General features: G+C 39.7%; 66 protein-coding genes, 2 pseudogenes and 1 riboswitch (2 of these 69 cut by a window edge). Of the genes and pseudogenes, 57 read left to right on the forward strand and 11 right to left on the reverse strand.

Annotated features, from left to right (window positions below):
• Together IGJ49_RS00250 and yicI are read left to right on the forward strand one after the other, a co-directional pair.
• Nucleotides 1–809, forward strand: the 3' portion of a protein-coding gene (locus IGJ49_RS00250; RefSeq protein ID WP_019722785.1) for a carbohydrate ABC transporter permease. The gene continues 31 nt to the left of window position 1, outside the view; the window shows 809 of its 840 coding nt (coding positions 32–840); its start codon lies beyond the left edge, outside the window; the stop codon is at nt 807–809.
• A gap of 11 nt (nt 810–820) precedes the next feature.
• Nucleotides 821–3,082: an alpha-xylosidase gene (gene yicI / locus IGJ49_RS00255; protein WP_438722169.1), complete on the forward strand. Its 2,262-nt coding sequence runs from the start codon at nt 821–823 to the stop codon at nt 3,080–3,082.
• Between the two features lie 148 nt (nt 3,083–3,230).
• On the opposite strand, the pseudogene IGJ49_RS00260 reads toward yicI, so the two are convergent.
• Nucleotides 3,231–3,299, reverse strand: a pseudogene (locus tag IGJ49_RS00260) (YjbQ family protein); the annotation flags it as partial.
• A 327-nt stretch (nt 3,300–3,626) separates the two neighbouring features.
• Between IGJ49_RS00260 and IGJ49_RS00265 the strand changes: the two are divergent.
• The 3 genes and pseudogenes from IGJ49_RS00265 to IGJ49_RS00275 form a co-directional block, all read left to right on the forward strand.
• A pseudogene (locus IGJ49_RS00265) lies at nt 3,627–4,046 on the forward strand (RNA polymerase sigma factor); the annotation flags it as partial.
• 34 nt (nt 4,047–4,080) lie between these two features.
• Nucleotides 4,081–4,275: a hypothetical protein gene (locus IGJ49_RS00270; protein ID WP_062805899.1), complete on the forward strand. Its 195-nt coding sequence runs from the start codon at nt 4,081–4,083 to the stop codon at nt 4,273–4,275.
• Nucleotides 4,276–4,328: 53 nt separating this feature from the next.
• Nucleotides 4,329–5,093, forward strand: a complete 765-nt coding sequence (locus tag IGJ49_RS00275) for a hypothetical protein (protein WP_062805898.1) — start codon at nt 4,329–4,331, stop codon at nt 5,091–5,093.
• Nucleotides 5,094–5,225: 132 nt separating this feature from the next.
• On the opposite strand, the gene guaA is transcribed toward IGJ49_RS00275, so the two are convergent.
• The 4 genes from guaA to IGJ49_RS00295 all read right to left on the reverse strand — a co-directional run bounded on the left by guaA (nt 5,226) and on the right by IGJ49_RS00295 (nt 9,068).
• On the reverse strand, nt 5,226–6,791 hold the full coding sequence (gene guaA / locus IGJ49_RS00280) for a glutamine-hydrolyzing GMP synthase (RefSeq protein WP_019723174.1): 1,566 nt from the start codon (nt 6,789–6,791) through the stop codon (nt 5,226–5,228).
• Nucleotides 6,792–6,849: 58 nt separating this feature from the next.
• Nucleotides 6,850–7,773 (reverse strand): type I pantothenate kinase, encoded by a 924-nt coding sequence (gene coaA / locus IGJ49_RS00285; protein WP_019723173.1) that lies wholly within the window; start codon nt 7,771–7,773, stop codon nt 6,850–6,852.
• Nucleotides 7,774–8,142: 369 nt separating this feature from the next.
• A complete protein-coding gene (locus IGJ49_RS00290; protein ID WP_062805897.1) occupies nt 8,143–8,601 on the reverse strand; it encodes a hypothetical protein in 459 nt (152 codons plus the stop codon).
• Between the two features lie 5 nt (nt 8,602–8,606).
• Nucleotides 8,607–9,068: a LysR family transcriptional regulator gene (locus IGJ49_RS00295; RefSeq protein ID WP_062805896.1), complete on the reverse strand. Its 462-nt coding sequence runs from the start codon at nt 9,066–9,068 to the stop codon at nt 8,607–8,609.
• Nucleotides 9,069–9,474: 406 nt separating this feature from the next.
• Nucleotides 9,475–9,642, reverse strand: a riboswitch (M-box (ykoK) riboswitch).
• A 330-nt stretch (nt 9,643–9,972) separates the two neighbouring features.
• Between IGJ49_RS00295 and IGJ49_RS00300 the strand changes: the two genes are divergently transcribed.
• The 12 genes from IGJ49_RS00300 (at nt 9,973) to deoD (ending at nt 22,569) form a co-directional block, all read left to right on the forward strand.
• The gene (locus IGJ49_RS00300; protein ID WP_169058197.1) at nt 9,973–10,578 is read left to right on the forward strand and encodes a class I SAM-dependent methyltransferase; all 606 of its coding nucleotides are present in this window, start codon (nt 9,973–9,975) and stop codon (nt 10,576–10,578) included.
• A 503-nt stretch (nt 10,579–11,081) separates the two neighbouring features.
• A complete protein-coding gene (locus IGJ49_RS00305) occupies nt 11,082–12,098 on the forward strand; it encodes a LacI family DNA-binding transcriptional regulator (RefSeq protein ID WP_010734491.1) in 1,017 nt (338 codons plus the stop codon).
• 141 nt (nt 12,099–12,239) lie between these two features.
• Entirely contained in the window at nt 12,240–13,541 is a 1,302-nt protein-coding gene (locus IGJ49_RS00310; protein ID WP_438722170.1) for a pyrimidine-nucleoside phosphorylase, read from the forward strand.
• Between the two features lie 13 nt (nt 13,542–13,554).
• Nucleotides 13,555–14,217: a deoxyribose-phosphate aldolase gene (gene deoC, locus IGJ49_RS00315; RefSeq protein WP_062805893.1), complete on the forward strand. Its 663-nt coding sequence runs from the start codon at nt 13,555–13,557 to the stop codon at nt 14,215–14,217.
• An 18-nt stretch (nt 14,218–14,235) separates the two neighbouring features.
• Nucleotides 14,236–14,634: a cytidine deaminase gene (locus IGJ49_RS00320; RefSeq protein WP_019724046.1), complete on the forward strand. Its 399-nt coding sequence runs from the start codon at nt 14,236–14,238 to the stop codon at nt 14,632–14,634.
• 63 nt (nt 14,635–14,697) lie between these two features.
• Nucleotides 14,698–15,783, forward strand: a complete 1,086-nt coding sequence (locus tag IGJ49_RS00325) for a BMP family lipoprotein (protein ID WP_010734487.1) — start codon at nt 14,698–14,700, stop codon at nt 15,781–15,783.
• Between the two features lie 248 nt (nt 15,784–16,031).
• Nucleotides 16,032–17,594 carry an ABC transporter ATP-binding protein gene (locus tag IGJ49_RS00330; RefSeq protein ID WP_019723072.1) on the forward strand — a complete coding sequence of 521 codons (1,563 nt, stop codon included), beginning with the start codon at nt 16,032–16,034 and terminating at the stop codon, nt 17,592–17,594.
• Nucleotides 17,587–18,720: an ABC transporter permease gene (locus tag IGJ49_RS00335; RefSeq protein WP_010734485.1), complete on the forward strand. Its 1,134-nt coding sequence runs from the start codon at nt 17,587–17,589 to the stop codon at nt 18,718–18,720. The genes IGJ49_RS00330 and IGJ49_RS00335 overlap by 8 nt, the downstream gene beginning before the upstream one ends.
• Nucleotides 18,720–19,676: an ABC transporter permease gene (locus IGJ49_RS00340; RefSeq protein ID WP_010734484.1), complete on the forward strand. Its 957-nt coding sequence runs from the start codon at nt 18,720–18,722 to the stop codon at nt 19,674–19,676. Before IGJ49_RS00335 ends, IGJ49_RS00340 begins: the two co-directional genes overlap by 1 nt.
• Nucleotides 19,677–19,770: 94 nt before the next feature.
• On the forward strand, nt 19,771–20,937 hold the full coding sequence (gene deoB, locus IGJ49_RS00345) for a phosphopentomutase (protein ID WP_023518897.1): 1,167 nt from the start codon (nt 19,771–19,773) through the stop codon (nt 20,935–20,937).
• An 85-nt stretch (nt 20,938–21,022) separates the two neighbouring features.
• Nucleotides 21,023–21,838: a purine-nucleoside phosphorylase gene (locus IGJ49_RS00350; protein ID WP_010734482.1), complete on the forward strand. Its 816-nt coding sequence runs from the start codon at nt 21,023–21,025 to the stop codon at nt 21,836–21,838.
• 23 nt (nt 21,839–21,861) lie between these two features.
• Nucleotides 21,862–22,569, forward strand: a complete 708-nt coding sequence (gene deoD / locus IGJ49_RS00355; protein ID WP_438722171.1) for a purine-nucleoside phosphorylase — start codon at nt 21,862–21,864, stop codon at nt 22,567–22,569.
• 368 nt (nt 22,570–22,937) lie between these two features.
• Here deoD and IGJ49_RS00360 read toward each other — a convergent pair whose 3' ends face one another.
• The 4 genes from IGJ49_RS00360 to rpiA form a co-directional block, all read right to left on the reverse strand.
• On the reverse strand, nt 22,938–23,795 hold the full coding sequence (locus tag IGJ49_RS00360; protein WP_438722172.1) for a carbohydrate binding domain-containing protein: 858 nt from the start codon (nt 23,793–23,795) through the stop codon (nt 22,938–22,940).
• 959 nt (nt 23,796–24,754) lie between these two features.
• Nucleotides 24,755–25,441 carry a 2,3-diphosphoglycerate-dependent phosphoglycerate mutase gene (locus tag IGJ49_RS00365; RefSeq protein WP_010734478.1) on the reverse strand — a complete coding sequence of 229 codons (687 nt, stop codon included), beginning with the start codon at nt 25,439–25,441 and terminating at the stop codon, nt 24,755–24,757.
• A gap of 276 nt (nt 25,442–25,717) precedes the next feature.
• Entirely contained in the window at nt 25,718–26,302 is a 585-nt protein-coding gene (locus IGJ49_RS00370; protein ID WP_010734477.1) for a recombinase family protein, read from the reverse strand.
• A 111-nt stretch (nt 26,303–26,413) separates the two neighbouring features.
• Nucleotides 26,414–27,097 (reverse strand): ribose-5-phosphate isomerase RpiA, encoded by a 684-nt coding sequence (gene rpiA, locus IGJ49_RS00375; protein ID WP_438722173.1) that lies wholly within the window; start codon nt 27,095–27,097, stop codon nt 26,414–26,416.
• Between the two features lie 306 nt (nt 27,098–27,403).
• On the opposite strand from rpiA, the gene rpsL reads away from it, so the two are divergent.
• The 37 genes from rpsL to truA all read left to right on the forward strand — a co-directional run bounded on the left by rpsL (nt 27,404) and on the right by truA (nt 50,024).
• Complete coding sequence (gene rpsL / locus IGJ49_RS00380; RefSeq protein ID WP_010734475.1) at nt 27,404–27,817, forward strand: 30S ribosomal protein S12; 414 nt, start codon at nt 27,404–27,406, stop codon at nt 27,815–27,817.
• Nucleotides 27,818–27,908: 91 nt separating this feature from the next.
• A complete protein-coding gene (gene rpsG / locus IGJ49_RS00385; RefSeq protein WP_010734474.1) occupies nt 27,909–28,379 on the forward strand; it encodes a 30S ribosomal protein S7 in 471 nt (156 codons plus the stop codon).
• 78 nt (nt 28,380–28,457) lie between these two features.
• Entirely contained in the window at nt 28,458–30,542 is a 2,085-nt protein-coding gene (fusA, locus tag IGJ49_RS00390; protein WP_010734473.1) for an elongation factor G, read from the forward strand.
• Between the two features lie 172 nt (nt 30,543–30,714).
• The gene (tuf, locus tag IGJ49_RS00395) at nt 30,715–31,902 is read left to right on the forward strand and encodes an elongation factor Tu (RefSeq protein WP_010734472.1); all 1,188 of its coding nucleotides are present in this window, start codon (nt 30,715–30,717) and stop codon (nt 31,900–31,902) included.
• Between the two features lie 497 nt (nt 31,903–32,399).
• Nucleotides 32,400–32,708 (forward strand): 30S ribosomal protein S10, encoded by a 309-nt coding sequence (rpsJ, locus tag IGJ49_RS00400; protein WP_010734471.1) that lies wholly within the window; start codon nt 32,400–32,402, stop codon nt 32,706–32,708.
• 31 nt (nt 32,709–32,739) lie between these two features.
• Entirely contained in the window at nt 32,740–33,369 is a 630-nt protein-coding gene (gene rplC / locus IGJ49_RS00405) for a 50S ribosomal protein L3 (protein WP_010734470.1), read from the forward strand.
• Nucleotides 33,370–33,396: 27 nt separating this feature from the next.
• Nucleotides 33,397–34,020 carry a 50S ribosomal protein L4 gene (gene rplD / locus IGJ49_RS00410; protein WP_010734469.1) on the forward strand — a complete coding sequence of 208 codons (624 nt, stop codon included), beginning with the start codon at nt 33,397–33,399 and terminating at the stop codon, nt 34,018–34,020.
• Nucleotides 34,020–34,310, forward strand: a complete 291-nt coding sequence (gene rplW, locus IGJ49_RS00415; RefSeq protein WP_002290449.1) for a 50S ribosomal protein L23 — start codon at nt 34,020–34,022, stop codon at nt 34,308–34,310. The genes rplD and rplW overlap by 1 nt, the downstream gene beginning before the upstream one ends.
• A gap of 38 nt (nt 34,311–34,348) precedes the next feature.
• The gene (rplB, locus tag IGJ49_RS00420; protein ID WP_010734468.1) at nt 34,349–35,179 is read left to right on the forward strand and encodes a 50S ribosomal protein L2; all 831 of its coding nucleotides are present in this window, start codon (nt 34,349–34,351) and stop codon (nt 35,177–35,179) included.
• A gap of 42 nt (nt 35,180–35,221) precedes the next feature.
• The gene (rpsS, locus tag IGJ49_RS00425; protein ID WP_010734467.1) at nt 35,222–35,500 is read left to right on the forward strand and encodes a 30S ribosomal protein S19; all 279 of its coding nucleotides are present in this window, start codon (nt 35,222–35,224) and stop codon (nt 35,498–35,500) included.
• Nucleotides 35,501–35,522: 22 nt separating this feature from the next.
• Nucleotides 35,523–35,870, forward strand: a complete 348-nt coding sequence (rplV, locus tag IGJ49_RS00430) for a 50S ribosomal protein L22 (protein ID WP_010734466.1) — start codon at nt 35,523–35,525, stop codon at nt 35,868–35,870.
• 13 nt (nt 35,871–35,883) lie between these two features.
• Nucleotides 35,884–36,540: a 30S ribosomal protein S3 gene (gene rpsC, locus IGJ49_RS00435; RefSeq protein WP_010734465.1), complete on the forward strand. Its 657-nt coding sequence runs from the start codon at nt 35,884–35,886 to the stop codon at nt 36,538–36,540.
• 2 nt (nt 36,541–36,542) lie between these two features.
• Nucleotides 36,543–36,977, forward strand: coding sequence for a 50S ribosomal protein L16 (gene rplP / locus IGJ49_RS00440; protein WP_010734464.1), 435 nt, complete (start codon nt 36,543–36,545; stop codon nt 36,975–36,977).
• A complete protein-coding gene (rpmC, locus tag IGJ49_RS00445; protein ID WP_002288664.1) occupies nt 36,967–37,155 on the forward strand; it encodes a 50S ribosomal protein L29 in 189 nt (62 codons plus the stop codon). Before rplP ends, rpmC begins: the two co-directional genes overlap by 11 nt.
• A gap of 24 nt (nt 37,156–37,179) precedes the next feature.
• Entirely contained in the window at nt 37,180–37,446 is a 267-nt protein-coding gene (gene rpsQ / locus IGJ49_RS00450) for a 30S ribosomal protein S17 (protein ID WP_010734463.1), read from the forward strand.
• Between the two features lie 57 nt (nt 37,447–37,503).
• Nucleotides 37,504–37,872, forward strand: coding sequence for a 50S ribosomal protein L14 (rplN, locus tag IGJ49_RS00455; RefSeq protein ID WP_010734462.1), 369 nt, complete (start codon nt 37,504–37,506; stop codon nt 37,870–37,872).
• Nucleotides 37,873–37,908: 36 nt separating this feature from the next.
• Complete coding sequence (gene rplX / locus IGJ49_RS00460) at nt 37,909–38,217, forward strand: 50S ribosomal protein L24 (protein WP_010734461.1); 309 nt, start codon at nt 37,909–37,911, stop codon at nt 38,215–38,217.
• Nucleotides 38,218–38,245: 28 nt separating this feature from the next.
• Nucleotides 38,246–38,785, forward strand: coding sequence for a 50S ribosomal protein L5 (rplE, locus tag IGJ49_RS00465; RefSeq protein WP_010734460.1), 540 nt, complete (start codon nt 38,246–38,248; stop codon nt 38,783–38,785).
• An 18-nt stretch (nt 38,786–38,803) separates the two neighbouring features.
• The gene (locus tag IGJ49_RS00470; RefSeq protein ID WP_002356214.1) at nt 38,804–38,989 is read left to right on the forward strand and encodes a type Z 30S ribosomal protein S14; all 186 of its coding nucleotides are present in this window, start codon (nt 38,804–38,806) and stop codon (nt 38,987–38,989) included.
• Between the two features lie 36 nt (nt 38,990–39,025).
• Complete coding sequence (gene rpsH / locus IGJ49_RS00475; RefSeq protein WP_010734459.1) at nt 39,026–39,424, forward strand: 30S ribosomal protein S8; 399 nt, start codon at nt 39,026–39,028, stop codon at nt 39,422–39,424.
• Nucleotides 39,425–39,455: 31 nt separating this feature from the next.
• Entirely contained in the window at nt 39,456–39,992 is a 537-nt protein-coding gene (gene rplF / locus IGJ49_RS00480) for a 50S ribosomal protein L6 (protein WP_010734458.1), read from the forward strand.
• A gap of 164 nt (nt 39,993–40,156) precedes the next feature.
• Nucleotides 40,157–40,513: a 50S ribosomal protein L18 gene (gene rplR / locus IGJ49_RS00485; RefSeq protein WP_010734457.1), complete on the forward strand. Its 357-nt coding sequence runs from the start codon at nt 40,157–40,159 to the stop codon at nt 40,511–40,513.
• 20 nt (nt 40,514–40,533) lie between these two features.
• Nucleotides 40,534–41,034, forward strand: a complete 501-nt coding sequence (gene rpsE, locus IGJ49_RS00490) for a 30S ribosomal protein S5 (protein WP_010734456.1) — start codon at nt 40,534–40,536, stop codon at nt 41,032–41,034.
• A gap of 14 nt (nt 41,035–41,048) precedes the next feature.
• The gene (gene rpmD / locus IGJ49_RS00495) at nt 41,049–41,228 is read left to right on the forward strand and encodes a 50S ribosomal protein L30 (RefSeq protein ID WP_010734455.1); all 180 of its coding nucleotides are present in this window, start codon (nt 41,049–41,051) and stop codon (nt 41,226–41,228) included.
• 48 nt (nt 41,229–41,276) lie between these two features.
• Nucleotides 41,277–41,717 (forward strand): 50S ribosomal protein L15, encoded by a 441-nt coding sequence (rplO, locus tag IGJ49_RS00500; RefSeq protein WP_010734454.1) that lies wholly within the window; start codon nt 41,277–41,279, stop codon nt 41,715–41,717.
• The gene (gene secY, locus IGJ49_RS00505) at nt 41,717–43,012 is read left to right on the forward strand and encodes a preprotein translocase subunit SecY (RefSeq protein ID WP_023518901.1); all 1,296 of its coding nucleotides are present in this window, start codon (nt 41,717–41,719) and stop codon (nt 43,010–43,012) included. Before rplO ends, secY begins: the two co-directional genes overlap by 1 nt.
• A gap of 59 nt (nt 43,013–43,071) precedes the next feature.
• Nucleotides 43,072–43,719 carry an adenylate kinase gene (locus tag IGJ49_RS00510; protein ID WP_010734452.1) on the forward strand — a complete coding sequence of 216 codons (648 nt, stop codon included), beginning with the start codon at nt 43,072–43,074 and terminating at the stop codon, nt 43,717–43,719.
• 190 nt (nt 43,720–43,909) lie between these two features.
• Nucleotides 43,910–44,128, forward strand: coding sequence for a translation initiation factor IF-1 (infA, locus tag IGJ49_RS00515; protein WP_002288695.1), 219 nt, complete (start codon nt 43,910–43,912; stop codon nt 44,126–44,128).
• 32 nt (nt 44,129–44,160) lie between these two features.
• A complete protein-coding gene (gene rpmJ / locus IGJ49_RS00520) occupies nt 44,161–44,277 on the forward strand; it encodes a 50S ribosomal protein L36 (RefSeq protein WP_002288710.1) in 117 nt (38 codons plus the stop codon).
• Nucleotides 44,278–44,294: 17 nt separating this feature from the next.
• On the forward strand, nt 44,295–44,660 hold the full coding sequence (gene rpsM, locus IGJ49_RS00525; protein ID WP_010734451.1) for a 30S ribosomal protein S13: 366 nt from the start codon (nt 44,295–44,297) through the stop codon (nt 44,658–44,660).
• Between the two features lie 27 nt (nt 44,661–44,687).
• The gene (gene rpsK / locus IGJ49_RS00530) at nt 44,688–45,077 is read left to right on the forward strand and encodes a 30S ribosomal protein S11 (RefSeq protein WP_010734450.1); all 390 of its coding nucleotides are present in this window, start codon (nt 44,688–44,690) and stop codon (nt 45,075–45,077) included.
• A 79-nt stretch (nt 45,078–45,156) separates the two neighbouring features.
• Nucleotides 45,157–46,095 (forward strand): DNA-directed RNA polymerase subunit alpha, encoded by a 939-nt coding sequence (locus tag IGJ49_RS00535; RefSeq protein WP_005880735.1) that lies wholly within the window; start codon nt 45,157–45,159, stop codon nt 46,093–46,095.
• Between the two features lie 26 nt (nt 46,096–46,121).
• Nucleotides 46,122–46,502 (forward strand): 50S ribosomal protein L17, encoded by a 381-nt coding sequence (rplQ, locus tag IGJ49_RS00540; RefSeq protein ID WP_010734449.1) that lies wholly within the window; start codon nt 46,122–46,124, stop codon nt 46,500–46,502.
• 268 nt (nt 46,503–46,770) lie between these two features.
• Nucleotides 46,771–47,610 carry an energy-coupling factor ABC transporter ATP-binding protein gene (locus IGJ49_RS00545; protein WP_010734448.1) on the forward strand — a complete coding sequence of 280 codons (840 nt, stop codon included), beginning with the start codon at nt 46,771–46,773 and terminating at the stop codon, nt 47,608–47,610.
• On the forward strand, nt 47,586–48,455 hold the full coding sequence (locus IGJ49_RS00550; RefSeq protein ID WP_010734447.1) for an energy-coupling factor ABC transporter ATP-binding protein: 870 nt from the start codon (nt 47,586–47,588) through the stop codon (nt 48,453–48,455). The genes IGJ49_RS00545 and IGJ49_RS00550 overlap by 25 nt, the downstream gene beginning before the upstream one ends.
• The gene (locus IGJ49_RS00555; protein WP_010734446.1) at nt 48,445–49,242 is read left to right on the forward strand and encodes an energy-coupling factor transporter transmembrane component T family protein; all 798 of its coding nucleotides are present in this window, start codon (nt 48,445–48,447) and stop codon (nt 49,240–49,242) included. The genes IGJ49_RS00550 and IGJ49_RS00555 overlap by 11 nt, the downstream gene beginning before the upstream one ends.
• A gap of 35 nt (nt 49,243–49,277) precedes the next feature.
• Nucleotides 49,278–50,024: a tRNA pseudouridine(38-40) synthase TruA gene (gene truA, locus IGJ49_RS00560; RefSeq protein WP_010734445.1), complete on the forward strand. Its 747-nt coding sequence runs from the start codon at nt 49,278–49,280 to the stop codon at nt 50,022–50,024.
• 43 nt (nt 50,025–50,067) lie between these two features.
• On the opposite strand, the gene IGJ49_RS00565 is transcribed toward truA, so the two are convergent.
• Complete coding sequence (locus IGJ49_RS00565; RefSeq protein ID WP_438722174.1) at nt 50,068–52,740, reverse strand: YfhO family protein; 2,673 nt, start codon at nt 52,738–52,740, stop codon at nt 50,068–50,070.
• 446 nt (nt 52,741–53,186) lie between these two features.
• Nucleotides 53,187–53,375, reverse strand: a complete 189-nt coding sequence (gene rpmB / locus IGJ49_RS00570; RefSeq protein WP_010734442.1) for a 50S ribosomal protein L28 — start codon at nt 53,373–53,375, stop codon at nt 53,187–53,189.
• 271 nt (nt 53,376–53,646) lie between these two features.
• On the opposite strand from rpmB, the gene IGJ49_RS00575 reads away from it, so the two are divergent.
• The 3 genes from IGJ49_RS00575 to recG all read left to right on the forward strand — a co-directional run.
• A complete protein-coding gene (locus IGJ49_RS00575; protein ID WP_010720424.1) occupies nt 53,647–54,009 on the forward strand; it encodes an Asp23/Gls24 family envelope stress response protein in 363 nt (120 codons plus the stop codon).
• A gap of 51 nt (nt 54,010–54,060) precedes the next feature.
• Nucleotides 54,061–55,743: a DAK2 domain-containing protein gene (locus IGJ49_RS00580; protein ID WP_062805886.1), complete on the forward strand. Its 1,683-nt coding sequence runs from the start codon at nt 54,061–54,063 to the stop codon at nt 55,741–55,743.
• Between the two features lie 109 nt (nt 55,744–55,852).
• Nucleotides 55,853–57,671, forward strand: partial view of an ATP-dependent DNA helicase RecG gene (recG, locus tag IGJ49_RS00585; RefSeq protein WP_438722175.1) — the 5' portion only. 218 nt of this gene lie beyond the right edge of the window; 1,819 of the gene's 2,037 nt are visible here — the first part of the coding sequence; the start codon lies at nt 55,853–55,855; its stop codon lies beyond the right edge, outside the window.

The following is a 57,671-nucleotide window of genomic DNA, read 5'->3' on the forward strand; positions in this document are numbered from 1 at the left end:
AGGTTAAGAAGTCTCTACTGATTTTTAGCGGATTGTTACTTGCTAGTCTGTGGTTTTATCCGTTTTTCTTAGTGGTGATCAATTCATTCAAAACTAAAGCAGAGATATTCCAAAACACACTCACTTTACCAACTGGGCTAACACTTGATAACTATATCGAGTCGTTCGAGCGATTGGATTTTTTCAAAAGTGCAGCTAATTCGTTACTGATAACGATCGGATCACTAGTGTTGATCGTGTTCGTTTCTTCAATGGCGGCCTATGCGTTATCGAGAAACACGAGTCGCTTAAGTTCATTTCTTTATTTTATTGTCGCAATTGGCTTATTGATTCCTTTTCAGGGAATCATGATTCCCTTGATTTCACTTTTTGGGCAAGTCAGTATGCTGAATCAACCAGGCTTGATGGTGATGTATCTAGGATTAGCAACAAGTATGTCGACCTTTTTATATTACGGTGCTTTACGAGGGATTCCGAAATCATTAGATGAAGCGGCATTGATCGATGGGGCAAATACCTTCCAAATCTATTGGCAAGTCATTTTTCCTTTGCTGAAGCCTACGACAGTGACAGTGATCGTGTTGAACGCCTTATGGTTTTGGAATGATTATCTGTTACCTTCATTAAGCATCAACAAAGCAGGGATGTATACAATTCCTTTACAGATGTTTTATTTCTTCGGCGAATTCAATAAGCAGTGGCACTTAGCACTGGCTGCGCTAGTGATCGTCGTCTTACCGATTATTATTTTATTTGTTGTCTTGCAAAAACATGTCGTAAAAGGCATTTCAGATGGCGCAGTGAAGTAGGAGGAAAATAAATGAAGTTTACAAACGGCTATTGGTTGGCAAAAGAAGGATTTCATCTTGAACACCCGAATCATGTCTATGAAGCTCAAGTGAAGGAGGATAACTTAACTCTTTTCTTACCTTATAAACCGATCCAGACAAGAGGAGATACCTTGAACCTAGGGATGACGACCTTGTCTTTTGAATCACCAAGAGAAGATATTATCAAAGTACAACTGGTGCATCATGACAAAGCACAAATCGGCCCTCATTTTCAACTAAACAGACAGTCATCTTCTGTCATGATCGATATAGAAAATGAAGAATTTTATACGTTTCAATCAGGAAAATTAGTCGCACGAGTGCCGAAAAACGCCACATTCCAAATTGATTTTCTCGCGGAAGGGAAGCTTTTGACGTCTTCTATGCCAAAAGCACAAGCCACGATTCAAAGTAGTGACGGTATCCATTATATGCGGGAACAGTTGTCATTAGATCCGTATGAATATGTCTATGGCTTAGGTGAACGATTCACCCCATTCATCAAAAATGGGCAAATCATTGACTGTTGGAATCAAGATGGCGGTACTGGTAGTGAACAAGCGTATAAAAATATCCCATTTTATTTAACGAACCAAGGGTATGGTGTCTTTGTCAATCATCCTGAAAATGTCTCATTTGAAGTTGGTTCGGAGAATGTTTCACGCACACAATTTAGTGTAGTAGGTGAACGATTGGAATACTATGTCATCTATGGACCCGATATGAAAACGGTCTTAAGAAAATACACTGATTTAACGGGTAAACCCGCATTGCCACCTGCATGGTCGTTTGGTTTGTGGTTATCAACTTCCTTTACGACGGACTATCGTGAAGAAACAGTCATGGGATTTATTGAAGAAATGCAGACACGAGAGATTCCGTTTGATGTCTTTCATTTTGATTGTTTTTGGATGAAAGAATTCGAGTGGTGCGGTTTTGAATGGAATCGCGAGCTGTTTCCAGATCCGCAACAACTGATTGAAAAAATCCATCAGAAGGGCTTGAAGGTCTGCGTATGGATCAACCCGTATATCGGACAAAAAGCGGCGGCCTTTCAAGAGTGTAAAGAGAAAGGCTATTTCATCAAAGATAAACATGGCGAAGTTTGGCAATGGGATCTTTGGCAAGCGGGTCAAGGAATCATTGACTTTACAAATCCAGAAGCGCGTCATTGGTACAAAGAAAGGCTGAAGGAACTCATAGAAATCGGTGTCGATTCCTTCAAGACGGATTTTGGTGAACGTATACCTACGGATGTGAATTATCACGATGGGTCTGATCCGCAAAAAATGCACAACTATTATGCGTATCTTTATAACGAAGTCGTCTTTGAATTATTAGCAGAATTACGCCCAGATGAAGCGGTCGTATTTGCTCGTTCTGCTTCGGTTGGTTCACAAAAATTCCCAGTTCATTGGGGTGGGGACAACTTATCGGAATACCCGTCCATGGCAGAATCATTAAGGGGCGGACTCTCATTTGTGTTATCCGGCTTTGGCTTCTGGAGCCATGACATTGGTGGATTTGAAGAGAATGCGACAGCGGATATTTATAAACGTTGGACACAATTCGGATTACTATCTACTCATAGTCGCTACCACGGCAACATTGAGTATCGAGTGCCATGGAACTTTGGGGAAGAAGCTGTGTTGGTCAGTCAACGATTTTCTAAATTAAAAAACCGCTTGATGCCTTATATCTATGAGCAAGCGGTAGAAACAGCGCAAACAGGTATCCCGATGATGCGCCCGGTTATGCTGGAATTTCCAGAAGACTATACGACGCATACGATCGATAAACAGTATATGTTCGGTGAACGGTTGTTGATTGCACCGATTTTCAATGAGCAAGGAAAGGTCACTTTTTATTTACCAGAGGGACGTTGGACAAATTATTTAGATAATCATGTATATGAAGGACAACAATGGCACACACAGACCTATGATTACTTCCACTTACCCCTCATGGTCCGTCCTAATTCATTGATTATTGAAGGTTCCGTGGATACGACCGCTGCATATGACTACACGGAAGACTTAACCGTACATGTCTTTGAGCTGACTGACACAGTGACGCAACAAGTGGTAGATCAACGGGGGTTTCCAGTTGGTACGATCACTGTTACCCCTGAAGATGATAGCTATCAGGTCAAGATAGAAGGGTTATCACATGTTCAAGTCGTGCTTAGAAATCGGAAAGTACAAGGATGGACGGAACATCCACTAGGCTGTTCCATCCTCGTTGAACACTAGAAGAGTCGTTTGATTTGAGACAACCAAAAAGACGAAACGACACTTTCACATCAACCAATGGGAGTAGGTAGAGTGTGCGTGCTGTTTCGTCTGTCTTGTCTAGCTATCAATGGTGGTTCCGAATGAATGGGAAATCGAAAGAGAGAAATTACTCTCCCATCACCATGACGTGACAGGTTCGGTTTCGTACACGGTTTTGGTCAAAGTCGACAAAGTATTAGAAGAGATAAATGTGGTACTGATACGTATATATTCACCTTTTATGTAAAAAGTAGGTCGTTGAAGTGATTGGGATGCTTAGTGAGAAAATTTAAATATGATTACAGACTGAGAGCCTAGATACCTCTCAGTCTTTTTGGTATTCATTCAAACTTTTATTCAGCTGATTTGACAAGGTATCCATTGTTTAAGAAAAATTTTTTTGAAAGGGAACTTTTTGTATGTTTTTTTGCTCTAATAGGTTAGATAAAGGTGGTGAATTTCTAATGTTAAGTGAAAAATGGCTAGTTAAAAGAGCTCAAAAGGGGATGGGGAAGCCTTTGTAAAGTTAATAGAGCAGTATGAAAATGTTCTTTTTGGGGTAGCCAAAAGATATTTAGGTATAGAAGATGCAGCCGATGTTTTACAAGATACTATTTTAATTGCTTTTGAAGAAATTGAGAATTTGAAACAGCCACAATATTTTCATACGTGGATAACAAAAATATTGATTAATCAGAGTTATAACCTGATTAAGAAAAATAATAAATTTTCCTATAACTATTCTGACAATCATCAAAAAATATTAGTGGAAGATTGTGAAGAAGGATTAGAACTTGAAAACCTTATTTCAAAGCTAGATCCGGTGTATAGAGTACCGATTTTACTTTATTATTACAGCGGTTTTTCATACAAAGAGATTAGTATTATTACTGGAGAACCATTAGGGACTGTGAAATCAAGAATTTTTAGAGGTAAAGCTTAGTTGAAAAAAGAATACACGAAAGGTGATTAAAAATATGAATGAAGATTTTGAAAAAGAATTAGCTAATCTAAAAAATAACGAAGAAAAAATACCTAGGGAAGTAAAAGAAAAAATAGATGTCGCGTACCAAAAAATCAAGACAAGTAGAAATAAGAAAAGAAGACTTGGAACAGTACTAATAGCTAGTATAGCTGCGTTGATTTGGATAGTTGTTTGTTCTCCCCAATAACACAAGCTGTTGGAAATTATTTGAAATTTGGGTAATTTACATCAAAAAAGTTAGTGGAAGAAGAATTTGTTCATCAACTAAATAGTATTGTTAAAGACAACGAAATTGAAATCAAATTAGAAAAAGCTTACATAGACCAGAAACAATTAGGACTATATTTCATTATCAATCTTCCTGAAAAATCCAAGCTTGTGTCCTCAAGAATAGATTACTATAACCTAGGATTTTCGATCAAAGAAGATGGTAAAGTACTGTTTACAAACAACTCTAAAGAAGATTCTCAAGTTGACTCTTATACATTCAATGAATATTTCGATGATTCCACAAATACTTTAGAAATTTCTTATCTAATAAATAGTTTCGAAAATGATTTTGATACTATGGAGGAACTGTCAGTTGAAATAAAAAAAATAAGTGGAGTAAATCAAGGTGAAAAAGGCGCTGGGAAAGGATTTTCTAAGGTTGAAATATTAACTACGGAAGGTAATTGGCCTTTACCCGTAAATATACAAGAAATGAAAAATTTTCAACCAATTGGTTTTACAGGTAATGTAATAGAAACTGGTAATAAAACCTTTGGCAAAGCTTATCCTACAATGTTTGTTGTAGAAGCTGATCCGTTGAATGGTGCAAAAAATAGTACGGATATAAAACTCACCTATGAAAGTGAAGGTAAACTGAAAGAATCTAACTTATTGGCAAGTCGTTTATCTAGTGAGGGTAAAGTACTTTGGTATTTTGATTTTATTGGATACGATGAGCAAGATGTATTAAATGTCCAAATGGATGGTAAAGATGTCATTGTATTAAAAAAATAGGTGAATGAACTAGCCTTATTTTTTTACAAAGCTATATTTTTCAATGGACTTCTTTTTGTATTCCACTAGTTACAAAACAAAATAACCGTGAATCTCTTCATTAACAAAGGATTCACGGTTTTTTTGATTATTCTATTCCCACTCCACAGTTGCTGGTGGTTTAGAGGTAATATCGTACACGATACGGTTCACGTGTGCGACTTCATTGACGATACGTACAGAGATTTTTTGTAGCACATCCCATGGGATACGTGCAAAGTCAGCTGTCATACCATCGATCGATGTGACCGCACGGATACCGACTGTGTAGTCATACGTACGACCGTCGCCCATGACACCAACAGAACGGATACCAGGTAAAACAGTGAAGTATTGCCAGATGTCACGGTCAAGACCGGCAGCGGCGATTTCTTCGCGTAAGATCATATCTGATTCACGGACGATCTCCAATTTTTCTTCAGTGATTTCACCTAAGACACGGATACCAAGACCTGGTCCAGGGAATGGTTGGCGCCAAACGATTGAGTCAGGCATACCAAGCTGTGTCCCTAGTTCGCGGACTTCGTCTTTGAATAATGTGTTCAATGGTTCGATCAATTCAAATTGCATGTCCTCAGGCAAGCCACCTACGTTGTGGTGTGATTTGATCGTTTGGGCAGTTTCTGTTCCACTTTCGATTACGTCGGTGTAAAGTGTTCCTTGTGCTAAGAAAGACACACCTTCTTCGCCGGCAAGCTTTGTTGCTTCGTCGTCAAATAAGTATACGAATTCGTTACCGATGATTTTACGTTTTTCTTCAGGATCAGAGACACCTGCAAGTTTATTTAAGAAACGTTCTCTTGCATCTACTTTGATGATGTTCAAGCCGAATTTTCCGCCTAAGCTTTCCATGACTTGATCCGCTTCGCCTTTACGCAATAGACCATGGTCAACGAAAATCGATGTTAATTGATCACCGATCGCTTTTTGTAAAAGGACACCAACGACACTTGAATCCACTCCGCCAGATAAACCAAGTAAGACTTTTTTATCGCCAACTTGTTCACGGATTTTTTCGATCTGCATGTCGATGAAATTGTTCATTGTCCAATTGCCTTCACAGTGACAGATGTCAAAAGCAAAATGACGTAATAATTCGATCCCATATTCTGAATGACGGACTTCTGCGTGGAATTGGATACCGTAGAAGTTACGTTCTTTGTCTTGGATCGATGCAATTGGGCAATCGCTACTTGTAGCAACAGTTTCAAAACCTTCTGGTACTTTGGTTACTAGATCCCCATGGCTCATCCAAACGGTTTGTTGTTTCGGTGTTTGGCTGAATAGTGCCGCATCATCGGCTGTTACTTCAAGCAATGCTTTGCCGTATTCACGGTTTTTTGCAGGCTCAACAGAACCGCCAAGTTTGTACGTGATCAATTGCATACCATAACAAATACCCAACACTGGAATGCCTAAATTGAAGATTTCAGGATCAATGCCAAAAGCATTCTCATCATAGACACTGTTTGGTCCTCCAGAAAGGATGATCCCTTTCGGATTCATGGCTTTCACTTCTTCAGCTGTAATACGGTGGCTCAATAATTCAGAAAAAACACCTAAATCACGGATGCGTCGTGTAATCAATTGATTATATTGACTACCGTAATCTAGTACGATGATTTTTTCAACGTTTGTCATATCGGCAACGTTCGTCACATTTATTACCCCTATCCCTTTAAAATTTATCTCAAAATAGTTGAACTATTTTAAAATGCTAATATTTTCGCATGAAAATCGAATCGATAATATGATTTTCAGTTTTATGGAGAATTATATCGGCTCTTCCACGAGTAGGCAAGATATATTCGTTTAAATTCTTCAAATTCACATTTTTCCATACATCTCTTGCCATTTTAAATGCATCTTCACGATTACCAATGGCAAATTGGTAGTAATAGTTTTGTGGATGTTGAAAAGCTGTATCAAGTAACGCGCCAAAGCGATCCAAATACCATTTTTCGATCAATTCAGAATCTGCATCAACGTAGACAGAGAAATCAAAAAAGTCACTGACGTAAATCTGTTGATTAGCTGGTAGTTGAAGCGTGTTGATTCCTTCGACGATCAAAATGTCCGGTTGTTGGATCAGTTCATATTCATCGGGAATAATATCATAGACATCGTGAGAGTAGACGGGAACTTTGGTTGTTTCTTGACCGGATTTCACTTGATTAAGAAAATCGATCAACCTTTCCATGTCATAGCTTTCCGGAAATCCTTTCCGGTCCATAATACCACGTTCTTTTAAGACTTTATTCGGATATAAAAAACCATCTGTGGTGATCAGCTGGACATTTCTTCGTTTGAATGTCCGAGACAAAATCATTTGCAATAAGCGCGCGGTGGTGCTTTTACCAACTGCGACACTTCCGGCAATCCCGATAATAAAAGGTGGGACTTGAGTATATTTATGAAGGAATAACCCTTTGCTCAGAGAGAGGGATTCAAACTCTTTCATATGCAGAAAAATCAAGTGCGCAAGTGGTACATAAATGTCGCGAACATCTTGCATGGAAATACGGTCATTCAAACTTTTTATACTATCTAGTTCATCTTGTGTCAATGGAGCTTGACCATTTCGGTAAAATTCGCGCCACTCTTCTCTTGCCACACGGTAATAATTCATTGGATCATTCATACATAGCCTCCTGGATTCTCCCATCAATGGACCTATTTTAACATAAATGCGTGTCAAACCCTACCACTTAGGCGAGAAACTAATTGGTTTTTTCTCATATCAGAGGATGGAAGAATAGGCGTTCTTTCTTTTTTGATAACTGAAAAGAGGCGAGGAGAATAGAGGATTGTGTAAGAAAAAAGTAACAGTTTAACTCAAAGTTAGCTGAAATGGCAGGAAGAGAAGTAACATTTTGGGAAGTAAATAGACACCCACCAAAATTTGAAGAACAAATTCAGTGGATGCCGCCTTACTTTTCGAAGATAAATCTCTCTGGGATCTCTTATCGGTGTTCATTTACGACATTGAAATACTTGTTTTATTTAGATTTCAGTATTTATCGTTTTGGCAGTAATAGGTGCCAGTATCAGCAGAGTCCATCATTTGTGTAGTGTGACATGTTTGATTAAAAATTGCTTGGATTTCTTTTTCAACCTCTGGATAGAAGTAAAAATTTTCTGATTCACTGTTTTTATAAAGATAAAAATGAATGGTTGGAAATGCTGGTAGAGAGACAAAACAAACAGGTTCAATAGCTAAAAGTTCTTGCACAAAGGTATTGGCTAATAGCATTCCTTTTCCTTCTGTAATCATTTTCGCTGCCCCTAAACTATCTGGACAGACGACATATTTTGGTTCATTGGTCAGCTGCTTGACTACTTTTTTCGTAATCACTTGATGTTCTACATGGTCGAGTAAAAAGATAAAAGGTAACTCTTCTAGTACTTCCGCGGATAATATCCCATCTGGTTTTACAAAATAGTTACTGATTGCTACTTTAAGTTCCAAAGTGGCTAACCTTGTTTGAATAATTTGGGGTGATCTAAGGTAGCAGAAGTAATGGCAAAGTCGATTTCTTTCTGGCTTAGTTTATTTAGCAGATCCAATGAAGGAATATAACGGTAGTCGATCGTAAAGTTTTGATGCCGGATTGGATATTTGTTTGCTTCAAAGATAAACGAAGCATCGCTTGTACCGACACGCAAAGCAGGATAGTCTACTGATTCATTTAATGAGATATTCAATTTCTTCGCTTCCGCCAAAATCAATTCTACGGAAGGAAGGATTGATTTTCCATGGGTACTCAATATGATCTTTTTCCCGTGACGTTCAAACAAATCTGTCCCGATTTCTTGTTCTAAACTTTTTAAAGAACTACTTAACGAAGAAATACTAACATGTAGCTCTTTTGAAGCTTGCGAGAGGCTGTTGAAACGGGCAATCATATAGAAATATTCTAATTTTTCGATCGACATACAGCTATGCCTCCTTTATCATTTTATTCTCCTTTTAAATGTCTCATGGGTCTCTTAAAAAAACAACAGTTATCGTGAAGCACACATAGAGATTAAACAATCCTTAATATTCTGTGAAATAAATCACTATGAGATTGGATGTGAGTTGGTCATTAATAAGTTTTTTGCTGGAAGGACAGTCATTGATTTGTTGTAGTGGATGAAGCGAATCTCAACCAGGTAAGGAAATCGAAATAGTTGAAAATAGCAATAGGATACCAAGACAGCCATTTTTACGTCAAGCGATGGTCATCGTTTTCTCGGTGGTACGATTTTTGCTGACAACCTAAAAAAGCCTCCTTAATACATAAAGGTCGGCGTACTCAAATAAACATTGGAACGTGTAATTTGCAATTGTGGTGCGCAATTGTAATCACGTTAATTGAGCTTTGGCTTTCTGAGACGTAAGAAACAAGTTCTAGTTATCTTGGAAAAGACTTAATTCGACAATCCCTGCTTTACTCGTTACTGTCTCTCGACATTTCCGAGCGATAACCTATGTTCTTCAGAGTAACCTCACCTAATATGATTATTTTTTCATCCACATCATATCGGTCAGCGGAAGTAAGAGTCAATAATGCTCATTTGTTTAATTGGATGATTCTCTCGCAATTTGTCATCATAAAGGCGATAATATCAAGGGTTATGCTCGTCCGATGTACCCTGTTCCTACTTTCACGAAACAGATTACGCAAATACCGAAAAAGGACAAATAGAGAAATGCTAAGGGATGTGATTTTTCCTTCTGTATTGCATTAATTCGCTTGATTTTGTAAAAGACAATCGAAGACATACAGTTTCACTTGCACCTTCTCATGGAACACGTTAGACTATGAACAACTAACAGATAAGAAGGATGGAAACTATGACGAATCATTATTATTCCGAACACCCAGAGACTGCTCATGAGTTTGACGAATGGTCATTTGAGCTAAGAGGGAAAACTTTTCAGTTCGTGACGGACTCGGGTGTGTTTTCACGTGAAACAGTTGATTATGGCTCACGCGTATTGATCGATGCCTTTGAATGGGCACAGCTACCAGATGGCAAAATTTTGGATGTTGGCTGTGGTTATGGTCCAATCGGACTTTCTCTTGCCTATGCGAGTGAACGTTTCGTGGAGATGGTAGACATTAATGCCAGAGCGGTTGATTTAGCCCAAGGAAATGCGAAGCGAAATCGAATCAAAAATGTAGCGATTTACCAGTCAAACATTTATGAAGAGGTGACAGAAACAGATTATGCTGCAATCGTCAGCAATCCGCCGATTCGTGCAGGCAAAAAAGTCGTACATGAAATCTTGACAGGTGCGTATCCTCGTTTACGTACGGGCGGTACTTTAACGATCGTCATTCAGAAAAAACAAGGGGCATCTAGCGCACAAAAGAAAATGCAAGAAACATTTGGAAACGCAGAAATCGTGATCAAAGATAAAGGCTATTATATTATCCGAAGTGTGAAAGAAGACTGAAAGCAACTGAATAAAAGCAACGAAACAGTCGAAGAAATAAGCAGTATTTCTTTGACTTTTTTTGTTTGTACAAGAAGTTGCTCAATGGATGTGGAAGGAAAATGACAGGACAAATAAAGTGAAAAATAAGGAATGCAAGATAGAAAAATAACATATTATTTAATGCTTTTACATATCTAAAATAACAGTGAAAAAGCACGTTGAGCTTTTTTAAAAGTCTATAAAATTAGAGCAATTTACATACACTAGGGTGGGGCGGTCGATTTTTAGAGTATAGATGTTACTACATCAAATAAACGAATCGTCATCGGTGATGGGTAAATAAAGTAGGATGAGGGGAAATGAGAGTGAACCACGAAACATAAGACATTGTTATAAAATTTATCTAGTAAATCTCTATATGATACTCATTTACTTTTGACCAAGCCTTTTTTCCCTCTATCCATTTCGAAAACCATTTGGTACACTGTTAGGGAATTTACATATATAAAGGGGGAACAAAAGTGAAACTGACAATTCGAGATATTGCTGAGATGGCAGGTGTTTCAGTGACGACTGTGTCACAGATTTTAAATAATAAAGGCAGCCGTTTTAGTGAAAAGACACGAAAAAAAGTGTTGTCGATCGTAAATGAACATCATTACAAGCCAGATTATTTTGCTTCCAATGTGATCAATCGTCACTCAAAAACGATTGGCATGATCGTGCCAGATGTGACGGATTTCTTCTTTTCCAAAGTGATCGAAGGGGTTGAAAGTTATTTAAACCCCTTAGGATATGTCATCATTCTTTGTAACTCCAGACATAGTCAAGACAATGAACTGAAGTATTTAAGGGAGCTTTCTCATCGATCCGTAGATGGTTTATTGTTAGCGACGCCGAATGTGTTGCCTCAAGAGTATGCACTTGATAGTAGTTTTTATAACAACATGCCGATCATCCTGATCGATCGTGGGTTGAATCGTCGAGATAACGGTCGCTTGATCGTGAAAGAATATGAAGGCGCTTATCAAGCTGTCTCGTTATTGATCAAAAATGGTCATACTAAAATTGGTATGCTAAAAGAGACAACTGGCTATTATCAGTTAGAAGAGCGATTCAATGGTTATCGTCATGCACTAAAAGATCATGGACTGGCGTTCAACGGTAAGTTTGTAGAAGAAGGAGACCTGACTGTCCAAGGAGGGTACGAAGCAAGTAAGCGCTTGTTACGTCATAAAGATGTAACGGCGGTATTTTGTGGGAATGATGCCATGGCGATTGGTTGTTACCAAGCAATCGATGAAATGGGCAAGCGTATTCCAGAGGATATTTCGGTCATCGGCTTTGATGGATTAAAATTGTCTGAGTATATGATCCCTAAGTTGACAACGGTCAAGCAACCGAGTTTCGATATCGGTTTTTATGCAGCTCGCTTTTTGATTGACACGATTGAATTTCCACAAAGAAAAGTTCCGAACAAAGTCTTTGAAACAAAATTAATTATTCGTGAGAGCGTAAAAACATTGACAAAGGTCTAGTAGGGCGTTATATTGCTTATGTAAGTGTTTACAAAGTTGGTGAGATACATTGCGGGAAAATAGTAAACCGGTTTACTAAAGTGGTTTACCTTTTTCGAAATTCCTGTATAATACCGAATGAAGAACGAGGAGGATTACGGCATGCGGATGGTCGATTTGATCGAAAAAAAGAGAGATGGACACCAATTATCAAAGGAAGAGATTTCGTACATTGTCACGAACTACACAAATGATAACATTCCTGATTACCAAATCAGCGCATTATTGATGGCTATTTTCTATCAGGATATGACCGATGAAGAAATCACTGATCTAACGTTGGCAATCGCTCATTCTGGCGATGTGATCGATTTAAGTTCCTTAGATGGGATCAAAGTCGACAAGCATTCTACCGGAGGCGTGGGGGATACAACTACCCTGATTTTAGCACCTTTAGTAGCAAGTGTAGGTGCAACTGTGGCAAAAATGTCAGGGCGTGGTCTTGGCTACACAGGTGGCACATTAGATAAGTTAGAAGCTATTCCTGGATTTCGGATCGAACTATCAGATGAAGAATTCATCCGCACCGTGAACGAAAGTAAAGTAGCGGTGATCGGCCAATCGGGCAATCTCGCTCCAGCAGATAAAAAATTGTATGCCTTGCGTGATGTGACGGCAACGGTCAACTCGATCCCATTGATTGCTAGTTCGATCATGAGTAAGAAAATCGCTGCAGGAGCGGATGCGATCGTGCTAGATGTGACGACGGGTGACGGTGCCTTCATGAAAAATATCGATGACGCGAGACGCTTGGCGAAGACCATGACACGGATCGGCAAATTAGCCGGTCGCCAAACAGTAGCAGTGATCTCTGATATGTCTGAACCGTTGGGTGAAGCAATCGGCAACAGCTTAGAAGTCGTTGAAGCCATTGAAACACTTCAAGGGAACGGACCGGAAGATTTAGTTGAAATGTGCTATGCTTTAGGTAGTCAAATGGTCGTTTTAGCCAAAAAAGCGACATCGATCGAAGAAGCGCGCGAAATGCTAAAAGAAGCCCTTGAATCAGGGAAAGCTTTAGCTAAATTCAAAGAAATGATCCAGAACCAAGGGGGCGACCCAACAGTTGTCGATGAACCTGCGCGGTTGTTAACTGCTCGTTATATTTATGAACTGCCAGCGAAGACAACAGGTGTCGTGACAAAAATCGTTGCGAACGAATTAGGGATCGCAGCAATGATGCTTGGTGCAGGACGTAAAACGAAAGAAGATTCGATTGATCATGCTGTTGGTTTACGATTGAATAAGAAAATCGGTGATAAAGTAGAAGCTGGCGAATCGCTATTGACGATCTATAGTAATGAAGAAGACATTTCGCCAGTGATCGACTTGTTATATAAAAATATTGAAATCGGTGATACGGCGGAGAAGCCTATCCTGATTCATGACATCATTACAGAGTAGAAGGAGAAGAGACATGGAATTAAATCGAATGATCGACCACACAATTCTAAAAGCAGATGCAACAAAAGCAGATGTGATGCGCATTATTGAGGAAGCAAAAAAACATCATTTCTATTCAGTATGTATCAATCCAACATGGGTTGCCTTGGCGAAAGAGGAATTACAAGGTGAGCCAGTCGCTGTTTGTACCGTTATTGGTTTCCCATTAGGAGCAAATACGGCCGAAACAAAGGCATTTGAAACAAAGAATGCGATCGAAAATGGCGCAGATGAAGTGGATATGGTCATCAATATCGGTGCCTTGAAATCTGAACAAGACGATGTCGTGAAAAAAGATATCGAAGCCGTAGTCGAAGCTGCTAAAGATCGCGCGTTAGTTAAAGTAATCATTGAAACAGCCTTGTTAGAACAAGCGGAAATCATCAAAGCTTGTGAATTAGCGAAAGCTGCAGGAGCTGATTTTGTGAAAACATCTACTGGTTTCTCAACAGGTGGCGCGAAAGTGGAAGATATCCGCTTGATGCGTGAAACGGTTGGTCCAGAAATGGGCGTCAAAGCTTCAGGAGGTATCCACAATGAAGTGGAAGCCCTGGCAATGATCGAAGCCGGTGCAACACGAATCGGTACAAGTGCTGGTGTATCAATCATGTCCGGTTCAACTGGCGAAGGCTATTAATATTCTAAGGAGAAAAAGATGTCAGAAATCAAACAAGAATGGATCGATATCGCTATCGACGCTTTGGATAAAGCGTATGTGCCTTATTCCAAATTTCCAGTAGGTGCTTGTTTAGTGACAGCATCTGGGAAAACCTATCAAGGATTGAATATCGAAAATGCGTCATTTGGCTTAACGAATTGCGCAGAACGTACTGCGTTTTTTAAAGCAGTATCTGAAAAAGAAATGGACTTTACACATCTAGTCGTTGCAGGTCATACACCTGAGCCGATTTCTCCATGTGGTGCTTGTCGCCAAGTAATGGCAGAATTTTGTGAGCCAGAGATGCCAGTCACGTTGGTTGGCGACAATGGTGTGACGAAAACGATGACCGTAAGAGAGTTATTACCTTACGCATTTTCAGAAAAAGATTTATAAATTATGTTCAATTCAGTCAGCTGACTGTTGAAAAAACAACTACTTTTAGGGGGCTTTACAGAAATGAAAAAAGCAAAATTATTTGGTTTAGGTGCTATCGCACTATCAGCAGGCTTACTTTTAAGCGCATGCGGTAACGGCGGTTCAGATTCTACTGATTCAACCGGTGGAAACAGTGCATCAGGAACAGCAACTGCAGCATTGATTACAGATACAGGTGGCGTCGACGACCGTTCATTCAACCAGTCAGCTTGGGAAGGGTTAGAAGATTGGGGTAAAGAGGAAGGCTTGTCACGTGGAAACGATGGCTTCCAATATTTCCAATCTGCCAATGAATCAGATTATATTCCAAATATCGATCAAGCGTTAAACGCTGGCTTCAAGACAATTTTTGGGATTGGTTTTAAATTGAAACCTGCAATCGAAGAACAAGCAACAAGTAACCCTGAAACAAACTTTGCAATCATTGATGATGTGATCGAAGGAAAAGACAACGTCGTTTCAGCAACATTCAAAGATAACGAAGCTTCTTATCTTGCTGGAGTTGCAGCAGCTTACACAACTGAAACAAATGTGGTTGGATTTATCGGTGGCGTTAAAGGGGAAGTAATCGACCGTTTTGAAGCTGGTTTCAATGCCGGAGTTAAAGCAGGCGCTGAAGCGTTGAATAAAGACATCGAAGTATTGAACCAATACGCAGGTGATTTCTCAGCTCCAGATAAAGGACGTTCAATCGCACAAGGTATGTACGCACAAAACGCTGACATCATTTTCCATGCTTCAGGTGGTACAGGTAACGGTGTCTTCCAAGAAGCAAAATCATTAAATGAATCAGGCGACAAAAAAGTTTGGGTAATCGGTGTTGACCGTGACCAATCTGACGAAGGAAACTACACATTGAATGGTGAAGACAAAAACTTCACATTGACATCAACACTTAAAGGTGTAGGAACAGTTGTAAAAGATTTAGCACAACAATCAGCAGAGGGTGACTTCCCTGGTGGCGAACACACTGTTTATGGTTTGAAAGAAGACGGTGTAGGTATCACTGAAGGCCAACTTTCTGATGAAGCGAAAAAAGCAGTAGATGAAGCAAAAGAAAAAATCATTTCAGGTGACATCGAAGTTCCTGAAACTCCTGAAAGCTAATAAATACCATTTCTATAGCCTTGTTGGACAATTGTTTAACAGGGCTATCGTTTAGTTATCTACTTAATGTTGTTTTTTTATGCAAGTTGCTAGGTATCCCGATTTGGATAAGGGAACAACTTGTAACAAGTAGCTTAGCTCCTTGGATTTTGGTTACTCGATGAGCGACGTTTTGTGAATGATCGTCATCGTCCCTTTTATTTTTTAAACAATGTCGTCTGGATATAAATTGTTAGGATGTGAAAAATGTGGATCAAGAAAATATTGTCATCGAAATGCGAAATATCACGAAACAATTCGGTACTTTCAAAGCAAATGACAACATCAACCTTCAAGTGAAAGCAGGAGAAATCCATGCCTTGCTTGGTGAAAATGGTGCAGGTAAATCAACGTTAATGAATGTTTTATCCGGTCTTTTAGAGCCAACATCAGGTGAGATTTTGATGCACGGCAAAGAAGTAAACATCACGAGCCCGACGAAAGCCAATCAATTAGGGATCGGAATGGTGCATCAACACTTTATGTTAGTCGATGCATTCACAGTAACAGAAAATATCGTACTAGGTAGTGAGCCAAGTACAGGTGGTATCTTGAACCGTAAGAAAGCCCGGGAAGAAATCAAACGATTATCTGAACAATATGGCTTAGCAGTGAATCCGGATGCGTACGTTCGTGATATTTCTGTCGGTATGGAACAACGTGTGGAGATTTTAAAAACACTCTATCGTGGTGCAGATGTCTTGATTTTTGATGAGCCAACAGCCGTACTGACGCCGCAAGAAATCGATGAATTGATCGTGATCATGAAAGAGCTAGTCAAAGAAGGAAAGTCGATCATTTTGATCACACATAAATTAGATGAGATCAAAGCAGTTGCCGATCGTTGTACGGTCATTCGTCGTGGTCAAGGGATTGGAACGGTCAATGTGAAAGATGTTTCTTCGCAACAGTTAGCCGATATGATGGTCGGAAGAACCGTCTCATTCAAAACAATGAAAAAAGAAGCACGTCCACAAGAAGTGGTGCTTTCTGTTGAAAATCTTGTAGTTAAAGAAAACCGCGGATTAGAAGCAGTGAAAGATTTGAGTCTGGAAGTCCGAGCAGGTGAAGTCTTAGGTATTGCTGGAATCGATGGAAATGGACAATCGGAGTTGATTCAAGCGTTAACCGGTTTACGTAAAGTAGAAAGTGGAACGATTCGTTTGAAAGACGAAGAGATCACGAATAAAAAACCACGTAAAATCACCGAATCTGGGCTAGGACATGTGCCAGAAGATCGACATAAATATGGTTTGGTCCTTGATATGACTTTATCTGAAAATATTGCCATGCAAACCTACTATCAAAAACCGTATAGTAAAAATGGTCTGTTGAACTATGGTGTGATGAATGAACATGCTAGAGATTTAATCGATGAGTATGATGTGCGGACAACGAACGAATTAGTACCAGCGAAAGCTTTATCTGGTGGGAACCAACAAAAAGCCATCATTGCTCGCGAGATCGATCGTGACCCTGATCTACTGATCGTTGCGAATCCAACACGTGGATTAGATGTTGGTGCAATCGAGTTTATCCATAAACGTTTGATTGAGCAACGTGATAAGTTCAAAGCAGTTTTATTGATTAGTTTTGAATTAGAAGAAATTTTAAATGTGTCCGATCGTATTGCGGTAATCCATCAAGGAAAAATCGTGGGGATCGTTGATCCAAAAGAAACATCTGAAAACGAGCTAGGTCTATTGATGGCGGGGTATACTTTAGAAGAAGCACGTAGAGAGTTAGAAAAGGTTGGTGACACACATGAATGATCGTAGCGAAAGGTTCCGTAATCTGCTAGTGCCTATATTTTCGGTTATTTTAGGGTTGATTCTAGGTGCTATTTTGATGGTTGCCTTTGGTTACCATCCAATCCAAGGATATTCTTCCATGTTGAATGCTTCGTTAGGTTCACAACGAAGTATCGGTGAAACATTAAGACAAGCAACACCTTTGATTTTTACAGCCTTAGGTTTTTCTGTTGCCAATTCAGCCGGATTCTTTAATATCGGGCTTTCTGGACAAGCACTGTGTGGCTGGATCATAAGCATTTGGACCGCGTTAGCTTTTCCAGATCTACCAAAAATCATTCTCTTGCCAATGTGCGTGATTTTAGGTGCACTTGCTGGGGCAATGGCCGCAGCTATTCCAGGATTGTTACGTGCGTTCTTTGGAACAAGTGAAGTTATCGTAACGATCATGATGAATTATATTTTGCTCTATTTAAGTACGTATACACTTCATGAAATAATGCCTGAATCTTATCGTTCAAGTTTAGACTCTTCAAATATGATCAGTGAGAATGCATCTTTACGTATTCCTTGGCTGACCCAGATGTTTGGAGGCTCTCGTGTGAATGGCGGACTCTTCTTGGCACTGATTGCGTTAGTGGTTGTATGGATCGTCATGAAGAAAACAACCTTAGGCTTTGAGATCCGTTCTGTTGGATTGAATCCATATGCCTCTGAATATGCGGGAATGAGTAGTAAACGAACAATTGTCTTATCCATGGTTATCTCTGGTGGATTAGCCGGACTAGGTGGTGTGGTCGAAGGACTAGGAACATATCAAAACTTCTTCGTACAGACAACCTCATTATCCATCGGGTTTGATGGTATGGCCGTGTCATTATTAGGTTCTGGTTCTGCGATTGGGATTTTGTTATCTGCGCTATTATTCAGTGTCCTAAAAATCGGTGGATTAGGAATGCAGACTGGTGCTGGAGTACCGTTTGAAATCGTCAATGTATCGATTGCCTTGATCATCTTCTTCGTGGGGATCAACTTCTTGATTCGTTTCCTTATGGCGAAATTCTTCCAAGGGAAAAAACAAGAGGAAATCGTCGCAACGATTGAAACGAAACCAAATCAACAAAATCAAGAAGGAGGAGAGCTGTAATGTCAACAGTAGAACTGATTTCCTTGATCCTTACATCAACACTTGTTTATTCAACACCGTTGATTTTAACCTCCTTAGGCGGAACGTTTTCTGAACGAAGCGGGATCGTCAACGTTGGGTTAGAAGGCATCATGGTGATGGGGGCGTTTAGTGCGGTCGTCTTCAACTTGACGATGAGTGACACATTAGGCTCAATGACTCCTTGGATTGCTATTTTAGTCGGTGGCGTAGTTGGTGTTCTCTTTTCCTTGATCCATGCAGTCGCAACAATCAGCTTGCGCGCAGACCATATCATCAGCGGAACGGTCATCAATTTGATGGCACCTGCTTTAGGTGTATTTTTGATCAAAGCATGGTATGGTAAAGGACAAACAGACAATATCTCACAAAACTTAGGTTACTTTTCATTTCCTGGATTATCTGAGATTCCAGTGATTGGTCAAATTTTCTTTAGAAATACATTTTTACCAGCGTATTGTGCGATTTTAATTGCTGTTATCGCATGGTTCGTCATCTTCAAAACTAAATTTGGTTTACGTTTACGTTCTGTTGGGGAAAATCCTCAAGCTGCAGATACACTAGGGATCAATGTATATGCGATGCGCTATTCAGGTGTCTTGATTTCTGGTCTTCTTGGAGGCATGGGTGGAGCTGTGTTCGCTCAATCGATCTCTGGGAACTTTTCAGCAGGAACGATTGTCGGTCAAGGGTTCATCTCAATGGCTGCAATGATTTTTGGTAAGTGGAATCCACTAGGTGCGATGGGTGCATCCTTATTCTTTGGTTTTGCACAAAGTTTGAGTATCATCGGCGCGCAATTACCAGTGATTTCTTCAATTCCACCAGTTTTACTACAAATTGCACCTTATCTATTAACGATTATCGTTTTAGTGGCGTTTTTAGGTAAAGCTTCTGGACCAAAAGCCAACGGTAAGAATTATATAAAATCCAAATAATCGTTTAGTGATTAAAAAGGGCGGGTTACGGGAAGTTTTTTTCGGCTCGCCCTTTTTACTTTATAAAGAAAATAAATAGAAAGAAGGAATACTCATGTTTAAACGCGTACATTTGATCGTCATGGATTCAGTCGGAATCGGAGAAGCACCTGATGCTGAAAAATTCGGAGATAAAGGTTCGGATACATTAGGTCATATTGCTAAAGAAGCTGGGTTGACGATACCGAATTTGGAGCAACTTGGATTAGGAACGATTCGTCCTTTAGAAGGGGTCGAAGCAGTGCAAGATCATCAAGGGTATGCGACCAAATTGGAAGAAGTTTCTGTCGGCAAAGATACAATGACAGGACATTGGGAAATCATGGGCTTGAATATCAAAACACCATTTCGTGTTTTTCCAAACGGCTTCCCGGATGAATTATTGAAGAAAATCGAAGAATTCTCTGGACGTAAAATTGTTTGTAACGAACCTTATAGCGGAACAGCAGTCATTGACGACTTTGGTGAACATCAAATGAACACCGGCGACTTGATCGTTTATACGTCAGCTGATCCAGTGTTACAAATTGCTGCACATGAAGAAATTATTCCTTTAGAAGAACTTTATCGGATTTGCGAATATGTTCGTGAAATTACAAAAGATGATCCTTATATGATCGGTCGGATCATTGCCCGTCCATATCTTGGTGAGCCAGGTAACTTTACGCGAACAAGCAACCGTCACGATTACGCATTAGATCCATTTGGACATACGGTTTTAGACTCATTGAAAGAAGCCGGCAAAGATGTTATTGCAGTCGGTAAGATCAATGATATTTTCAATGGCCAAGGCATCACCGATTCTGTTCGTACAAAGAGCAATATGGATGGTGTAGATCAATTATTGAATGTGATGAAACAAGACTTCACTGGGTTGAGTTTTACAAACTTAGTCGATTTTGATGCGTTATACGGTCATCGTCGCGATGTGGTTGGTTATGCGCGTGCTATCGAAGATTTTGATTTGCGTATTCCAGAATTATTAGATGCAATGGCTGACGATGATCTATTATTAATCACCGCTGACCATGGGAATGATCCAACTTTCACTGGTACTGACCATACTCGCGAATACGTGCCATTACTTGCTTATAGTAAACAAATGAGTGGGCAAGGTAGTTTACCACAAGGTTATTATGCGGATATCTCTGCAACGATTGCCGAAAACTTTAACGTAGCAGCAACTGAAAATGGCGAAAGTTTTTTAAAACTATTGAAATAACGACGTGCATCATCCATCAATGAATCATCATTGGCTTTATTATGTAAGATAGAATAATCAAAATTTTATATATAGGAGAAAAACAATGAAATTAAATGAGATGTTACAAGAGACGACTGCGTTTATCAAAAGCAAAGGTGTCGGAACGATCGATTTTGGCATGATCTTAGGTTCAGGTTTAGGTGAATTAGCAGAGGAGATCGAAGAAGCAATCGTGATTCCTTATGATAAGATTCCGTTCTTTCCAACTTCGACAGTCGTTGGACATGCAGGTCAACTTGTTTACGGAACACTTTCAGGCAAAAAAGTATTGGCGATGCAAGGACGTTTCCATTTTTATGAAGGTCATTCGATGCAAACAGTCACTTATCCTGTGCGAGTGATGGCTGCGCTAGGCGCGCATTCAGTTGTTGTGACCAATGCGTGTGGTGGCGTGAATGAATCATTTGCACCAGGTGATTTGATGCTGATCACGGATCATATCAACTTTACAGGTCAAAATCCATTGATTGGGCCTAATGACGAAGAAATGGGGCCTCGTTTCCCTGATATGAGTGAAGCTTATACAAAAGCGTATCGCGAAATGGCAAAAGCAGCAGCGACATCATTGGACGTAGAATTAAAAGAAGGCGTGTATATGGGCTATTCCGGTCCAACGTACGAAACACCAGCTGAGATTCGCATGTCTCGCGTGATGGGTGCAGATGCAGTGGGCATGTCGACTGTACCAGAAGTCATTGTTGCAGCTCATAGCGGATTGAAGGTCTTAGGGATTTCTTGTATCACTAACTTGGCTGCTGGTATGCAAGCAAACTTGAATCACGAAGAAGTCGTTGAAACAACTGAGAGAGTCAAACAAACATTTAAATCATTGATCAAAGAAACACTTTCTTTACTATAAAAAATTGATTGAGAGGTCCGGAAATGAGTGTTCATATTGAAGCAAAACCAGGAGAAATCGCAGACAAGATTTTACTTCCTGGCGATCCACTAAGAGCGAAGTATATTGCAGAAACTTTTTTAGAGAATCCCGTTTGCTATAACCAAGTACGCGGTATGCTTGGTTATACTGGAACGTATAAAGGGGAAAGAGTCTCTGTTCAAGGAACAGGAATGGGTATGCCCTCAGCGATGATCTATGCGCATGAGTTGGTCAATTCCTATGACGTAAAAAAATTGATTCGTGTTGGCACATGCGGTGCCTTGTCAAAAGACGTACACGTTCGTGACTTGGTCTTAGCACAAGGAGCCGCGACAAGTTCTTCTATGATCGAAAAGAATTTCAACGCGTTCCATTTTCCACCAATCTGTGATTTTGACTTGTTGTTGAAAGTATACGAAGTAGCGAAAGAAAAAGGTTTTACTACACACGTTGGCAATGTACTATCAGAAGATTCTTTCTACAAAGACGATTTGACAGAGACATTCAAGTTAGCAGAACTTGGTGTGATGGGCGTGGAAATGGAAGCTGCTGCGTTGTATTATCTAGGTGCAAAATACCAAGTGCAAACATTAGCGATCATGACGGTCAGTGACCATCTGATCACCGGTGAAGAAACAACTGCCAGCGAACGTCAGACAACATTCAATGACATGATTGAAGTAGGATTGGAAACGGCGATTCAAGGATAAAGTAATAATTAAACAGCAAGAAAGTGTGACTGCCTAAACTTCTATTAATAGAAAATTGGCAGTCACATTTTTTTTGCAGAAACTGTCTCACATAAGCTGAAATCAACGACAACCGTTGCTTCAGTTACTTCGCGAGTCCTCCTGAAGTCAACTACTTGAATATCTAAAATGTGAATCCCCATTCCTTCAATTGCAGACGAAATGGCACAATCTTAACTAAATAAAAAAGAACAGAAAGAAGCGAGTTACGCTCTTTCTGTTCCCAACTAGGCACCAACAGGATGTGACAAATGAGTCATATATTGTTGGTGAATACCTTAATCATTTATTTGCTCACGTAATATGGTATGATTTATGGTCATTTATGATTAAAACAAATCTGCTCCAATAGTATATGATTCTAACAATACACCTCCAGATGTGGCCATTCCTGGGAAACCTGGTACTCTATGAACGCGGATAACTTGACCTGCAGTACCAGCAATGATTTGTCGTATTTGGATATTGCCGTCAACTAATCTTCTAGAGGAATAGTAATTGATCCCATTGTGTGTTTCAAAAAGATATCTTCCATCAACAGTCACGACTAGTCTTTCTCGACCATTGAAACGGTCCTCATCTAAAGTTAAGTAGGCAAATGCTCGATTACCTTCTCTCCCTACAGATAACAAGTTTGTTTCTGTTACGCCTGTTGCTACTTGGATATTGTCATATTTTGCCCAACCTTTCCATGTAGAAGCAAAGCGCACAAGGTATGTATTTTCAGCGTCTGGAGTCGTAAAGGTAAGTTTGCCACGTTCCCAGTCCTCATTATTATGTTCAACGCGTTCTAATACATCGAAACCGACACCATGATTCATGATCCCTAATTCAACACGTCCTGTTGCTGATTCGCTTGCTGCAACATCATAACTAAATGTATAGGTAGTATTTGGTTTCAATGTCACGTATTGATGAACATTTTCACCATCTCTTGCTAAAGCAAAGTTATTTCCATTTACGGTTTGAAGTGTGGAATTATTTGAATCAGGGTCACTAACGATCCAACGATCAAACCCGTCATTAAAGTCACCATTATGGATATACAATTGTTGCTCAATGGCCTGTTTGCTTGTACTAACGAAGTCAGTTGTTGATAGACTTGTTGCTAATGTCGAAACGGATCCTCCTAAACTTAAAAATACCATACCTGCTGACATCATTGTTTTTAAATTATTTTTGATCATCTTGTCTCTCCTCACTCTATATTTTTATTTTTTTGATTTTGTTTGTAAGATGCAGCCTTTTAGTCTGTCTGTATCTCACAAATTAATCATAACCGAGAAAATAGCGGTCATGTAAACGCTTTTTACTCTATAACATTTATTATTAGAAAAAATGATAAAATAAATAGTTTTATGAGGTTGATTTTTATCTTAATTTCATTTATTAGCAACATAAGAAAAGATGGAGAGTTGTGGTGATAGCTCATAAAAATGAAAACTTCCTCTTAGAAACAGGATAAAAGAATGAAATTCAAATAAGTTTCTACAAAAAAATTTTCGCTCCACAACTGAATGATTGTCTGACATCTTGCTATGCAAAAAAAGGAAGAGGTATAATGAAAAAGTGGTGATGAAAATAATAAAGAGTACTTTTACATAGCAAGTTGATAAATTGGAAGGGAGATACCAAAAGATATTGTTTATTTAATAAACATAAGCATTGTATGTTGGGTATGCGATCAGAAAGAGAATTACAGTGTTTTAACTATTTAAGCGATTACTGCTTGCTTTTTCAGGAATCGGTGAGAAGGGGGACAAGATATCTATTTGTCCTCTCGCTATCTATGGCTCAATAAACAGCCCAACCTAGCAAGAATAGCTAGGCTGGACTGTTAGTAAAATGTCTTACATAACGAATTTTTCGAGTTGTTTAGAAATGATTACTGATTGGTTCATGCGCCATTAGGCGTGATAGGGAATAAACTAAACATTCTTTTTTCTCTCAATGTTGGGCCTTTCTCTTAATTTTTTGTTTATTCAAACAGTATTTACTATTATGATCATTAGTTCTTATGTAAATTGATATCATTCGCATTTGATAGCTAAGACTGCCGTCTATCTAATATCTAAAAAAAACAGTCCCTTCATCTCTTACAATAATAGGAGGTGAGGGGGCTGTCATACTTACAATAGAATATCTATTATAAGTAGTATTTTTTGATGACAGTCAAGTCGTCGTTTAATTCATAAACAAGTGGTTGACCTGTTGGGATTTCAAGATCCATGATGTCTTCATCAGAGATTCCTTCGATGTGTTTTGCTAATGCACGCAAAGAGTTACCATGTGCAGCAACTAAGACAGTTTTGTTGTCTAACAAAGCTGGTGCAATTTCGTCTTGCCAGAATGGCAATGCGCGTTCTAAAGTAACTTTCAAGTTTTCTCCACCAGGTACGTCGCGTTTGTCTAACATTGCATAACGACGATCGTTTGCTGCTGAACCTTCATCAGTTGCTTCCATTAATGGAGGAAGAGTGTCGTATGAACGACGCCAGATGTGAACTTGTTCGTCACCATATTTTTCTGCTGTTTCTTTTTTATTTAATCCTTGTAATTTACCATAATGACGTTCGTTCAAGCGCCATGATTTGATTTGTGGTACCCAAAGTTGATCTGAGTATTCTAAAATCAAGTTACAAGTTTTGATGGCACGAGTTAATACAGAAGTATAAGCAACATCAAATTCGATTCCAGCTTCTTTGATTTTACGTCCGCCTTCTTTTGCTTCTTCGATTCCTTCTGGTGCTAGGTTTACATCTGCCCAACCAGTAAATTGGTTCAATGCATTCCATTCGCTAAGACCGTGACGAGAAAAAACTAATTTTGGCATGTTTAACTCTCCTTTAAAATAAGTGTTATTTCTGAAAATTTCAGTTCTGCCTTATTGTACAATGTTTTTCATAAGATTTCCATTGTAAAATGAAAGCTGTTTGTTTAAAAGACCACAGACGAACTAAAAAAAAGGCTGTAAACAAGCGTTATTACAGAGCTTTCACTAAAAAAACTTGTTTGACAACCTTTTTATCTATTAAGTAAAATAATTTCTGATTGTTTAGTGTGGGTTCTTTCGATCAATTATTGAAATCAACGGGTTTGTACTTGCTAATTAATTGAATAATTGCTGAAGCTCTTTTTCAGGTAGGTTGATATATTTGTAGCAAGTGCCGACTGAAACGCCACATTTTGAAGAAATAAATTGGATCGTTTCTTTCTTTTCATAGTAGAGACGACGAATTTTTTTGATTGTTTTGGCATCGATTTTTGGTCGTCCGCCGATTTTTCCTTTTTTGCGTGCTTCATCTAATCCAATCAGCGTGCGTTCTTTGATCAATGCACACTCCATCTCAGCTAATCCTTCCATCAATTGGAAGTAGACCGTCCCCATAGGTTCGCGAGTATCGATTTTTTCTGTGATGCTGACTAGATGTAACCCACGGTCTTTAAATAATTTCGTGAATTCTGTTAGTTGTCTTGTCGATTTTCCTAGATGATGAAGCTGGCAAATCACTAATGTATCGCCTTGCTCCATTTTTTCGATGACTTTTTCTAAACAAATGGCGTCAGATAAACTGTCTTTTTGACCATACGTTTCGTGAAAAATTTCGTGACAACCAAAATCAGAGAGTTTTTGCATTTGAGCCGTCGAATCGACATCATTAATAGTTGTACGTGCATAACCGATAATCTTCATGGTGATTCCTTTCTAGCAAAGTTTTCTAAGTGTTTGAGACAAGTAAAAATGTAGCATAAAGTAACTGAAAAAGATAGTTTTTTTAGGCATTTTCAACGAATCTCTTTCGCATTATTTTTGAAAGGGAGTATCGAGTACAGACACGCCATTTTCAGAGGCAACGACAACCTTTGAAACCATATTTAAAAACAAGCCGTGTTCGACGACACCGACTAATTGATCCAAATAAGTCGCTAATTTTTCGGGATCTTCGATTCGTTCTAAATGAAGGTCAATAATATAGTGCCCACTATCTGTTACGACGATCTCACCAGTTTCTGTTTGACGTAATACAGGCTGATAGTTTTTTTCTTTAAAAAGACGCATCAGTTGTTGAGAACCATAGGGGATGACTTCGACAGGGAGTGGAAAGCGCCCAAGTTGATCCACCATTTTTGATCCATCGACGATCCAGATCGTTTGTTTTGAATAAGATGCAACGATCTTTTCAAATAAAAGAGCAGCACCGCCACCTTTGATTCCCTGAAAATCGGCACTGATTTCATCGGCACCATCGATCGTCAAATCGACGACTGGGACTTCATCAATACTTTTCAAAGGGATACCTAAGCTTTCTGCTTGTGCTTTTGTACCGCTAGAAGTAGTGACACCAGTGATTTTCAATCCTTCTTCGCGCATGCGTCGGCCAATTTCTTCTACCATATAATAGGCAGTAGAACCAGTTCCAAGTCCAACGATCATGCCATCTTCAACAAATTCTGCAGCTTTAATGCCTACTAATTGCTTTAAGTTCATTTCTATCCCTCCAGCATTTTTATAGCTCTTTAACTGCTATTTTAGCTTGATTTAATCGAAAAAGATAGAGAGCATAACACAATTTTTATAGGATAGAAAAAAATGTATATGTTTGGTTGACATTCTTTTTTATCCGTGATATTCTAACCAAGGTGCTTTATCTACAGGTCTCTGTTAAGAGACGTGCTGACTGTTTATCAAAGCATATTTGATAAAGATGCATAACTGCATTTATTTTTTATCGCAAAAAAAGAACCACCTGGATGTGTGGAACTAGATGTGAATCGTGGGAAGGAGGAACTAGGAATGCCTACAATTAACCAATTAGTACGTAAACCTCGTAAATCAAAGGTGGAAAAATCTAATTCACCTGCTTTGAACAAAGGATATAACAGCTTTAAGAAAACTCAAACAAACGTGAACTCTCCTCAAAAACGTGGGGTAGCTACACGTGTGGGAACAATGACACCTAAAAAACCGAACTCAGCTTTACGTAAATATGCTCGTGTTCGTTTGTCAAACTTAATTGAAGTTACTGCTTATATCCCAGGGATTGGTCACAATTTACAAGAGCATAGCGTGGTACTATTACGCGGTGGACGTGTAAAAGACTTACCAGGGGTACGTTATCATATCGTTCGTGGTGCACTAGATACTGCTGGTGTGAACGACCGTAAACAAAGCCGTTCTAAATACGGTACGAAAAGACCTAAAGCTTAATTTTAATTATTTACTACAAATGAAAATCGAACCTACTATATAATAGTCGTTCGATCAACTATGAAGAATATTTCGGAAGGAGGAGTTACGGATGCCACGTAAAGGTCCTGTTGCAAAACGTGATGTTTTACCAGATCCTATTTATAACTCAAAATTAGTAACTCGCTTGATCAACCGTGTAATGGTTGACGGAAAACGCGGTGTTGCTGCTAATATTATCTATAATGCCTTTGATTTGATCAAAGAATCTACAGGTAACGATCCATTAGAAGTGTTTGAACAAGCAATGAACAATGTTATGCCTGTTCTTGAAGTTAAAGCACGTCGTGTTGGGGGTTCAAACTATCAAGTACCAGTTGAAGTTCGCCCTGAACGTCGTACGACTTTAGCGCTACGTTGGGTAGTTAACTACGCTCGCTTGCGCGGTGAACACACAATGGAAGAACGCTTAGCGAAAGAAATCATGGACGCTGCAAACAATACTGGAGCTTCTGTTAAAAAACGCGAAGACACACACAAAATGGCAGACGCGAACCGCGCATTTGCTCATTATCGTTGGTAAGATCCTCTCTGTCTGTCGGCTAATCCCACAGCAGAAAGTCAATTTACAATCGATTTAAACAAAGAGAGGAGTAAGAAAATGGCAAGAGAATTTTCGCTAGAAAAAACTCGTAATATTGGTATCATGGCTCACGTTGATGCAGGTAAAACTACAACAACAGAGCGTATCTTGTACTATACTGGTAAAATCCATAAAATCGGTGAAACTCACGAAGGAGCTTCACAGATGGACTGGATGGAACAAGAACAAGAACGTGGTATCACAATTACATCTGCTGCCACTACTGCGCAGTGGAAAGGTTACCGCGTAAATATCATCGATACACCAGGACACGTAGACTTCACAATCGAAGTTCAACGTTCTCTACGTGTATTGGATGGTGCTGTAACTGTACTTGATGCACAATCAGGTGTTGAACCTCAAACTGAAACTGTTTGGCGTCAAGCAACTGAGTACCGAGTACCTCGTATCGTATTCTGTAACAAAATGGATAAAATCGGTGCAGACTTCTTATACTCAGTAAAATCATTGCACGATCGCTTACAAGCGAACGCGCATCCAATCCAATTGCCAATCGGTTCTGAAGATAACTTCACAGGTATCATTGACTTGGTAACGATGAAAGCAGAGATCTACACAAACGATCTAGGCACAGACATCCAAGAAACTGAAATTCCTGAAGAATATGCAGAACAAGCACAAGAATGGCGTGAAAAATTAGTCGAAGCTGTTGCTGAAACAGACGAAGAACTAATGATGAAATATCTTGAAGGTGAAGAAATCACTCAAGAAGAATTGATTGCCGGTATCCGTCGTGCAACAATCAACGTTGAGTTCTTCCCTGTGTTAGCTGGTTCAGCATTCAAGAATAAAGGGGTCCAATTGATGTTGGATGCTGTTCTTGATTACTTGCCATCACCACTTGATATTGAAGCAATCAAAGGTATTGACTCAAAAACAGACGAAGAAACAACTCGTCCTGCAGATGACGAAGCTCCTTTTGCTTCATTAGCATTTAAAGTAATGACTGACCCATTCGTAGGTCGTCTAACTTTCTTCCGTGTCTACTCTGGTGTCCTTGAAAGTGGTTCATACGTATTGAACGCATCAAAAGGCAAAAAAGAGCGTATCGGTCGTATCCTACAAATGCACGCAAACACACGTCAAGAAATCGACAAAGTGTATTCAGGTGATATCGCCGCTGCTGTTGGATTGAAAGATACAACAACAGGGGACACATTGTGTGCATTAGATGCACCAGTTATCCTTGAATCAATCGAATTCCCAGAACCAGTTATCCAAGTCGCTGTTGAGCCTAAATCAAAAGCTGACCAAGATAAAATGGGTGTTGCGTTGCAAAAACTTGCAGAAGAAGATCCTTCATTCCGTGTTGAAACAAACGTTGAAACAGGTGAAACAGTTATCTCAGGTATGGGTGAGTTGCACTTGGACGTATTAGTAGACCGTATGAAACGCGAATTTAAAGTTGAAGCAAACGTTGGTGCGCCTCAAGTTTCTTACCGCGAAACATTCCGTGAAGCAACAAAAGCGGAAGGTAAATTTGTACGTCAGTCTGGTGGTAAAGGTCAATACGGTCACGTATGGGTTGAATTTACACCAAACGAAGAAGGAAAAGGCTTCGAATTCGAAAACGCAATCGTTGGTGGTGTGGTTCCACGTGAATACATCCCAGCAGTTGAAAAAGGATTAGAAGAATCAATGAATAACGGTGTTCTTGCTGGATACCCATTAGTGGATATCAAAGCAAAACTTTACGATGGTTCATACCATGACGTCGATTCAAATGAAACAGCGTTCCGTGTTGCTGCATCAATGGCTCTAAGAGCTGCTGCAAAACACGCACGTCCTGTGATCCTTGAACCAATGATGAAAGTTACGATTACTGTACCAGAAGATTACTTAGGTGATATCATGGGACACGTAACAAGCCGACGCGGACGTGTCGAAGGAATGGAAGCACACGGTAATTCACAAATCGTTAATGCAATCGTTCCATTGGCAGAAATGTTCGGATACGCGACTACATTGCGTTCAGCAACTCAAGGTCGTGGTACATTCATGATGGTATTTGACCACTACGAAGACGTACCGAAATCTGTTCAAGAAGAAATCATTAAGAAAAACGGCGGAAAAGCTGAATAATTTATTAAAGCAAGGTAGTCTCGTGAAGAGATTTATCTAGAGACTGTATTTTTTATGCAGTTTCGTGTAAAATAACTTTTGATGATACGGGCATGTGATCGGCAATTTTGTCTATCACATACCTATCAGACAAATAAAAATTAAACTGTAATTTTAGGGAGGATATTTTAAAATGGCAAAAGAAAAATTTGACCGTTCGAAACCACACGTTAACATTGGTACTATCGGACACGTTGACCATGGTAAAACAACTTTAACAGCTGCAATCACAACTGTACTATCTAAGAAAAACGGCGGCCAAGCAATGGCTTACGATCAAATCGATGGTGCTCCTGAAGAACGCGAACGCGGAATCACTATCTCAACAGCTCACGTTGAGTACGAAACTGACGCACGTCACTATGCTCACGTTGACTGCCCAGGACACGCGGACTACGTTAAAAACATGATCACTGGTGCTGCTCAAATGGACGGAGCAATCTTAGTTGTTTCTGCTGCTGACGGCCCTATGCCTCAAACTCGTGAACACATCCTATTATCTCGTCAAGTTGGTGTACCATACATCGTTGTATTCTTGAACAAAGTAGATATGGTTGATGACGAAGAATTACTTGAATTAGTTGAAATGGAAGTTCGTGACCTATTAACAGAATACGAATTCCCTGGTGACGATGTTCCTGTAATCGCTGGTTCAGCTTTAAGAGCTTTAGAAGGCGACGCTTCATACGAAGAAAAAATTCTTGAATTGATGGCTGCAGTTGACGAATATATCCCAACTCCAGAACGTGATAACGACAAACCATTCATGATGCCAGTTGAGGACGTATTCTCAATCACTGGTCGTGGTACTGTTGCTACAGGACGTGTTGAACGTGGACAAGTTCGTGTTGGTGACGTTATCGATATCGTTGGTATCGCAGAAGAAACAGCTCAAACAACTGTAACTGGTGTTGAAATGTTCCGTAAATTATTAGACTACGCTGAAGCAGGCGATAACATTGGTGCGTTATTACGTGGTGTTTCACGTGAAGACATCCAACGTGGTCAAGTTTTAGCTAAACCAGGTACAATCACACCTCATACAAAATTCTCTGCAGAAGTATACGTGTTGACTAAAGAAGAAGGTGGACGTCATACTCCATTCTTCACTAACTACCGTCCACAATTCTACTTCCGTACGACTGACGTAACTGGTGTTGTTGAATTACCAGAAGGAACTGAAATGGTTATGCCTGGCGACAACGTAACAATGGAAGTTGAATTAATCCACCCAATCGCTATCGAAAACGGTACTAAATTCTCAATCCGTGAAGGCGGACGTACAGTTGGTGCCGGTGTCGTTACAGAAATCAAAGCTTAATTCATTTTAAGCCTAACAAAGTAACATTTATTCGGACGTTGAAGTTCGAGGCAAGGATCTTGATCCTTTGCCTCGAACTTTTTTTATTTCAGCAAACAATTGATTAGAGGAGAGGCTATGAAAGAGAGGAATATCCAAAAATATTCTTAATATGTAGTGAATTGCCTTTTTCCTCTAAATAGGCGAATGGAAATTGGAAGGAAAAACAACAAATCCTTCTATAAAAAAGAGAAGGATTTCTTTTTTTTTAATTGAATGAAAATTTATGAAAATAAATTGTTTTTTACAGCAAAAAAACCTTGCGTTGTGAATTTAGATATATTATAATGACAAAGGTGCGTTTACCTTAGGTGAATGGCACAGACGAAATCAAAATGATTTTGTCGGCTAAGAAACGAGAGGTTGCGACACGCCCGGACGCTTTGCCACGAACGAGCGTGACGGAAATTTTCGTGGAGCTATGTCTACTTTTCAAAATAGGCGAAGGAGGGAACAAGATGGCAAAACAAAAAATTCGTATCCGTTTAAAAGCGTATGAACACCGTATTTTAGATCAATCAGCGGATAAAATCGTGGAAACTGCAAAAAGAACTGGAGCTGGCGTTTCTGGTCCAATTCCATTACCAACTGAACGCAGTCTTTACACAGTTATTCGTGCGACTCACAAATACAAAGATTCACGCGAACAATTCGAAATGCGTACACACAAACGTCTTATCGACATTGTGAACCCAACACCAAAAACAGTTGATGCTTTAATGAAGCTTGACTTACCATCAGGTGTTAACATCGAAATCAAACTATAAAAACTAAACTAATAATAATGGAGGTGTACTCATGACCAAAGGAATCTTAGGGAAAAAAGTGGGAATGACACAAATCTTCACTGAATCTGGCGAATTAATTCCAGTTACTGTTGTAGAAGCTACGCCAAACGTAGTACTACAAGTAAAAACAATGGAAACTGATGGCTACGAAGCTATTCAAGTTGGTTACCAAGACAAACGTGAAGTTTTATCAAACAAACCTGCGAAAGGTCATGTTGCAAAAGCAAACACGGCTCCTAAGCGCTTCATTCGTGAATTCAAAAATGTTGAGCTAGGAGAATATGAAGTAGGAAAAGAAATTACAGTTGATGTTTTCCAAGCAGGAGACATTATTGATGTAACAGGTACTACGAAAGGTAAAGGATTCCAAGGGGTTATCAAACGTCACGGCCAAAGCCGCGGACCAATGGCTCACGGTTCTCGCTACCATCGTCGTCCTGGGTCAATGGGTCCAGTTGCACCTAACCGTGTATTCAAAAACAAACGTCTTGCTGGCCGTATGGGTGGCAACCGCGTAACTATCCAAAACTTGGAAGTTGTACGTGTAGATGCTGAAAGAAACGTAATCTTGATCAAAGGTAACGTTCCTGGAGCGAAAAAATCATTAATCACTATCAAATCAGCTGTGAAAGCTAAATAATAGTAGGAAGAAAGGAGGAACTAAGGAATGCCGAATGTAGCATTATTCAAACAAGATGGAAGCCAAAACGGTGAAATCACTCTTAACGAAGAAATCTTCGGAATTGAACCAAATGAAAGTGTTGTTTACGACGCAATCGTTATGCAACGCGCATCATTAAGACAAGGAACACATGCGGTTAAAAACCGTAGCGCTGTTCGAGGCGGTGGCCGTAAACCATGGCGTCAAAAAGGAACTGGTCGTGCTCGTCAAGGATCAATCCGTTCACCGCAATGGCGTGGAGGTGGCGTAGTCTTCGGACCAACACCACGTTCTTACAGCTACAAACTTCCTAAAAAAGTTCGTCGTTTAGCAATGAAATCTGTATTATCAGAAAAAGTTGCAGAAAACAACTTGGTAGCAATCGAAGGATTAAGCTTTGATGCACCAAAAACAAAAGAATTCAAAGAAGTTCTTGCTAAATTATCTATTGACTCTAAAGTATTGGTTGTACTAGAACCTGGTAACGACTTTGCAGCTTTATCTGCACGTAACTTATCAAACGTTTCTGTAGTAACTTCTGACAACGTTAGCGTTCTAGATGTTGTATCAAATACAAAAGTTTTAGCAACACAAACTGCTCTTACTCAAATTGAGGAGGTGCTTGCATAATGAACTTACTAGACGTAATCAAACGCCCAGTGATCACTGAGAAATCAATGCTTGCCATGGATGACAAGAAATATACTTTCGAAGTAGACACTCGCGCAAACAAAACTTTAGTAAAACAAGCGGTTGAAGCTGCTTTTGACGTGAAAGTCAAAAACGTGAACATCGTGAACGTACGTGCGAAATTCAAACGTATGGGCAAATATGCAGGATATACAAAAAAACGTCGCAAAGCGATCGTTACATTGACTGAAGATTCAAAAGAAATCCAATTATTCGAAGCTGCTGAATAAGCAACACTCGATAACTGATTAAATTAGGAGGGGAAAACGTGGCGATTAAAAAGTACAAACCTACCACAAATGGCCGTCGTAACATGACAGGTTCTGATTTTGCTGAAATCACAACATCAACACCTGAAAAAACATTGTTACAGCCATTGAAAAACCATGCTGGACGTAATAACAACGGCCGCATCACTGTACGTCATCAAGGTGGCGGACACAAACGCCAATACCGCGTGATCGATTTCAAACGTAACAAAGACAACGTTGTTGCTACTGTTCAAACGATCGAATATGATCCAAACCGTTCAGCTAACATCGCGTTAGTACATTATGAAGATGGAGTGAAAGCTTACATCTTAGCACCAAAAGGACTACAAGTTGGAATGAAACTTGTTTCAGGTCCTGAAGCAGATATCAAAGTCGGAAATGCTCTTCCTTTAGAAAACATTCCAGTTGGTACTGTGATCCACAATATTGAAATGAAACCTGGTAAAGGTGGACAATTGATCCGTTCTGCTGGTACAAGTGCTCAAGTACTTGGTAAAGAAGGCAAATACGTATTGATCCGCTTGAACTCTGGTGAAGTTCGCATGATCTTAGCTGCATGCCGTGCAACAATCGGTTCTGTAGGTAACGAACAACACGAACTTATCAATATTGGTAAAGCTGGCCGCTCTCGTTGGATGCGTAAACGCCCAACTGTACGTGGTAGCGTAATGAACCCTAACGATCACCCACACGGTGGTGGTGAAGGTAAAGCTCCAATCGGACGTAAAGCTCCAGTTTCTCCTTGGGGTCAACCAGCTCTTGGTTACAAAACTCGTAACAAGAAAGCTAAATCAGACAAACTTATCGTTCGTCGTAAAAATAAATAATTACTTTGACCATGTGTCGCACATTTTGAGAGGAGGTTCACCATGGGTCGTAGTTTAAAGAAAGGGCCTTTCGTTGATGAGCATTTAATGAGTAAAGTTGAAGCTCAAGCAGGGGCCGAAAAGAAAAAAGTAATCAAAACTTGGTCTCGTCGTTCGACAATTTTCCCAAGTTTTGTTGGATATACCATCGCAGTATACGATGGACGTAAACACGTACCAGTTTACATCCAAGAAGATATGGTAGGACACAAATTAGGTGAATTCGCACCAACTAGAACTTATCGTGGGCATGTCGCTGACGACAAGAAAACGAGACGCTAATTCGAGGGGAGGATAAAAGCAAATGGCAGAACAAATCACATCAGCTAAAGCAACTGCAAAAACAGTTCGCACTTCACCTCGTAAAGCGCGTCTAGTAATTGACCTTATCAGAGGTAAAAGTGTTGCGGATGCAATTTCAATTTTGAAATTCACACCAAACAAATCTGCTGGGATCATCGAGAAAGTATTGATGTCAGCAATTGCAAATGCAGAAAACAACTTTGACTTAGATGTTGAGAACTTGGTAGTATCTGAAGCATTTGTTAACGAAGGACCAACAATGAAACGTTTCCGTCCACGTGCAAAGGGTTCAGCTTCACCAATCAACAAACGTACAAGTCATATCACGGTAGTCGTATCAGAAAAATAAGGAGGGATAATCTGTGGGTCAAAAAGTACATCCAATTGGAATGCGTGTAGGCATCATCCGCGACTGGGATGCAAAATGGTTTGCTGAAAAAGAGTATGCAGAGTTCTTACACGAAGATTTAAGAATCCGTAAATTTATTTCAACTAGACTTGCTGATGCTGCTGTATCAACAATTGAAATCGAACGCGCAACTGGCCGCGTAAACATTTCAATCCACACAGCTAAACCAGGTATGGTTATTGGTAAAGGCGGATCTGAAGTCGAAAACCTAAGAAAAGAATTAAACAAATTAACTGGTAAAAGAATCCATATCAACATCGTGGAAATCAAAAAACCAGATTTAGATGCTAAATTAGTAGGTGAAGGAATTGCACGTCAATTAGAAAACCGTGTTGCATTCCGTCGCGCTCAAAAACAAGCGATCCAACGTTCAATGCGTTCTGGCGCTAAAGGGATCAAAACTCAAGTATCTGGACGTCTAAACGGTGCGGATATCGCTCGTTCAGAAGGATACTCAGAAGGAACAGTTCCTCTTCACACTTTGCGTGCGGATATTGATTACGCATGGGAAGAAGCAGATACAACATACGGAAAACTAGGAGTTAAAGTGTGGATCTATCGTGGAGAAATTCTTCCAACTAAAAAAAACACTGAGAAAGGAGGGAAATAAACATGTTAGTACCTAAACGTGTAAAACACCGTCGTGAATTCCGCGGAAAAATGCGCGGTGAAGCAAAAGGCGGAAAAGAAGTAGCATTCGGTGAATACGGCTTACAAGCTGTTGAATCACACTGGATCACAAACCGTCAGATCGAAGCTTCTCGTATTGCTATGACTCGTTACATGAAACGTGGCGGGAAAGTATGGATCAAAATTTTCCCTCATAAATCATATACATCTAAAGCGATCGGCGTTCGTATGGGTAAAGGTAAAGGGGCTCCTGAAGGATGGGTTGCACCAGTAAAACGTGGTAAAATCATGTTTGAAATTGCAGGCGTTTCTGAAGAAGTAGCTCGTGAAGCATTACGTTTAGCTTCTCACAAATTACCAATGAAAACTAAGATCGTAAAACGTGAGGAAATGGGTGGTGAATCGAATGAAGGTTAAAGAAATCAGAGAATTAACCACTGCCGAAATGCTTGATCAAGAAAAACAATTAAAAGAAGAATTGTTTAATCTTAGATTCCAATTAGCAACAGGTCAATTAGAAAACACTGCACGTATTAAAGAAGTACGTAAATCGATTGCACGCATCAAAACAGTTTTGCGTGAACAAGCTAAGTAATTATGGAAGGAGGCCATTAAGCGTATGACTGAAGAAAGAAATCAACGCAAAGTTTATCAAGGTCGCGTGGTATCAGACAAAATGGATAAAACAATTACCGTTGCTGTCGAAACAAAGAAAAACCACCCTATCTACGGTAAACGTATGAACTATTCTAAGAAGTACAAAGTACATGATGAAAACAACACAGCAAAAGTTGGCGACATCGTGAGAATTATGGAAACTCGTCCATTATCAGCTACAAAACGTTTCCGTTTGTTGGAAATAGTCGAAGAAGCAGTTATTATCTAATAACACGAGATTTTCCTATATAGATTGAATGCAAAATCTGAAAGGAGGATACACAACGTGATCCAAGCAGAAAGTCGTTTAAGAATCGCTGATAATTCAGGCGCACGTGAAATTTTGACGATCAAAGTCCTTGGCGGATCTGGTCGCAAAACTGCGAATATCGGTGATGTGATCGTTGCTACGGTTAAACAAGCAACGCCAGGTGGGGTTGTCAAAAAAGGTGACGTCGTTAAAGCCGTTATCGTTCGTACAAAATCAGGAGCTCGTCGTGCAGACGGTTCATATATCAAGTTTGATGAAAATGCTGCAGTGATTATTCGTGATGATAAAAGCCCTCGTGGAACACGTATCTTTGGGCCAGTTGCACGTGAACTACGTGAAAACAACTTCATGAAGATCGTTTCTCTAGCACCAGAAGTTTTATAATCTTGAGACACTTAACAAAGGAGGTGCGAAACAGTTATGTTTGTTAAAAAAGGCGATAAAGTTAAAGTGATCACCGGTAAAGACAAAAACAAAGAAGGCGTTGTATTAGCAGCGTTTCCTAAACAGGATAAAGTAGTTGTCGAAGGTGTGAACATGATCAAAAAACACCAAAAACCTTCTCAAGCTGCTCCTCAAGGTGGAATTGTTGAGATGGAAGCGCCACTTCACGTTTCTAACGTGATGGTCATCGACTCTACTGGTGTAGCTGGCCGAGTTGGCTACAAAGAAGTAGACGGAAAAAAAGTCCGTGTTTCTAAAAAAACCGGTGAAGTTTTAGATAAATAAAAAGTTTAAGGAAGGAGGGTCTTACTGAATGAACCGCCTAAAAGAAAAATATCTTAAAGAAGTAACTCCATCATTGATGGAAAAATTTGACTATAGCTCTGTTATGCAAACACCTAAAGTTGAAAAGATCGTCATCAACATGGGTGTTGGTGATGCGGTATCAAACGCTAAAAACTTAGACAAAGCAGTTGAAGAACTAACTTTGATCACTGGACAAAAACCAATGATCACAAAAGCTAAAAAATCAATCGCTGGATTCCGTTTACGTGAAGGAATGCCAATTGGAGCAAAAGTTACCTTACGCGGAGAAAGAATGTACGAATTTTTAGATAAATTAGTATCAGTTTCTCTACCACGTGTACGTGACTTCCATGGTGTAAGTAAAAAAGCCTTTGATGGTCGTGGAAACTACACTTTAGGTATTAAAGAACAATTGATCTTCCCAGAAGTAGATTATGATTTAGTAGATAAAGTACGTGGTATGGACATCGTCATTGTAACGACAGCGAACACAGATGAAGAATCTCGTGAGTTGTTGACACAATTAGGCATGCCATTCCAAAAATAATTAAAGGAGGCGAACTACGTGGCTAAAAAATCAATGATTGCTAAAAACAAACGTCCTGCAAAACATTCAACACAAGCTTACACTCGTTGCGAACGTTGCGGACGTCCACATTCAGTTTATCGTAAGTTCCATCTTTGCCGTATTTGCTTCCGCGAACTTGCCTATAAAGGTCAAATTCCCGGCGTGAAGAAAGCTAGCTGGTAAAAAAGTAAATTCGCATAAGAAGGAGGTAAAAGTTCAATGGTCATGACAGATCCAATTGCAGATTTTCTAACTCGTATCCGTAATGCAAACATGGTTAAACATGAGGCTTTAGAAGTTCCTGCATCAAAAATTAAACGTGACATCGCTGAAATCTTGAAACGTGAAGGTTTCGTCCGTGATGTTGAATATATCGAAGATGACAAGCAAGGCGTGATCCGCGTTTTCCTAAAATTTGGTAAAAGCGGCGAACGTGTTATTACAAACTTAAAACGTATTTCTAAACCAGGCTTACGTGTTTATGTTAAAGCTGGCGAAGTGCCAAAAGTTTTAAATGGCTTAGGTATCGCTATTATTTCGACTTCTGAAGGTGTTGTCACTGATAAAGAAGCTCGTGAGAAAAACATCGGCGGCGAAGTTATCGCTTACGTATGGTAATCAAGTAGAATCTACAAGGAGGTGTCTTTAAGTGAGCCGTATTGGAAATAAGATCGTTGTGATCCCTGAAGGTGTAACTATCACTCAAGATGGAAACAACGTTACAGTTAAAGGACCAAAAGGGGAATTGACTCGTACATTTTCTGCTGATATCAAAATGAATATCGAAGGAAATGAAGTGACATTCACTCGTCCAAATGACAGTAAAGAAATGAAAACTATCCATGGAACAACTCGTGCTAACTTCAACAACATGGTTGTAGGTGTTAGTGAAGGTTTCCAAAAAGGATTAGAATTAATCGGGGTTGGGTACCGTGCGCAAATGCAAGGAACAAAACTTGTATTGAACGTTGGTTACTCACATCCAGTAGAAATCACACCACCAGCTGGCGTGACTGTTGAAGTCCCATCTAACACACAAGTAATTGTGAAGGGTGCGAACAAAGAAGAAGTTGGCGAATTAGCTGCGAACATCCGTGGTACTCGTCCTCCAGAACCTTATAAAGGTAAAGGTATTCGTTATGTTGGCGAATTCGTACGCCGTAAAGAAGGTAAAACTGGTAAATAATCGTTTCGAAAAATTTCATAGAAGCCAGCAGCAGGAAAAAAGGATTTTGCTGAAGTATTTCTTCATTAAGAGAGAGTTTACTTGTGCCGCAGCTTCTATTTTTTCAAAACTGATCATTTCTACTGTCTGACAGTAGAAAAAATAAAAATAAAGAGGTGACAATTGTGATTACAAAACCAGATAAGAACAAAACACGTCAAAAGAGACACCGTCGTGTACGTAACACTATCTCTGGTACTGCTGAGCGCCCACGCTTGAACGTTTTTCGTTCTAACAAAAACATCTACGCGCAACTTATTGATGACGTAGCGGGTGTAACGCTAGCAAGTGCCTCTACCTTGGATAAAGAAATTTCAGGTGGAACAAAAACAGAAGCAGCACAAGCTGTCGGTAAATTAGTTGCTGAACGCGCAACTGAAAAAGGCATTAAAGTCGTAGTCTTTGACCGTGGTGGATACCTTTACCATGGCCGTGTGCAAGCTTTAGCTGAAGCTGCTCGCGAAAATGGACTAGAATTTTAGAAGAAGGAGGAATACCATTCATGGTTTATATCGATCCAAAACATTTGGAATTAGAAGACCGCGTTGTTGCAATTAACCGTGTAACAAAAGTTGTTAAAGGTGGACGTCGTCTACGTTTTGCTGCTTTAGTTGTTGTCGGTGACAAAAACGGACACGTAGGATTTGGTACTGGTAAAGCACAAGAAGTACCTGAAGCGATCCGTAAAGCAATTGAAGATGCGAAGAAAAACTTAGTTGAAGTACCTATGGTTGGTTCAACAATCCCACACGAAGTAATCGGTGCTTTTAGTGGTGGTAGAATCCTAATGAAACCTGCTGTTGAAGGTTCTGGGGTTGCTGCTGGTGGACCAGTTCGTGCCGTATTAGAATTAGCAGGGGTAGCAGATATCACTTCTAAATCTTTAGGCTCAAACACACCAATCAACGTTGTTCGCGCAACTGTTGAAGGTTTGAAACAATTAAAACGTGCTGAAGAAGTTGCAGCTCTACGCGGCAAATCAGTGGAAGAATTAATCGGATAAGGAGGACAAACATAATGGCTGAATTAAAAGTAACTTTAAAACGCAGTATTATCGGACGTCCTCAAAACCAACGCGATACTGTTAAAGCGTTAGGTCTTACAAAGATTAACAGTTCTGTGGTTAAGCCTGCTAATGAAGCAATCAAAGGCATGATCAACACTGTTTCTCACTTAGTGGACGTTGAAGAAGTTTAATTAAACAAATAAAATAAGAACTAGGACAATTAAGGAGGTGCCAAACCTATGAAACTTCATGAATTAAAACCCGCTGAAGGTTCACGCCAAGTACGTAACCGTGTTGGTCGTGGTACTTCTTCAGGTAACGGAAAAACTGCCGGACGTGGTCAAAAAGGACAAAAAGCTCGTTCAGGCGGTGGTGTACGTCTAGGATTCGAAGGGGGACAAACACCATTGTTCCGTCGTTTACCAAAACGTGGATTTACAAATGTTAACCGTAAGGACTACGCAGTCGTTAATTTAGATGTCTTGAATCGCTTTGAAGACGGAGCTGAAGTAACTCCTGTTGCTTTAGTAGAAGCTGGAATCGTGAAAAACGAAAAAGCTGGAATTAAAGTTTTAGCTAACGGAGAATTGAACAAAAAGTTAACTGTGAAAGCAGCTAAATTCTCAAAAGCAGCACAAGAAGCAATCGAAGCGGCTGGTGGCTCTGTTGAGGTGATCTAATGCTTAAACTATTAAAAGACGCGTTTAAGGTCAAAGATATTAGATCGAAAATCCTTTTTACTGTATTTGTTCTCTTTGTTTTTCGTTTAGGGGCACATATCACTGTTCCCGGCGTAAATGCAAGCTCATTACAAGACCTATCTAGCTTACCGTTTTTCAACATGTTGAACTTGGTAAGTGGTAGTGCAATGCAAAACTTCTCGATCTTTTCGATGGGGGTTTCGCCTTACATTACTGCTTCGATCGTTATCCAATTATTACAAATGGATATCGTGCCACGTTTTGTGGAATGGTCGAAACAAGGTGAAGTTGGTCGTAAAAAGTTGAATCAGGCAACAAGATATTTGACGTTAGTATTGGCATTTATCCAATCTGTCGGTATCACAGCAGGATTTAACCAATACGCTCAATTAGGTTTTGTCAACAATCCAAATGTCTCTACTTATGTAACGATCGGTTTGATCTTAACTGCAGGAACGATGTTTGTTACTTGGTTGGGTGAACAAATCACTGAAAAAGGTATCGGTAACGGTGTGTCAATGATCATCTTTGCAGGGATCATTTCAAGATTACCGGAAAGTGTACGTGAAATTTATGAAGATTACTTCGTAAATATCAATTCTTCCGATATCTGGAGATCTGCAATTTTCGTTGCCATCTTACTAGTTGCGGTTCTAGCAATCGTGACATTCGTAACATTTTTCCAACAAGCTGAACGTAAGATCCCGATTCAGTACACAAAACGTATAGCAGGTGCGCCAACAAGTAGTTATCTACCGTTGAAAGTAAATGCTGCTGGGGTAATTCCGGTTATCTTTGCAAGTTCATTTATTGCGACACCAAATGCTGTGTTACAAGCGTTAAGTGGCCGATTCGGATCTGAAAATTGGTATAAAATAATGATGGAGATCTTTAACTATAATACGGTGCCTGGCGCAACGATTTATACGGTATTGATCGTCGCATTTACATTCTTCTATGCCTTTGTTCAAGTAAACCCTGAGAAATTAGCGGAGAACTTACAAAAGCAAGGAAGCTATATACCAAGTGTACGCCCTGGTAAGGGAACTGAAGAGTATGTCTCAAGCTTATTGATGCGATTAAGTACAGTCGGAGCACTATTTCTTGGTTTAGTGGCGTTATTACCAATCATTGCACAAATGATTTGGGATCTGCCACAATCAATCGGGTTAGGTGGTACAAGTCTGTTGATCGTGATCGGTGTGGCTTTAGAAACTGCGAAACAGTTAGAAGGCTTAATGCTGAAACGTAAATATGTTGGCTTTATTGAGTAAGAAAGCGTGTTGAGGTTTTTCCTCAACACACGTTCTCACATTTATTAGGAGGGAAAGCAATGAACCTCATTTTAATGGGGCTGCCAGGTGCAGGTAAAGGAACACAAGCTGAAAAAATCATTGACGCTTATGGGATTCCTCACATCTCAACAGGAGATATGTTTCGTGCAGCTATCAAAAATGAAACAGCTCTTGGCTTGGAAGCAAAGTCTTATATGGATAAAGGTGCATTAGTTCCTGATGAAGTAACAAATGGAATCGTAAAAGAGCGTTTAGCAGAACCCGATACAGAGAAAGGCTTCTTATTAGATGGCTTTCCTCGTACAATCGAGCAAGCAGAAGCTCTAGATGCAATGTTAAAAGATTTAAATAAACAAATTGATGCTGTCATCGATATCCACGTGGGTGAAGAAGTTTTGGTTGAGCGTTTAGCAGGCCGCTTCATTTGCCGTAACTGTGGAGCAACTTACCATAAAATTTTCAACCCTACAAAAGTTGAAGACACATGTGATCGTTGTGGTGGGCATGAATTCTATCAAAGAGAAGATGATAAACCTGAGACGGTTAAAAATCGTCTGGCTATCAACATCAAAAATAGTGAACCAATCTTGGCTTATTATAAAGAACAAGGTTTGCTACACACTATCGATGGTGATCGTGAAATCGATGCTGTATTTACTGATGTCCAAAAAATCATTGAAAAATAGCACGATTGCCCGTAGCCGACTTGCATTAAGCAGTTACTCTTGTCAAGTTCAATAAATTATGATAGAATATGTCAGTCCGACTTCTAGAGAATCCTCTAGATGATCCATTTTGAGAATTTTGAGGTGGGAACTGCAGTTTCCGCCATTTTATCGTGTGAAAATGCGAAACAAGTACAAGGAGGTACTGTGCGTGGCAAAAGAAGATATGATTGAAGTCGAAGGTACAGTCGTCGAAACTTTGCCGAATGCAATGTTTAAAGTTGAACTAGAAAACGGACACCAAGTTCTTGCTACTGTTTCAGGTAAAATTCGTATGCACTACATTCGTATTCTACCTGGTGACAAAGTGACGGTTGAATTGTCTCCATATGATTTAAACCGTGGCCGTATTACTTATCGCTTTAAATAATTGTACTCCGTAAAACTACAGGAGGTATTATCATGAAAGTAAGACCATCAGTAAAACCAATGTGTGAACATTGTAAAGTAATTCGTCGTAAAGGACGCGTTATGGTGATTTGCCCAGCAAATCCAAAACATAAACAACGTCAAGGATAAATGGAGGTGCACTAAATATGGCTCGTATTGCAGGAGTAGATATTCCTCGTGATAAACGTGTAGTAGTTTCACTTACTTATATCTATGGTATTGGTAACACTACTGCGAAACAAATCTTAGCTAATGCTGGCGTATCTGAAGATGTTCGCGTTCGTGAATTAACGAATGAACAAACAGATGCTATCCGTGCAGAAGTAGATAAATTAAAAGTTGAAGGGGATCTTCGTCGTGAAGTGAACTTAAACATCAAACGCTTGATGGAAATCGGTTCTTACCGTGGAATCCGTCACCGTCGTGGATTGCCTGTTCGTGGACAAAACACGAAAAACAATGCACGTACTCGTAAAGGCCCAGCTCGCGCTATCGCTGGCAAGAAAAAATAATTCTTAAGTGAAGGAGGTTAAATCTTCATGGTAGCAAAAAAAGTGAATCGTAAACGCCGTGTGAAAAAGAATATAGAAGCTGGGATTGCACATATCCACTCTACATTCAACAACACAATCATCATGATCACTGATACTCACGGAAATGCTTTAGCGTGGTCATCAGCTGGTTCATTAGGTTTCAAAGGAAGCAAAAAATCAACTCCTTTTGCCGCTCAAATGGCAGCAGAAACAGCTACAAAAGCAGCAATGGAACACGGATTAAAAACTGTTGAAGTAACAGTTAAGGGACCTGGTTCTGGACGTGAAGCAGCAATTCGTTCATTACAAGCAACAGGTTTAGAAGTGACTGCAATTCGTGACGTGACTCCAGTTCCTCATAATGGTGCCCGCCCTCCAAAACGCCGTCGTGTTTAATGAGTGCCTCTCATTTTGAGTTCTATTAGTAACGTCATTGAACAAGACACTTTTCGTTTTGAAAGGGGTAAAGATAAGAATGATTGAGTTCGAAAAACCAAGAATCGCAAAAATTGATGAAGAAAAAGATTATGGCAAGTTCATCGTTGAACCTCTTGAAAGAGGGTATGGGACTACTTTAGGGAATTCCCTACGTCGTATTTTATTATCTTCTTTGCCAGGTGCTGCCATCACTAATATTCAAATCGATGGTGTACTGCATGAATTCTCTACCATCAAAGGTGTTAGAGAAGACGTCACTCAAATCATCTTGAACATTAAAGGTTTAGCACTGAAAATGTATGGTCAAGAAGAAAAAACCCTTGAGATCGATATTACCGGACCTGCTACAGTAACTGCTGGCGATATTATCGTTGATAGTGAGGTAGAAATTCTTAACAAAGATATGTACATCTGCAGTGTATCTGAAGGTGCTACGTTCCATGCTCGCCTAACGGTGAAACCAGGACGTGGTTATGTTCAAGCAGATGAAAACAAAAAAGAAGATATGCCAATTGGTGTTCTTCCAGTCGATTCAATCTACACGCCTGTACGTCGTGTCAACTACCAAGTAGAAAACACACGTGTTGGACATCGTGAAGATTTTGATAAATTGACAATGGAGATCTGGACAGATGGTTCAATCGAACCATTGGAAGCAATGAGTTTATCTGCAAAAATCATGACTGAACATTTAGACATCTTTGTCAACCTAACTGATGAAGCGAAAAACGCTGAAATCATGGTCGAAAAAGAAGAAACACAAAAAGAAAAAATGTTAGAAATGACGATTGAAGAATTAGACTTATCTGTTCGCTCTTATAATTGCTTAAAACGTGCAGGAATCAATACTGTACAAGAACTTACGAATAAATCTGAGCCAGAAATGATCAAAGTCCGTAACTTAGGACGTAAATCATTGGAAGAAGTTAAAGCAAAATTGCATGACTTAGGTTTAGGTTTACGTAAAGAAGATTAAACCTTTTACGAAGGAGGGAAACCAACGTGAGTTATCGTAAACTAGGACGCACATCTAGCCAACGTAAAGCGATGTTGCGTGATTTAACAACTGACTTATTAATTAATGAACGTATTGTGACTACAGAAGCTCGTGCGAAAGAAGTTCGCTCAACTGCTGAAAAAATGATCACTTTAGGCAAACGCGGAGACTTACATGCACGTCGTCAAGCTGCGGCTTTCGTACGTAATGAAGTTGCTAGCGTGCGTGAAGAAAATGAGGAAATCGTTATCGAATCAGCTTTACAAAAGTTATTCAACGATATTGCACCTCGTTATGCTGAACGTCAAGGTGGCTACACTCGTATCTTGAAGACAGAACCAAGACGCGGAGACGGAGCACCAATGGTTGTCTTAGAACTTGTCTAAAATCACACTAATAACATCACTTTATGGATGATTCTTTTAGAGTGTTATGATGTTGGAAGTTACTTATTCCGAGTCTAGCTCAGCGCTGCTCCCCAAGCGATTCGTTTGGGGAGTATGCACTCATCATAAAGTGTTTTTTTGTACCTTCAATTAACTGTCAAGACAGTCTTGAAGGTATAAAAAAACATTTTAAAAATCAGAAATGATTGAAAACTAAGCAGTTTTTTGATAGGGTTAATAGGAACTTTAGGATGAAGAGGGAGTACTTATGGAGCCGATTATTGAATTAGGAAAGATTAATTACAAATACCAACCAGAAGATTTACGACCAGCATTGAAAGATGTTTCTTTCACGATCAATAAAGGAGAATGGATCGCGATTATCGGGCACAATGGTTCTGGTAAATCAACGCTTGCAAAAACGATCAATGGCTTACTCCTTCCTGAGTCTGGGACGGTCAAAGTTGGTAATCAAATACTAAATGAAGAGAATATATGGACGATCCGCCAAAAAGTCGGCATGGTCTTTCAAAATCCGGACAATCAATTTGTTGGATCAACAGTAGAGGATGATGTGGCCTTTGGTTTAGAGAATCAAGGCATTCCTCGAGAAGAAATGATTGTTCGAGTGAAAGATGCTCTTGAAAAAGTTCGAATGTCTGATTTTGCGACAAGAGAACCGGTTCGTCTTTCCGGTGGACAGAAACAACGTGTGGCGATTGCCGGTGTTGTAGCCCTCCGACCAGAAATCATCATCTTGGATGAAGCAACAAGTATGTTAGATCCTGAAGGTCGTGAAGAAGTCATCACAACGATCAAAGAAATCAAAGAGGAAAGTCAACTGACCGTTATTTCAATCACGCATGATATTGATGAAGCAGCTAATGCAAATCGTATTTTCGTGATGAAAGAAGGCGAACTAGTGAATGAAGGAACACCGAAGGAGATTTTCTCTGCCGGACCTGAACTAATCAATCTAGGGTTAGATTTGCCTTTTCCTGAAAAACTAAAAAGTGCCTTGAAAGAACGTGGCATTGAAGTGCCCAAAGAATACATGACAGAAGAAAGGATGGTGGATTGGTTATGGACATCCGTTTTGAAAAAGTAAACTTTACGTACCAACCGAACACACCATTCGAGCAACGAGCTTTATTTGATATTGACTTGTTGATCAAAGAAAACAGCTACACTGCATTAGTGGGTCATACTGGAAGTGGGAAATCCACCTTGCTTCAGCATTTGAATGCGTTGATCAAACCGACGGAAGGAACCGTCCAAATCGGCGATCGTCAGATCAAACCCGATACAGATAATAAAAATTTGAAACCGATTCGAAAAAAAGTCGGTATTGTTTTTCAATTTCCAGAGGCACAGTTGTTTGAAGAAACGGTCGCAAGAGATATTGCGTTTGGCCCAAAAAACTTTGGTGTAAGTGAGGAAGAGGCGACTCTACTGGCAAAGGAAACCTTAGAACAAGTCGGCTTAGATGAGACGTATTTAGAACGCTCGCCTTTCGAGCTGTCAGGTGGTCAAATGCGACGTGTAGCGATTGCCGGTGTTCTAGCTATGAAACCCGAAGTTCTCGTCTTAGATGAGCCAACAGCTGGGTTAGATCCACAAGGAAGAAAAGAAATGATGGATATGTTCTGGCGTTTGCATAAAGAACAGCAAATCACGATTGTATTAGTCACCCATTTGATGGATGATGTGGCAAACTATGCCGATTTTGTTTATGTATTGGAGAAAGGTCGCATTGTTAAGTGCGGAGAACCAAAAGAAGTCTTCCAACATCTTGAATGGTTAAAAGAACGGCAGTTAGGGGTACCAACAGCCACTGAGTTTGCAGAGGAACTACGTGTAAAAGGCATCCATTTTGATGAATTGCCGATTACTGCAGACGCATTAGCGGACCAATTGGTCAAACTGGTGGGAGGTACTGCTCATGATGAATAAATTGATTTTTGGTCGTTATATGCCTGGAGACTCATTTATCCATCGGTTAGATCCACGTGCAAAGTTATTGGCAAGTTTCTATTTTATCGGCATTATCTTCTTAGCCAATAACTGGCAGACATATGCCTTATTAGCGGCGTTTACCTTATTTGCTGTTTTCTTGTCAAAAGTAGATATCAAATTCTTTATTCGAGGTATCCGTCCATTGATCTGGTTGATCCTATTCACTGTAGGCTTACAAGTACTGTTTACAAGTGGTGGAGAAACGTATTGGAGTTGGGGGATTTTCAATATCACTCAATTTGGTGTCATGAACGGACTATTTATTTTTTGTCGGTTTGTTTTGATCATCTTTATGTCCACTTTATTGACACTGACAACGCCGCCTTTAGAATTATCCGATGCGATCGAATATTTGTTACGACCATTGAAAGTTGTTCGCTTTCCAGTACATGAAGTATCGTTGATGCTTTCGATCGCTTTACGTTTTGTGCCGACATTGATGGACGAAACCGAAAAAATCATGAATGCACAGCGCGCGCGTGGTGTTGACTTTGGCGAAGGAAGTCTAGTGCAAAAAATGAAAGCGGTGATTCCTTTACTGATTCCGCTATTTGTCAGCAGTTTCAATCGTGCGGAAGATCTAGCTACAGCGATGGAAGCAAGAGGCTACCAAGGTGGGGAAGGTCGGACAAAATACCGTATCCTTCACTGGCACTTACAAGATACTATTGTTATGGTTGCTTTTGGGCTTATGACCATCGTACTAGTGTTTATCCGTAGCTAAACTTATCAAAGATGAATGAGAATAGGGGAAGATGAATGGTACGCTATAAAGCAATCATTGCCTATGATGGTACCCAGTTCAATGGTTTTCAGAAACAACCTAACGGACGAACGGTCCAAGAAGAACTGGAAAAAACCTTAAAGAAGATGGCAAATGGAAAAGAAATCACGATTTTTGGATCTGGACGGACAGATGCAGGGGTTCATGCAATCGGTCAAGTCATCCACTTTGATTATCCAGAAGAGCGACCTTTGGAACGTATGCGTTTTGGGTTAGATACGCAGTCGCCAGAAGATATTGCTGTAAAAAGTGTGGAGATTGTGCCAGAAACTTTTCACGCACGCTATCTAGTGAAAGAAAAAACCTATCAATTCAAAGTAGATATCGGAAAACCACGTAGTCCCTTCCGTAGACATTATGCAAGCTATTTTCCTTATCCAATAGATGTAGCAAAGATTGAACGAGCATTGCCTGATTTACTTGGTACGCATGATTTCACTTCGTTTTGTGCTTCTGGAAGTTCCATTGAAGATAAAGTACGGACTATCTATGAAGCCAGTTTACAGGTCAATGAAGCAGGCGATGAGTTGACGTTTACGTTTCGTGGTGATGGCTTCCTTTATAAAATGATTCGCATTTTAGTTGGAACGTTGTTAAAAATAGGCAACGATCGTTTGCCAGAAGATTGTCTGCCGGAAATCATTGCAAAAAAAGACCGCAATGCAGCAGGTCCGACTGCTCATCCGGAAGGGTTATACCTATACGAAGTAAAATATGAATAGCATACAAGAAAAAAGCGTTTCGGCAATCACCGAAACGCTTTTTTTATCTTGCGCGACGACGTTCACGTCTTGGACGGTGATCATCGTTTTCGTTTATAGGATCAATAACGCCGCGAAACGGCTGACGTTTACGAATGTACCATAGATACAAGATAAACAAGGCAATACATCCAATAAAGAGAAGTAAGCCAGGAATGAATCCTTTTGGCATGTAACTAAAAGTAATCGTATGTTCACCTTCAGGAACTTCCACCATCAAAAAGGCATCTTGGAATTTCTTCACAGGAACTTTTTCGCCATCGATTTTAGCGGTCCAACCACCATCATAAGGGATAGTCGTGGCTATCATCGTTTTTTCAGTCGCGGTTACTTTTCCTGTAGCTGTTCGACCGGTAGTAGTCATCTCTACACCGTTATTTCTGATTTGGTTGATTGCGGCTTGATACGCTACGACATCAAGTCCGACCACTTGTGGTTCCATAAAGCTGACTTCTTTGGTCCCGTAGAAGCTTGCAGTGAAGGTAACTGTTGTGTCTTGTGGGTAATAACCTAAATCATAATATTGGCCAGTAATGTTAATTTGAGATTTTCTAGATACGCCATTGACGGTAATAGTTGCTGTAGAGCTTTCTAACTGTGCGAAATTCGTTGGAAACAGGCTGAGATATGCTTGGGTATTCGCAGGTACTTGGACTTCCCAAGTCAATTCTTTTGGTTGATTATTCGCTGTTTCACTATAAGTGACCCCATTTGTCGTTGTTGTGATCTTCGTGTTCTGTTGACTTTTTAGGGTTGGTTTGTAAAACGTAAAGAATGATTGATTCAACCCAGAAAGAGCATTCATCAAATTTGTTTGACTAGTTAGATTATCACCTATCGGCTGTTCGATCTTATTGATCGTCAAAGGTGCTTTAAAGGCTAATGGCACAGCATTACTATTTTCGTACAAAGTATAATTGTCCGTTTGTTCGACGGATTGGAAGCCGTATTTATTAAAGCTACTGTCGTTTTTAGCAATATTGTATTTGATTCCCGTAAATCCATCCATCAACAAGGTGTTATTATTGTAGCGAATGTTCAAATTTGTTCCTCTAGAACGGAAGCCTAAAGTATCCAAGTAAGAGGAAGAGTTACGATTTCTGATTGAGGAGAACATACTGATTCCACTATAACCATAATTGATCGAATCATTCGGTGAAACAGGATCAAGGTTTTCTAATCGATAAAACGTATTGGAATCCTTTTTCGAGGCATCAACTAACGTTTTGATTTCAGGATAAGGTTCGGTATACAAACTTCTTGAGGCATAATTCCAATCATCGAGAATGCCATGGATCATACTGTTGGTATTGACTGCGGCTTCTGCTGTCATCAATAGTAACAGAAGAATACTCAAACGTTTCAGATCAAATGGGTGTTGTTGGAATAAACCAATCGTCAATGCGTAGAGCGCTAAAAAGGCTAACGTCAAAACAAAGGATGTGAGCGTGACATACGTGTAACTGCCATCTGGTTTGATTCCCCATGCTGTAGCAAAAGCAGTCGCTAGTACAATGATGACGCCTAGCAATCGCTTCTGATCCTTCTCCTGTAGCTGTTCCCAACTATGAGCCGCTAACAAGAGTACGAGAAATGAAAAGAGATAGGCATAACGGAATAAGAACATATTTGGTGCGTGCATCCCATGCCAGAATAAATTCAAAGGAACGAAATAGAAGCTAGCAATCAAGATCGCGAATAGCCCACCGAACAACAACTTATTTTTCAAGGGGAATTTGCGACTGACAAAATACAAGAGGCATAATGCTAAAGGAAACAACCCAGCATAGATAAATGGGATCGATCCATATTTCGTCGTGTCATAAACACCCACCATGTTTTTCATCAATAAATCTAAATAAGAAGTTGCTTCCGTCTTCAATGAAGTGATCTGCGTTAACGCTTCGCCATTGGCACGTAGATCGAGAATGGCTGGCAGGATGATCACCATCGATGCACCTCCTGCTAATAAAGAGGTGATCCCATAAGGTAAAATCGTTCCTTTGTACCTCCGCCAATTCGTCAGTAGTCGTGTAACAAAGTATAAAAAGGAGAAGACCCCGACCATGAAGCCCATATAAAAACTGGATAAGAACAAAAGCAAGTAACTAACAAACAATAAAATAGGTTTCTTTTGGTCCATCACACGATGGATACCTAAAATGATCAGAGGAAGATAGACGAAGGTGTCTAACCACATGATGATCTCTGAATGGGCAGTGATAAATGAAATCGACGCATAACTGACACTTAATGCGACTTGCCCCCAATGTGGAATGCGATAGGTACGCGCTAGAAACCAGAAGGATAAACCTGCTGAACCAACCTTTAGTAAGGTGATGAGATACAAGGCATCTGGCATCAATTGATTCGGGAACAATAAAACGAGTGGTGTGAAAAGTCCACCTAAATAATAAGAAATCAATGATAGATAATTTAAGCCAAGTGAGGCATTCCACGTGTAAAAAATGCTTTGTTTCCCTAACAACATATTACGGAAGCTTGCATGAAAGTTTGAAAATTGTGAGAAAGCATCACTAGCCAAGATGCTCCGATCACTTCCTGGATAAATACCGATACTTAAATAAACCAATAAAAGAATCAGCAAAGGGATAAAGAAGCTAGCAGCTGCATAGCGGCCGTTTTCTTTTAAGAATTTTTTCAATGTTGTTTTCATTACAATTCAGTCACCAAATTTCTATTTGAAGTTATCATTAGTTTATCACATTCATGATTTTACTTGCTGAAAATACAACCAAATTCATAAAAAAATTACATTTGAAATTAAATAACATTTGTGAGTTTAAATTACATTTACATTAAGAAAATAACACAAAATAAGAAAACACTTTCTACTTTAAAATAAAGTGTTGACAGGCGTTTGCAAATACGTTATGTTTTATTTATAACAATTATAAAAAAACATATACCTATCACTATCTGAGGGATAGTGGCACATAAAAGAAGACTTAAAACAATTATCTGGGTGATTGATTGTTTTAAGCCTTTTTTATTTTTTCTTCTTAAGTTTCATGTAGTTGAGGAAATGTCTCTCATTTGATAATGATTCGCAAAAAATAAAAACCGTTCATTTTGTTGAACGGTTCAAATCATTTCATTCAATTATACGCGTTCAACTTTTCCTGATTTCAACGCACGAGTTGACACCCAAACTTTTTTAGGTTTGCCGTCAATCAATACGCGAACTTTTTGTAAGTTAGGTTTAACTGTACGTTTTGTTGAGTTCATCGCATGTGAACGGTTGTTTCCACTTTTTGTCTTGCGACCTGTAAAGTAACAAACTTTTGCCATGTAAATTTCCTCCTTTGCCTTGATTTGGAGCAATAGTAAATTCAGCTCATACCAGAATAACATATCATATGGCGTAGGAATTTGCAAGCATATTTTCATAGAATTGATTGACATTTTCAGTGATTAATTGTAACGTGAACAAAGTCTTTTCCTAATTTTTTTCAATGGTTTTTGAGTACTTTAAGGGAACAACCTTTTATTTCGGTTGACGCTATGATAAAATGTGATAGTAGAAAAATGGGAATATTTTACCCGTTAAGGAGGCTCATTCATGGCTGTAAAAATTCAAACGTCAGCTGGAACCATTGAAATTACCAATGATGTCATCGCAACAGTTGTTGGTGGTGCCGCAACAGATGTATTTGGTGTTGTAGGAATGGCTAGCAAGAATCAAATCAAAGATAATATCACTGAAATTTTGCGTAAAGAAAATTACTCAAGAGGAGTAGTTGTCCGCCAAGAAGCTAATGGGATCGCAGTAGATGTTTATACAATCATTAGTTATGGCACAAAAATTTCAGAAGTTTCTCGTAATGTCCAAGAAAAAGTGAAATATAACTTGGAGACTTTACTAGGTGTTACAGCCAATTCAGTAAATGTCTTCGTGCAAGGTGTTCGTGTACTGCCAGACTAGGCAGGAGACTTGCTGACTTTTCAGCAGTCGATCTGAAGGAGGATTATCTAGGTGAGTGTAACAGAAATTAGTGCAAGCCAATTCCAGGAAATGGTTCAGTCCGGTGCGAATCGGCTACAAAAAAATGCAGAATACGTCAATTCCCTAAATGTATTCCCGGTTCCCGATGGAGATACCGGTACCAATATGAATTTATCAATGACAAGTGGTGCAAAAGCCGTTGTTGATTCTACCTCTGAAAAGGTAGGAGAATTAGCAGCGCTGTTATCTAAAGGTTTATTGATGGGGGCAAGAGGAAACTCTGGGGTTATTTTATCTCAGTTGTTCCGTGGTTTTTCAAAACAAATCCCTGATGTGACTGTTTTGACAGCAACAGATTTAGCTGCAGCTTTTACTCATGGGGTCGAAACAGCTTATAAAGCAGTAATGAAACCTGTCGAAGGAACGATCCTGACAGTCGCAAGAGAAGCTGCCAAAGCTGGTGAGAAAAAAGCAAAATCAACAGATGATGTGATCGAAGTCATGACTGCGGTCGTTAAAGGTGGGAAACGTGCGTTAGCAAAAACACCTGATTTATTGCCTGTATTAAAAGAAGTAGGCGTTGTTGATAGTGGCGGTCAAGGACTATTATTCGTATACGAAGGTTTTTTAACTGCGTTGAATGGTGAATACCAAGCAGACGAGGTCTATGAACCATCTCCTGCTCAAATGGACGATATGGTAAATGCAGAGCATCATCGTAGTGTGCAAGGTCAGTTAGCAACTGAGGATATCCATTATGGTTACTGTACAGAAATCATGGTGAAGATCGGTGAAGGTCCAACTGTAGATAGTACATTTGATTATGAAGAGTTTCGTAACTATCTAGATGGCCTTGGGGATTCCCTGTTAGTGGTCAATGACGATGAAATCATCAAAGTACACGTTCATACAGAAAACCCTGGGGAAGTCATGAATTACGGACAGAAATTTGGTTCCCTAGTGAAAGTCAAAGTGGACAACATGCGTTTGCAACATGAAACGATCTTAGAACATGACCAAGCCCCTTCAGCGCCGGTCGCACAAACGAAGCCTCGTGTACCTTACGGGATCGTTGCCATCGCAGCCGGAAAAGGTGTGCAAGAGTTATTTGAAAGTCTAGGAGCAAACTACGTGATCAGTGGTGGACAGACGATGAATCCAAGTACGGAAGATATCGTGAAAGCGATCAATGAAGTGAATGCAGATAAAGTCATCATCTTACCGAATAACAAAAATATCTTTATGGCAGCTGATCAAGCGGCTGAAGTGGCTGAACTTCCAGTTGCTGTTGTTCCATCAAAAACAGTTTCTCAAGGATTGACAGCGATGTTGTCCTTCAATGAACAAGCAACGTTAGAAGAAAATAAAGAAACGATGACAGATGTGCTTTCAAGTGTTGTCAGTGGTCAAGTGACACATGCGATCCGCGACACGATGATCGACGGAGTGAAAATCACAGAAGGTGATTTCTTAGGGATGATCGATGGGAAAATCGTGATCTCTAATCCAGACATCTTAGCGACATCACTTGCTACATTAGAGCAAATGATCAACGAGGATACTGAGATCGTCACGATATTAACCGGAGAAGACGGGTCTGCAGAGCAAGCACAAGCATTTGCGGCTCAACTGAGCGACAAATATCCTGAGTTAGAAATCGAGATCCATCAAGGAGATCAACCTGTCTATCCTTATTTATTTTCTGCTGAATAATACAGCCTGAAGCCGATAGATAAAGCAGAAAATCATTTGAAAGGATCTTCGGTCAACGATTTGCAAATCGTTGACCAAGTTCCTTTTTTTGTTAAAGGAGGGAAATCTTATGCGTTCGTTAGCTGATCCAGTCACAGTGCTGGCAGGTGTTGGTCAAAAAAGAGCGGATAGCTTGGCTAGTCTAGGCATCCATACAATCGAAGACTTATTAACTTACTATCCTTTTCGTTATGAAGATATCCAAGAAAGAAATCTAAACGAAATCCAAGACCAAGAAAAAGTTACATTAAAAGGGTTAGTTGTCTCTCCGCCAGTAATGAGTCGTTTTGGCTACAAAAAAAGCCGTCTGCAGTTTCGAATGATGCAAGAACATGAAGTATTCAATGTTTCTTTCTTCAATCAGCCCTATTTGAAAGATAAAGTCATTTTATCTGAAGAAATCGCAGTTTATGGGAAATGGGATGCGAAACGTAAAGCACTAAATGGGATGAAGATCCTTGGTTCGCAAAGTCCAGATGATTTCTCTCCGATCTATCATGTCAACAAATCCATTCGCCAAACGACACTGGTCGATCTGATCCGTCGAGGGTTTAGTGAGTATGGTGATTTGATTGAAGAAAATTTACCACTATCTTTAATTGAAAAATACCGTTTGCTTGATCGTCCAACTGCTGTAAGAAGTATGCATTTTCCGAAAAATCATGAGGAAAATCATCAAGCCAAACGACGGATTGTTTTTGAAGAATTCTTTTTTTTCCAGATGCAGTTACAAGGACTGAAAAAAGCCGAAAAGTCTGAAAAGAATGGCTTAGAGATCCTTTATGATGTGGAACGATTAAAACAATTTACGAAAAAGTTGCCGTTTGAATTAACGACGGCACAAAAACGTGTCACTAATGAAATTTGCCGTGATCTCCGTAATCCACACCATATGCAGCGTTTGTTGCAAGGGGATGTGGGAAGTGGAAAGACCGTTGTTGCTGCGATTGCTTTATATGCGACAGTGACTGCTGGCTTTCAAGGAGCGTTGATGGTCCCAACAGAAATATTGGCGCAACAACATATGGAAAGTTTATCCCAATTATTTGACCCAAATGAAGTGACCGTTGCGTTATTGACCGGATCAACGAAAGCAAAAGAACGTCGCGAGCTATTAGAACGGTTAGAAAATGGGGAAATCGATATCGTTGTGGGAACACATGCATTGATTCAAGAAGGTGTCGCATTCCAAAATCTGGGTTTAGTGATCACCGATGAGCAACATCGTTTTGGCGTGAACCAACGAAAAGTATTGCGTGAGAAGGGTTGGCGTCCAGATGTGTTGTTTATGACTGCCACCCCTATCCCTCGAACTTTAGCAATTACAGCATACGGCGAAATGGATGTATCTGTAATCGATGAGCTTCCCGCTGGACGGATTCCGATCGAAACAAGATGGGTCCGAACACCTCAATTAGATAGCGTGCTAGAATGGACCTATAAAGAATTGCGCAGAGGGCATCAAATGTATGTGATTTGTCCATTGATTGAGGAGTCCGAAGCGTTAGATGTGAAAAATGCAGTGGAAATTTACGAAAAACTTCGTGAGTTATTTGCACCAGAATATGAAGTTGGCTTGTTGCATGGTAAAATGAAGAATCAAGAAAAAGATCAGATCATGGAAACATTCAAAGAAAATCAACTCCAGATCTTAGTGTCAACCACAGTGATCGAGGTCGGTGTCAATGTGCCGAATGCAACGGTCATGTTGATCATGGATGCGGATCGTTTTGGATTAGCTCAGCTGCATCAGTTGCGTGGGCGTGTCGGTCGAGGAAGTGAGGCTTCTTATTGTATCCTCGTGGCAAATCCGAAAAATGAACTGGGTGTCGAACGAATGAAAATCATGACAGAGACCACGAATGGCTTTATCTTGAGTGAAAAGGATT

The organism is Enterococcus sp. AZ171 (assembly GCF_051714005.1).
In the GTDB taxonomy this organism is placed as follows: Bacteria; Bacillota; Bacilli; order Lactobacillales; family Enterococcaceae; genus Enterococcus_B; species Enterococcus_B pernyi.

Coding starts and splice junctions, on each gene's coding strand:
- yicI (WP_438722169.1), top strand. CDS start 821: ATGAAGTTTACAAACGGCTATTGGTTGGCAAAAGAAGGATTTCATCTT.
- IGJ49_RS00270 (WP_062805899.1), top strand. CDS start 4,081: ATGAATGAAGATTTTGAAAAAGAATTAGCTAATCTAAAAAATAACGAA.
- coaA (WP_019723173.1), bottom strand. CDS start 7,773: ATGAATGATCCAATGAATTATTACCGTGTGGCAAGAGAAGAGTGGCGC.
- IGJ49_RS00295 (WP_062805896.1), bottom strand. CDS start 9,068: ATGTCGATCGAAAAATTAGAATATTTCTATATGATTGCCCGTTTCAAC.
- IGJ49_RS00300 (WP_169058197.1), top strand. CDS start 9,973: ATGACGAATCATTATTATTCCGAACACCCAGAGACTGCTCATGAGTTT.
- IGJ49_RS00310 (WP_438722170.1), top strand. CDS start 12,240: ATGCGGATGGTCGATTTGATCGAAAAAAAGAGAGATGGACACCAATTA.
- deoC (WP_062805893.1), top strand. CDS start 13,555: ATGGAATTAAATCGAATGATCGACCACACAATTCTAAAAGCAGATGCA.
- IGJ49_RS00320 (WP_019724046.1), top strand. CDS start 14,236: ATGTCAGAAATCAAACAAGAATGGATCGATATCGCTATCGACGCTTTG.
- IGJ49_RS00325 (WP_010734487.1), top strand. CDS start 14,698: ATGAAAAAAGCAAAATTATTTGGTTTAGGTGCTATCGCACTATCAGCA.
- IGJ49_RS00335 (WP_010734485.1), top strand. CDS start 17,587: ATGAATGATCGTAGCGAAAGGTTCCGTAATCTGCTAGTGCCTATATTT.
- IGJ49_RS00340 (WP_010734484.1), top strand. CDS start 18,720: ATGTCAACAGTAGAACTGATTTCCTTGATCCTTACATCAACACTTGTT.
- deoB (WP_023518897.1), top strand. CDS start 19,771: ATGTTTAAACGCGTACATTTGATCGTCATGGATTCAGTCGGAATCGGA.
- IGJ49_RS00350 (WP_010734482.1), top strand. CDS start 21,023: ATGAAATTAAATGAGATGTTACAAGAGACGACTGCGTTTATCAAAAGC.
- deoD (WP_438722171.1), top strand. CDS start 21,862: ATGAGTGTTCATATTGAAGCAAAACCAGGAGAAATCGCAGACAAGATT.
- IGJ49_RS00360 (WP_438722172.1), bottom strand. CDS start 23,795: ATGATCAAAAATAATTTAAAAACAATGATGTCAGCAGGTATGGTATTT.
- IGJ49_RS00365 (WP_010734478.1), bottom strand. CDS start 25,441: ATGCCAAAATTAGTTTTTTCTCGTCACGGTCTTAGCGAATGGAATGCA.
- IGJ49_RS00370 (WP_010734477.1), bottom strand. CDS start 26,302: ATGAAGATTATCGGTTATGCACGTACAACTATTAATGATGTCGATTCG.
- rpiA (WP_438722173.1), bottom strand. CDS start 27,097: ATGAACTTAAAGCAATTAGTAGGCATTAAAGCTGCAGAATTTGTTGAA.
- rpsL (WP_010734475.1), top strand. CDS start 27,404: ATGCCTACAATTAACCAATTAGTACGTAAACCTCGTAAATCAAAGGTG.
- rpsG (WP_010734474.1), top strand. CDS start 27,909: ATGCCACGTAAAGGTCCTGTTGCAAAACGTGATGTTTTACCAGATCCT.
- fusA (WP_010734473.1), top strand. CDS start 28,458: ATGGCAAGAGAATTTTCGCTAGAAAAAACTCGTAATATTGGTATCATG.
- tuf (WP_010734472.1), top strand. CDS start 30,715: ATGGCAAAAGAAAAATTTGACCGTTCGAAACCACACGTTAACATTGGT.
- rpsJ (WP_010734471.1), top strand. CDS start 32,400: ATGGCAAAACAAAAAATTCGTATCCGTTTAAAAGCGTATGAACACCGT.
- rplC (WP_010734470.1), top strand. CDS start 32,740: ATGACCAAAGGAATCTTAGGGAAAAAAGTGGGAATGACACAAATCTTC.
- rplD (WP_010734469.1), top strand. CDS start 33,397: ATGCCGAATGTAGCATTATTCAAACAAGATGGAAGCCAAAACGGTGAA.
- rplW (WP_002290449.1), top strand. CDS start 34,020: ATGAACTTACTAGACGTAATCAAACGCCCAGTGATCACTGAGAAATCA.
- rpsS (WP_010734467.1), top strand. CDS start 35,222: ATGGGTCGTAGTTTAAAGAAAGGGCCTTTCGTTGATGAGCATTTAATG.
- rplV (WP_010734466.1), top strand. CDS start 35,523: ATGGCAGAACAAATCACATCAGCTAAAGCAACTGCAAAAACAGTTCGC.
- rplP (WP_010734464.1), top strand. CDS start 36,543: ATGTTAGTACCTAAACGTGTAAAACACCGTCGTGAATTCCGCGGAAAA.
- rpmC (WP_002288664.1), top strand. CDS start 36,967: ATGAAGGTTAAAGAAATCAGAGAATTAACCACTGCCGAAATGCTTGAT.
- rpsQ (WP_010734463.1), top strand. CDS start 37,180: ATGACTGAAGAAAGAAATCAACGCAAAGTTTATCAAGGTCGCGTGGTA.
- rplX (WP_010734461.1), top strand. CDS start 37,909: ATGTTTGTTAAAAAAGGCGATAAAGTTAAAGTGATCACCGGTAAAGAC.
- rplE (WP_010734460.1), top strand. CDS start 38,246: ATGAACCGCCTAAAAGAAAAATATCTTAAAGAAGTAACTCCATCATTG.
- rpsH (WP_010734459.1), top strand. CDS start 39,026: ATGGTCATGACAGATCCAATTGCAGATTTTCTAACTCGTATCCGTAAT.
- rpsE (WP_010734456.1), top strand. CDS start 40,534: ATGGTTTATATCGATCCAAAACATTTGGAATTAGAAGACCGCGTTGTT.
- rpmD (WP_010734455.1), top strand. CDS start 41,049: ATGGCTGAATTAAAAGTAACTTTAAAACGCAGTATTATCGGACGTCCT.
- rplO (WP_010734454.1), top strand. CDS start 41,277: ATGAAACTTCATGAATTAAAACCCGCTGAAGGTTCACGCCAAGTACGT.
- secY (WP_023518901.1), top strand. CDS start 41,717: ATGCTTAAACTATTAAAAGACGCGTTTAAGGTCAAAGATATTAGATCG.
- IGJ49_RS00510 (WP_010734452.1), top strand. CDS start 43,072: ATGAACCTCATTTTAATGGGGCTGCCAGGTGCAGGTAAAGGAACACAA.
- rpmJ (WP_002288710.1), top strand. CDS start 44,161: ATGAAAGTAAGACCATCAGTAAAACCAATGTGTGAACATTGTAAAGTA.
- rpsM (WP_010734451.1), top strand. CDS start 44,295: ATGGCTCGTATTGCAGGAGTAGATATTCCTCGTGATAAACGTGTAGTA.
- rpsK (WP_010734450.1), top strand. CDS start 44,688: ATGGTAGCAAAAAAAGTGAATCGTAAACGCCGTGTGAAAAAGAATATA.
- IGJ49_RS00535 (WP_005880735.1), top strand. CDS start 45,157: ATGATTGAGTTCGAAAAACCAAGAATCGCAAAAATTGATGAAGAAAAA.
- IGJ49_RS00545 (WP_010734448.1), top strand. CDS start 46,771: ATGGAGCCGATTATTGAATTAGGAAAGATTAATTACAAATACCAACCA.
- IGJ49_RS00550 (WP_010734447.1), top strand. CDS start 47,586: ATGGACATCCGTTTTGAAAAAGTAAACTTTACGTACCAACCGAACACA.
- IGJ49_RS00555 (WP_010734446.1), top strand. CDS start 48,445: ATGATGAATAAATTGATTTTTGGTCGTTATATGCCTGGAGACTCATTT.
- truA (WP_010734445.1), top strand. CDS start 49,278: ATGGTACGCTATAAAGCAATCATTGCCTATGATGGTACCCAGTTCAAT.
- IGJ49_RS00565 (WP_438722174.1), bottom strand. CDS start 52,740: ATGAAAACAACATTGAAAAAATTCTTAAAAGAAAACGGCCGCTATGCA.
- rpmB (WP_010734442.1), bottom strand. CDS start 53,375: ATGGCAAAAGTTTGTTACTTTACAGGTCGCAAGACAAAAAGTGGAAAC.
- IGJ49_RS00575 (WP_010720424.1), top strand. CDS start 53,647: ATGGCTGTAAAAATTCAAACGTCAGCTGGAACCATTGAAATTACCAAT.